The 55,180-nt window shown below is 64.0% G+C and carries 56 protein-coding genes (2 of these 56 only partly in view); 23 read left to right on the forward strand and 33 right to left on the reverse strand.

Features of this window, described 5'->3' with window-relative positions; all coding sequences use genetic code 11:
• From ASD07_RS03095 to ASD07_RS03125, 7 genes are all read right to left on the reverse strand, one after another.
• On the reverse strand, window positions 1-247 hold the start of the coding sequence (locus ASD07_RS03095; RefSeq protein WP_200953746.1) for a penicillin acylase family protein. 2,141 nt of this gene lie to the left of the window's left edge; 247 of the gene's 2,388 nt are visible here — the first part of the coding sequence; it begins with the start codon at window positions 245-247; its stop codon lies beyond the left edge, outside the window.
• Window positions 248-427: 180 nt separating this feature from the next.
• Window positions 428-3,541: an EAL domain-containing protein gene (locus tag ASD07_RS03100; protein ID WP_229207035.1), complete on the reverse strand. Its 3,114-nt coding sequence runs from the start codon at window positions 3,539-3,541 to the stop codon at window positions 428-430.
• Between the two features lie 157 nt (window positions 3,542-3,698).
• A complete protein-coding gene (locus ASD07_RS03105) occupies window positions 3,699-4,577 on the reverse strand; it encodes a pyridoxamine 5'-phosphate oxidase family protein (RefSeq protein WP_055924966.1) in 879 nt (292 codons plus the stop codon).
• Window positions 4,574-5,185: a glutathione S-transferase family protein gene (locus ASD07_RS03110; protein WP_055924969.1), complete on the reverse strand. Its 612-nt coding sequence runs from the start codon at window positions 5,183-5,185 to the stop codon at window positions 4,574-4,576. The genes ASD07_RS03105 and ASD07_RS03110 overlap by 4 nt, the downstream gene beginning before the upstream one ends.
• Before the next feature lie 99 nt (window positions 5,186-5,284).
• Complete coding sequence (locus ASD07_RS03115) at window positions 5,285-6,424, reverse strand: esterase-like activity of phytase family protein (protein ID WP_055924972.1); 1,140 nt, start codon at window positions 6,422-6,424, stop codon at window positions 5,285-5,287.
• Window positions 6,421-7,722: a DUF3422 family protein gene (locus ASD07_RS03120; RefSeq protein ID WP_055924975.1), complete on the reverse strand. Its 1,302-nt coding sequence runs from the start codon at window positions 7,720-7,722 to the stop codon at window positions 6,421-6,423. The genes ASD07_RS03115 and ASD07_RS03120 overlap by 4 nt, the downstream gene beginning before the upstream one ends.
• 45 nt (window positions 7,723-7,767) lie before the next feature.
• Window positions 7,768-8,550: a hypothetical protein gene (locus tag ASD07_RS03125; RefSeq protein WP_082507076.1), complete on the reverse strand. Its 783-nt coding sequence runs from the start codon at window positions 8,548-8,550 to the stop codon at window positions 7,768-7,770.
• A gap of 70 nt (window positions 8,551-8,620) precedes the next feature.
• Here ASD07_RS03125 and ASD07_RS03130 point away from each other — a divergent pair, with 70 nt between their 5' ends.
• The 3 genes from ASD07_RS03130 to ASD07_RS03140 are packed head-to-tail and all read left to right on the forward strand — an operon-like array spanning window position 8,621 to window position 11,564.
• Entirely contained in the window at window positions 8,621-9,781 is a 1,161-nt protein-coding gene (locus ASD07_RS03130; RefSeq protein WP_055924982.1) for a tetratricopeptide repeat protein, read from the forward strand.
• Window positions 9,782-9,786: 5 nt separating this feature from the next.
• Window positions 9,787-11,007: a murein L,D-transpeptidase family protein gene (locus ASD07_RS03135; protein ID WP_055925335.1), complete on the forward strand. Its 1,221-nt coding sequence runs from the start codon at window positions 9,787-9,789 to the stop codon at window positions 11,005-11,007.
• Window positions 10,977-11,564 carry a CPBP family intramembrane glutamic endopeptidase gene (locus tag ASD07_RS03140; RefSeq protein WP_055924985.1) on the forward strand — a complete coding sequence of 196 codons (588 nt, stop codon included), beginning with the start codon at window positions 10,977-10,979 and terminating at the stop codon, window positions 11,562-11,564. Before ASD07_RS03135 ends, ASD07_RS03140 begins: the two co-directional genes overlap by 31 nt.
• 79 nt (window positions 11,565-11,643) lie before the next feature.
• On the opposite strand, the gene ASD07_RS03145 is transcribed toward ASD07_RS03140, so the two are convergent.
• Window positions 11,644-13,134 (reverse strand): AMP nucleosidase, encoded by a 1,491-nt coding sequence (locus ASD07_RS03145; RefSeq protein WP_055924988.1) that lies wholly within the window; start codon window positions 13,132-13,134, stop codon window positions 11,644-11,646.
• Window positions 13,135-13,178: 44 nt separating this feature from the next.
• Between ASD07_RS03145 and ASD07_RS03150 the strand changes: the two genes are divergently transcribed.
• Window positions 13,179-13,922, forward strand: a complete 744-nt coding sequence (locus tag ASD07_RS03150; RefSeq protein WP_055924991.1) for an ABC transporter substrate-binding protein — start codon at window positions 13,179-13,181, stop codon at window positions 13,920-13,922.
• Between the two features lie 2 nt (window positions 13,923-13,924).
• Here the strand turns inward: ASD07_RS03150 and ASD07_RS03155 are convergent, their stop codons facing one another.
• From ASD07_RS03155 to ASD07_RS03180, 6 genes are all read right to left on the reverse strand, one after another.
• Complete coding sequence (locus ASD07_RS03155) at window positions 13,925-14,509, reverse strand: NAD(P)H-dependent oxidoreductase (RefSeq protein ID WP_055924992.1); 585 nt, start codon at window positions 14,507-14,509, stop codon at window positions 13,925-13,927.
• Window positions 14,506-16,005, reverse strand: coding sequence for a thymidine phosphorylase family protein (locus tag ASD07_RS03160; RefSeq protein WP_055924995.1), 1,500 nt, complete (start codon window positions 16,003-16,005; stop codon window positions 14,506-14,508). The genes ASD07_RS03155 and ASD07_RS03160 overlap by 4 nt, the downstream gene beginning before the upstream one ends.
• A gap of 62 nt (window positions 16,006-16,067) precedes the next feature.
• Entirely contained in the window at window positions 16,068-16,793 is a 726-nt protein-coding gene (locus tag ASD07_RS03165; protein WP_162246528.1) for a TorF family putative porin, read from the reverse strand.
• Complete coding sequence (locus tag ASD07_RS03170) at window positions 16,751-18,031, reverse strand: S8 family serine peptidase (RefSeq protein ID WP_229207036.1); 1,281 nt, start codon at window positions 18,029-18,031, stop codon at window positions 16,751-16,753. The genes ASD07_RS03165 and ASD07_RS03170 overlap by 43 nt, the downstream gene beginning before the upstream one ends.
• Complete coding sequence (locus ASD07_RS03175; protein WP_055925003.1) at window positions 18,028-18,675, reverse strand: zf-HC2 domain-containing protein; 648 nt, start codon at window positions 18,673-18,675, stop codon at window positions 18,028-18,030. The genes ASD07_RS03170 and ASD07_RS03175 overlap by 4 nt, the downstream gene beginning before the upstream one ends.
• Window positions 18,672-19,247 (reverse strand): RNA polymerase sigma factor, encoded by a 576-nt coding sequence (locus ASD07_RS03180; RefSeq protein WP_055925007.1) that lies wholly within the window; start codon window positions 19,245-19,247, stop codon window positions 18,672-18,674. Before ASD07_RS03180 ends, ASD07_RS03175 begins: the two co-directional genes overlap by 4 nt.
• A 147-nt stretch (window positions 19,248-19,394) precedes the next feature.
• Between ASD07_RS03180 and mrtJ the strand changes: the two genes are divergently transcribed.
• The 7 genes from mrtJ to ASD07_RS03220 are packed head-to-tail and all read left to right on the forward strand — an operon-like array spanning window position 19,395 to window position 27,198.
• Entirely contained in the window at window positions 19,395-19,730 is a 336-nt protein-coding gene (gene mrtJ, locus ASD07_RS03185) for a JDVT-CTERM system glutamic-type intramembrane protease (RefSeq protein ID WP_229207037.1), read from the forward strand.
• Between the two features lie 26 nt (window positions 19,731-19,756).
• Window positions 19,757-22,342 (forward strand): choice-of-anchor D domain-containing protein, encoded by a 2,586-nt coding sequence (locus tag ASD07_RS03190; RefSeq protein WP_082507077.1) that lies wholly within the window; start codon window positions 19,757-19,759, stop codon window positions 22,340-22,342.
• Complete coding sequence (locus ASD07_RS03200; protein WP_055925014.1) at window positions 22,339-22,557, forward strand: DUF4266 domain-containing protein; 219 nt, start codon at window positions 22,339-22,341, stop codon at window positions 22,555-22,557. Before ASD07_RS03190 ends, ASD07_RS03200 begins: the two co-directional genes overlap by 4 nt.
• A gap of 11 nt (window positions 22,558-22,568) precedes the next feature.
• On the forward strand, window positions 22,569-23,714 hold the full coding sequence (locus tag ASD07_RS03205) for a DUF3570 domain-containing protein (RefSeq protein WP_055925016.1): 1,146 nt from the start codon (window positions 22,569-22,571) through the stop codon (window positions 23,712-23,714).
• Window positions 23,708-24,598 carry an FAD:protein FMN transferase gene (locus ASD07_RS03210; RefSeq protein ID WP_229207038.1) on the forward strand — a complete coding sequence of 297 codons (891 nt, stop codon included), beginning with the start codon at window positions 23,708-23,710 and terminating at the stop codon, window positions 24,596-24,598. The genes ASD07_RS03205 and ASD07_RS03210 overlap by 7 nt, the downstream gene beginning before the upstream one ends.
• A 3-nt stretch (window positions 24,599-24,601) precedes the next feature.
• On the forward strand, window positions 24,602-26,455 hold the full coding sequence (gene dsbD, locus ASD07_RS03215; RefSeq protein WP_055925018.1) for a protein-disulfide reductase DsbD: 1,854 nt from the start codon (window positions 24,602-24,604) through the stop codon (window positions 26,453-26,455).
• Window positions 26,452-27,198, forward strand: a complete 747-nt coding sequence (locus ASD07_RS03220) for a carbonic anhydrase (protein WP_229207039.1) — start codon at window positions 26,452-26,454, stop codon at window positions 27,196-27,198. Before dsbD ends, ASD07_RS03220 begins: the two co-directional genes overlap by 4 nt.
• 3 nt (window positions 27,199-27,201) lie before the next feature.
• Here the strand turns inward: ASD07_RS03220 and ASD07_RS03225 are convergent, their stop codons facing one another.
• Both ASD07_RS03225 and ASD07_RS03230 read right to left on the reverse strand, forming a co-directional pair.
• On the reverse strand, window positions 27,202-28,224 hold the full coding sequence (locus tag ASD07_RS03225; RefSeq protein ID WP_055925021.1) for a sensor domain-containing diguanylate cyclase: 1,023 nt from the start codon (window positions 28,222-28,224) through the stop codon (window positions 27,202-27,204).
• Window positions 28,225-28,232: 8 nt separating this feature from the next.
• Window positions 28,233-29,597 (reverse strand): MBL fold metallo-hydrolase RNA specificity domain-containing protein, encoded by a 1,365-nt coding sequence (locus ASD07_RS03230; RefSeq protein ID WP_055925346.1) that lies wholly within the window; start codon window positions 29,595-29,597, stop codon window positions 28,233-28,235.
• Between the two features lie 148 nt (window positions 29,598-29,745).
• Between ASD07_RS03230 and ASD07_RS03235 the strand changes: the two genes are divergently transcribed.
• Together ASD07_RS03235 and ASD07_RS03240 are read left to right on the forward strand one after the other, a co-directional pair.
• A complete protein-coding gene (locus ASD07_RS03235; RefSeq protein ID WP_055925024.1) occupies window positions 29,746-31,092 on the forward strand; it encodes an amino acid permease in 1,347 nt (448 codons plus the stop codon).
• Window positions 31,092-31,928, forward strand: a complete 837-nt coding sequence (locus tag ASD07_RS03240) for a hypothetical protein (RefSeq protein ID WP_055925027.1) — start codon at window positions 31,092-31,094, stop codon at window positions 31,926-31,928. The genes ASD07_RS03235 and ASD07_RS03240 overlap by 1 nt, the downstream gene beginning before the upstream one ends.
• Window positions 31,929-32,016: 88 nt before the next feature.
• On the opposite strand, the gene ASD07_RS03245 is transcribed toward ASD07_RS03240, so the two are convergent.
• The 4 genes from ASD07_RS03245 to ASD07_RS03260 all read right to left on the reverse strand — a co-directional run bounded on the left by ASD07_RS03245 (window position 32,017) and on the right by ASD07_RS03260 (window position 36,752).
• Window positions 32,017-32,580, reverse strand: coding sequence for a hypothetical protein (locus ASD07_RS03245; RefSeq protein ID WP_055925030.1), 564 nt, complete (start codon window positions 32,578-32,580; stop codon window positions 32,017-32,019).
• Window positions 32,577-33,956 (reverse strand): peptidylprolyl isomerase, encoded by a 1,380-nt coding sequence (locus ASD07_RS03250; protein ID WP_055925033.1) that lies wholly within the window; start codon window positions 33,954-33,956, stop codon window positions 32,577-32,579. The genes ASD07_RS03245 and ASD07_RS03250 overlap by 4 nt, the downstream gene beginning before the upstream one ends.
• Window positions 33,956-34,981 (reverse strand): hypothetical protein, encoded by a 1,026-nt coding sequence (locus ASD07_RS03255; protein WP_055925036.1) that lies wholly within the window; start codon window positions 34,979-34,981, stop codon window positions 33,956-33,958. The genes ASD07_RS03250 and ASD07_RS03255 overlap by 1 nt, the downstream gene beginning before the upstream one ends.
• A gap of 88 nt (window positions 34,982-35,069) precedes the next feature.
• Window positions 35,070-36,752 (reverse strand): methyl-accepting chemotaxis protein, encoded by a 1,683-nt coding sequence (locus tag ASD07_RS03260; RefSeq protein ID WP_055925039.1) that lies wholly within the window; start codon window positions 36,750-36,752, stop codon window positions 35,070-35,072.
• Between the two features lie 127 nt (window positions 36,753-36,879).
• Between ASD07_RS03260 and ASD07_RS03265 the strand changes: the two genes are divergently transcribed.
• On the forward strand, window positions 36,880-37,362 hold the full coding sequence (locus ASD07_RS03265) for a hypothetical protein (RefSeq protein WP_055925349.1): 483 nt from the start codon (window positions 36,880-36,882) through the stop codon (window positions 37,360-37,362).
• Here ASD07_RS03265 and ASD07_RS03270 read toward each other — a convergent pair.
• The 4 genes from ASD07_RS03270 to ASD07_RS03285 all read right to left on the reverse strand — a co-directional run bounded on the left by ASD07_RS03270 (window position 37,342) and on the right by ASD07_RS03285 (window position 39,791).
• Window positions 37,342-38,253: a hypothetical protein gene (locus ASD07_RS03270; protein WP_055925041.1), complete on the reverse strand. Its 912-nt coding sequence runs from the start codon at window positions 38,251-38,253 to the stop codon at window positions 37,342-37,344. The two genes, ASD07_RS03265 and ASD07_RS03270, sit on opposite strands and share 21 nt — an antisense overlap.
• 84 nt (window positions 38,254-38,337) lie before the next feature.
• Window positions 38,338-38,970: a dienelactone hydrolase family protein gene (locus ASD07_RS03275; protein ID WP_055925044.1), complete on the reverse strand. Its 633-nt coding sequence runs from the start codon at window positions 38,968-38,970 to the stop codon at window positions 38,338-38,340.
• 42 nt (window positions 38,971-39,012) lie between these two features.
• Window positions 39,013-39,375, reverse strand: a complete 363-nt coding sequence (locus ASD07_RS03280) for a DUF5329 domain-containing protein (protein WP_055925047.1) — start codon at window positions 39,373-39,375, stop codon at window positions 39,013-39,015.
• On the reverse strand, window positions 39,372-39,791 hold the full coding sequence (locus tag ASD07_RS03285; protein WP_055925049.1) for a hypothetical protein: 420 nt from the start codon (window positions 39,789-39,791) through the stop codon (window positions 39,372-39,374). The genes ASD07_RS03280 and ASD07_RS03285 overlap by 4 nt, the downstream gene beginning before the upstream one ends.
• A 144-nt stretch (window positions 39,792-39,935) precedes the next feature.
• On the opposite strand from ASD07_RS03285, the gene ASD07_RS03290 reads away from it, so the two are divergent.
• From ASD07_RS03290 to ASD07_RS03310, 5 genes are all read left to right on the forward strand, one after another.
• Complete coding sequence (locus ASD07_RS03290; RefSeq protein ID WP_055925052.1) at window positions 39,936-41,333, forward strand: amino acid permease; 1,398 nt, start codon at window positions 39,936-39,938, stop codon at window positions 41,331-41,333.
• Between the two features lie 145 nt (window positions 41,334-41,478).
• Complete coding sequence (locus ASD07_RS03295; RefSeq protein WP_055925055.1) at window positions 41,479-42,678, forward strand: porin; 1,200 nt, start codon at window positions 41,479-41,481, stop codon at window positions 42,676-42,678.
• A 10-nt stretch (window positions 42,679-42,688) separates the two neighbouring features.
• Complete coding sequence (locus tag ASD07_RS03300; protein WP_055925060.1) at window positions 42,689-43,096, forward strand: hypothetical protein; 408 nt, start codon at window positions 42,689-42,691, stop codon at window positions 43,094-43,096.
• Window positions 43,097-43,176: 80 nt separating this feature from the next.
• Window positions 43,177-44,055, forward strand: coding sequence for a DMT family transporter (locus tag ASD07_RS03305; protein ID WP_156397827.1), 879 nt, complete (start codon window positions 43,177-43,179; stop codon window positions 44,053-44,055).
• Between the two features lie 90 nt (window positions 44,056-44,145).
• Window positions 44,146-44,823: a PEP-CTERM sorting domain-containing protein gene (locus ASD07_RS03310; RefSeq protein WP_055925066.1), complete on the forward strand. Its 678-nt coding sequence runs from the start codon at window positions 44,146-44,148 to the stop codon at window positions 44,821-44,823.
• An 18-nt stretch (window positions 44,824-44,841) separates the two neighbouring features.
• Here ASD07_RS03310 and ASD07_RS03315 read toward each other — a convergent pair whose 3' ends face one another.
• Complete coding sequence (locus ASD07_RS03315) at window positions 44,842-45,555, reverse strand: 2OG-Fe(II) oxygenase (protein ID WP_229207040.1); 714 nt, start codon at window positions 45,553-45,555, stop codon at window positions 44,842-44,844.
• A 241-nt stretch (window positions 45,556-45,796) separates the two neighbouring features.
• Between ASD07_RS03315 and ASD07_RS03320 the strand changes: the two genes are divergently transcribed.
• The gene (locus ASD07_RS03320; protein ID WP_055925069.1) at window positions 45,797-47,365 is read left to right on the forward strand and encodes a S8 family serine peptidase; all 1,569 of its coding nucleotides are present in this window, start codon (window positions 45,797-45,799) and stop codon (window positions 47,363-47,365) included.
• 199 nt (window positions 47,366-47,564) lie between these two features.
• On the opposite strand, the gene ASD07_RS03325 is transcribed toward ASD07_RS03320, so the two are convergent.
• From ASD07_RS03325 to ASD07_RS03350, 6 genes are all read right to left on the reverse strand, one after another.
• Window positions 47,565-47,981, reverse strand: coding sequence for a biopolymer transporter ExbD (locus ASD07_RS03325; protein WP_055925072.1), 417 nt, complete (start codon window positions 47,979-47,981; stop codon window positions 47,565-47,567).
• A gap of 85 nt (window positions 47,982-48,066) precedes the next feature.
• Window positions 48,067-48,846, reverse strand: coding sequence for an exodeoxyribonuclease III (gene xth, locus ASD07_RS03330; protein ID WP_055925355.1), 780 nt, complete (start codon window positions 48,844-48,846; stop codon window positions 48,067-48,069).
• 24 nt (window positions 48,847-48,870) lie between these two features.
• Complete coding sequence (locus ASD07_RS03335) at window positions 48,871-49,401, reverse strand: GNAT family N-acetyltransferase (protein WP_055925075.1); 531 nt, start codon at window positions 49,399-49,401, stop codon at window positions 48,871-48,873.
• Window positions 49,401-49,757 carry a hypothetical protein gene (locus ASD07_RS03340; protein WP_156397828.1) on the reverse strand — a complete coding sequence of 119 codons (357 nt, stop codon included), beginning with the start codon at window positions 49,755-49,757 and terminating at the stop codon, window positions 49,401-49,403. The genes ASD07_RS03335 and ASD07_RS03340 overlap by 1 nt, the downstream gene beginning before the upstream one ends.
• Window positions 49,758-49,838: 81 nt before the next feature.
• Window positions 49,839-50,867 (reverse strand): NADP-dependent oxidoreductase, encoded by a 1,029-nt coding sequence (locus ASD07_RS03345; RefSeq protein ID WP_055925082.1) that lies wholly within the window; start codon window positions 50,865-50,867, stop codon window positions 49,839-49,841.
• 82 nt (window positions 50,868-50,949) lie between these two features.
• Window positions 50,950-51,543 carry a TetR/AcrR family transcriptional regulator gene (locus tag ASD07_RS03350; protein ID WP_055925085.1) on the reverse strand — a complete coding sequence of 198 codons (594 nt, stop codon included), beginning with the start codon at window positions 51,541-51,543 and terminating at the stop codon, window positions 50,950-50,952.
• A 94-nt stretch (window positions 51,544-51,637) separates the two neighbouring features.
• Here ASD07_RS03350 and ASD07_RS03355 point away from each other — a divergent pair, with 94 nt between their 5' ends.
• Window positions 51,638-52,072 carry a DUF411 domain-containing protein gene (locus tag ASD07_RS03355; protein WP_055925088.1) on the forward strand — a complete coding sequence of 145 codons (435 nt, stop codon included), beginning with the start codon at window positions 51,638-51,640 and terminating at the stop codon, window positions 52,070-52,072.
• Here ASD07_RS03355 and ASD07_RS03360 read toward each other — a convergent pair.
• Window positions 52,069-52,425, reverse strand: coding sequence for a hypothetical protein (locus tag ASD07_RS03360; RefSeq protein WP_055925091.1), 357 nt, complete (start codon window positions 52,423-52,425; stop codon window positions 52,069-52,071). The genes ASD07_RS03355 and ASD07_RS03360 overlap by 4 nt on opposite strands.
• A gap of 45 nt (window positions 52,426-52,470) precedes the next feature.
• The gene (locus tag ASD07_RS03365) at window positions 52,471-53,109 is read right to left on the reverse strand and encodes a DsbA family protein (protein ID WP_055925094.1); all 639 of its coding nucleotides are present in this window, start codon (window positions 53,107-53,109) and stop codon (window positions 52,471-52,473) included.
• A 100-nt stretch (window positions 53,110-53,209) separates the two neighbouring features.
• Here ASD07_RS03365 and ASD07_RS03370 point away from each other — a divergent pair, with 100 nt between their 5' ends.
• Together ASD07_RS03370 and ASD07_RS03375 are read left to right on the forward strand one after the other, a co-directional pair.
• Window positions 53,210-54,013, forward strand: coding sequence for a ferritin-like domain-containing protein (locus ASD07_RS03370; protein WP_055925096.1), 804 nt, complete (start codon window positions 53,210-53,212; stop codon window positions 54,011-54,013).
• A 66-nt stretch (window positions 54,014-54,079) separates the two neighbouring features.
• Window positions 54,080-55,180 carry the 5' portion of a DUF4832 domain-containing protein gene (locus ASD07_RS03375; protein WP_055925099.1) on the forward strand. It continues 354 nt past the right edge of the window, so only the first 1,101 of its 1,455 coding nucleotides appear in the window; its start codon is at window positions 54,080-54,082; its stop codon lies beyond the right edge, outside the window.

A 55,180-nucleotide genomic window follows, 5' to 3' on the forward strand; every position in this document is an offset into this window, starting at 1 on the left:
GGAAGAAGCGGTCCTGGGCATGCACGAAGCCGGTTGCATACGCCACGTCGTTACGGTCGCCGCCGGAGATGGAAGGAACGCCCTTGGCGTCGCGGCTCACCGTCACGCTGCCGGCAAGGCCGGCCGCAGTGCGCCGGCCATCGAGCTGGGCCAGGCTGCCGCGCAGGAAGAACCAGAGTCCCAGCGCCAGTACCAGCAGCAGCGCAAAAAATGCGAGGACAAGACGTTTCAGCCATAACTTCGCCATCGGCACCCCCATTCTTATACTGTTGCGTCAAATCTTGCCAGAAATCCAAAAGGAACGGCAGGGAAATTGTTTAACCGTGCTAAAGCGGCCCGCATGATTCCCCCGCCACGCCATCACGCGCGCCGGAATCATGGTGGTGGCCGACGCCCTGCTGGACGCTTTCGCTGCGCTGTCCGGCACCTAGGTACCGGTCGGCGCATGGCCATCGCCGCCATGCATCAGTGCGTGATACCGGAAGGCTTCGCGGATATTGTCGCGCAGCGCCTGGTCATCCCAGGGCTTGGTATAAAAGCGGTAGATTTCGCCGCGGTTGATGGCGCCCAGCACCGACTCCAGTTCGGCATAGCCGGACAGGATGATGCGCACCGTGCCCGGGTAGAGCTTGCGCACCCGGCTCAGGAATTCGGTGCCGTTCATATCCGGCATACGCTGGTCGCTGACCACGACCTGCACCTCGTGGGTGGCCAGCATGGAAAATGCTTCCTGCGCATTGTGCGCGGCCAGGATCTGGTAGCCGTCGCGGCGCAAGAGCCGCATCAGGGACGACAGCACGTTCGGTTCATCGTCGAGCAGCAGCAAGGTGCCCCTGCGCTCGTCCGCCGGGCGCCGTGCCGGCTGGCGCGACTGTTCCTGTTGCAGCAGCGTGGCGAAAACGTCCGGCATGATCGGATGGCTCAGGTGGTAGCCCTGCGCTTCGTCGCAGTTATAACGCTGCAGGTAGGCCAGTTGCCCTTCGGATTCCACACCTTCGGCGATGATGCGGAAGTCCAGGCTGTGTCCCAGCGAAATCACCGAGCGCACAATGGCTGCCACCGTCGGGTCGCCCAGCATATCGCGCACGAAGGACTGGTCGATCTTCAGGTAATCGATGGGGAACAGCTTGAGGTAGGCCAGGCTGGAATAGCCGGTGCCGAAATCATCGATCGAAATCCCCACCCCGACTTTCTTCAGGCGCTGCACCGTGACCACCGCCTCGTCAGCATTCTGCATCATCATGCTCTCTGTCAGCTCGAGTTCAAGGTACTGTGCCTGCAGGCCGGTACTGCGCAATGCTTCCACTACTTCGTCGGCCAGGTTCTTGTCGCGGAACTGGCGCGCCGAAACGTTGACGGCCACCCTCAGCGGCCGCAGGCCAGCATCCTGCCAGGCCTTGTTCTGGGCGCAGGCAGTGTGGATCACCCAGCGCCCCAGCGCCACGATCAGGCCCGTCTCTTCCGCCACGCCGATGAAGCGGCCGGGCGGGATCAGGCCCATGGTCGGATGGCGCCAGCGCAGCAGCGCCTCGACACCGGAGATCTCGCCGGAGGCCACGTTCATCTTCGGCTGGTAGACCAGGAACATTTCGCCGCGCGCCAAAGCGCCGCGCAGCTCGTTCTCGATGGCGGCGCGCTCCACGATGCGGGCGTGCATCGCCGGCTCGTAGAACTGCACCTGGTTGCGCCCGCTTTCCTTGGCGCGGTACATGGCGATGTCGGCATAGCGCATCAGCAGCTGCGGCTCGCTGCTGTCGGCCGGATACAGGGAGACCCCCATGCTGCAGGTGAGCGTATGCTCCTGCCCTGCCAACTGCATCGGCGCCGACACGCTGTCGATGATCTTGCGCAGCATGGCTTGCGACGGCGTGCTTTCGTGCCCATCCAGCAGCACCAGCACAAATTCGTCGCCGCCCATGCGCGCCACGGTATCGGTGTCGCGCATGCAGCTGCGCAGGCGGGCCGCCACGGTGCGCAGCAGTTCATCGCCGGCTTCGTGGCCCAGGTTGTCGTTCACCAGCTTGAAGTTGTCGAGGTCAAGGAAAGCCACCCATACCGTGTGGCCGTAGCGCTGCGCATAGCTGATCGCTTGCGCCAGGCGGTCGCCGCACAGGTTACGGTTGGGCAGGCCGGTCAACGCGTCATGGTTGGCCTGGTGTTCGAGCTGGGCCTGGTAGTCCATGGTCGCCGTCATATCGGTCAGTACGCAGACCCGGTGCGTGTGCTGGCCTTCGCTGCCGCCGACCGGCGCCACATGGAGCTGCGCCCACCAGCTGCGGCCATCGCGGTGGCGGCCGCGCAGCATCAGCTGCACGTCGCTTTGGCCATGCACCGCTTCATGCAGGGCGGTCTGGGCTGCCGCATCTTCCGGGTCGGCCAGCAGCTGTTCCAGGCTGCGGCCGGCCAGCTCGCCGGCGGCATGGCCGGTCAGCACCGCCAGCGCCGGGTTGGCGTAATCGATGGTATCGCTGCCTGCATGGATGGCGGTGATGGCAATGGCATTGACGCTCGACTCCAGCGCCCGGTTATGCAGCTGCAGCATCAGCTCCACCTGCTTGCGCTCGGAAACATCCTCGATGGTGCCCAGCAGGCCGATGGTCTTGCCGGCCTGGTCGTGCAGCGGCAGCTTGTTGATCAGGAACCAGTGCACGCTGCCATCGGCAAACAGCAAATGGTCTTCGCGGTTCAGGTGCGGCACGCCGCTGTTGATGATCTTCGCATCGTCGGCGCGGATGCGCTCCGCATTGTGCGACCAGGGGAAATCGAAATCGCTCTTGCCCACCACTTCTTCCTGCGACGACAGCCCGGCCGCGCGCAGGAATATGTCGTTGCAGCCGCGGTACAGCAAATCCATGTCCTTCCAGAAGATCTGGTGCGGGATGTGGTCGACCACCAGCTGCGTCATCTCCTGCGATTCATGCAGGGCTTTCTCGACGCGCAGGCGCCGCGTCACGTCATGGGCGAACACGAAGCGCGCCTTGTGCCCCGCCATCAGCAAGGGGTGCGAGGAAATCTCCACCTGGATCAGGCGGCCGTCCTTGCAGCGATGGGTCCATGCGCCCGATTGCTGCGCCGCCGATTGCGGCGAAGTCTCCAGGTCGGCATGCAGCCGCTCCAGTTCATTATCGGGGCGGATATCCTCGATCGTCATGTCGAGGAATTCTTCTTCGCTGTAGCCGTAGATCGCCACCGCCGCCCGGTTGACCACCAGGAAGCGCAGCGTCGCGACGTCGTACACCCACATTGCATGCGGGTGCTGGTCGAACAGACGCTTGAAGCGCAGCCGCGAGCCATAGGAATCGGCTTCCGGCAGCGGCGTGACAAGACAGCGGAAGCATTCGGGCTGGGCGCCATGGCCGGCGTAGTATTCCAGCGCCAGCGAAACCGGTGCGCCATCGCCGCCTTTCTCGCACAGCGCCAGCTCGCCGCGCCAGACGCCGCGCAGCTTGGCCTCGGGCATGGCGTCGTCGCGCAGTTCGGCGGCGGCCCAGCTGCGGAACAGGCCGAACGCCGTCGCCCCGGAGCCGAGCTCATCTGCCAACCGACGCGCATGGGCGTTCGCGGCAAGCAAATTGCCATCGGCATCCATCATAAAAGCCAAGTTGGGGCTGTTTTCATACACCGCGGTGAATGCGTCCAGCCTGGTCCGTCCCGGCGAAGCGAGAGAAGCCCTATCCATGCAACCGATGGTAGCAGAACTATTTTGCTAGCAGCGCCCATCTGAGCGGCAACGCATCTTCCCGCCACACAAGCTGCTGCGGCTGGAATTCCCAGTGCCGTTCCGTTCCGTCCAAGACAACGCGCGCCGTTCCGCTCATCTGCAACAAACCGCCGCTCTCAAAGTCGGGGAACACCAGGCCAGCCCTGCCATTCAGCAGTATGTTACCGAGAGTCGAAAAAAAGCGGTTGCCCTCATAGTCCGGCACCAGCAAGCTTCCAGTGCTGCCGACCTGGACAAAACCCGCCTGGCCGCCGCGGTGCGACACATCCATCCGCATTCCGGCGCCGTCACCGGAATACGTCGCCACAAAAAAAGTCCCGGAACGGCCGATCAGGTCGCGCGCCAGCGCATCGAGCTGCGGCAACTGGCGCGGCGGCAAGCCCGACGGCTCGCCCGGGGTGCGCTCGAAACGATAGTCGCGTTCATGGATGTATTTCGGGCAGTTGCCGAACGATTCCGCGACGGCGATCTCATACTGCTCGCCGCCGAGGGCGCGCAGCCTGCCATTCAAGCGGTTGCGCCGGCGCGTGTGCAGTTCGATGCCGAGCATGCCTACTGCGGCGCCATCGTGCAGGCCGGCTTGCGCCGGATCGTCGTGCTGCGCCGGCAACGTAAGCTGCAGGCGCTGCGGGTCTGGCGAATGCATGAAACCTTCTTCCCCGGCACGCAGCGTGGCCCATGGCCGGCCTTCGGCATCGACGCTGCCGAACACGGCGAACGGCAATTGGGCGAAGAAGTCGCGGTGCTGGTCCGGCATGTAGTTGCGGATCACCTTGCGGCCGATTTCGTCCATCCGTTCCACCGCGCCCAGCGTAGCCTGGATCGCGATTTCGCCGGCGTGCCAGGGCGCGTTCATGCAGCCAGCCCGACCGCTGACTTGATGAAGGGCTGGAAGCGCGGCAGACCTTCCACGCGGGCCAGCCAGGACTTCACGTTGGCGTAGTCCGACAGGTCGACATTGCCTTCCGGTGCGCGCGCAATATAGCTGTACAAGGCGATATCGGCGATGGTCGGCTGTCCGGCAGCGATCCACTCCCTGCCGTCCAGGCTTGCCTCAACCAGGCCGAGGATGCGGTGGGCACGCGCGATGGCGTCGGCCGGATCGACCGGTTTCTTGAACAGGTTGATGATGCGGGCGGTGGCCGGACCGCTGGCGATTTCGCCGGCGGCAACCGACAGCCAGCGCTGCACGGCGGCGGCGCCGACCGGGTCTTGCGGCAGCCAGCCGGTATCGCCATAGCGCGTGGCCAGGTAGACCAGGATGGCGTTGGAGTCGGCGATGACCACGCCGTCGTCCTCCAGCACAGGCACCTGGCCGAACGGGTTCAGCTTGAGGAATGCTTCCGTTTTCTGTTCGGCCTTCATCAGGTCGACTTCGACCAGCTCGAAGTCAAGGCCCAGCAGGGACAGGAACAGGTGGGCGCGGTGGGCGTGGCCGGAAATGGGATGGTAGTACAGCTTCATTGGCTCTCCTTTCAAGTAATGATGAAAGTGTGATCCATGTTGTCGATGATGGGAATCACCGCCGACAGCAATTCACCATTCCACCCAGCGAAATAATGATCAGGGCAGCACCTCGAACAGCAGGAACTGGGTGACCTGGCCCTTGCCGAAATTGTCGTCGCTGGCGAACACCATGGTGGTGTGGCCGTTGGGCAGGCGCGGCCCGAAAGACATTGCTTCCAGGTTGTAGGCGCGTGGCATGGGCTGCTTGCTGAAGTCCAGCACCAGGCGTTTGCGGGCCGGCGTGTACCGCTTGCCTTCAAGGCCAGGCAGCGCTTTCACATCGCTGGCGCCGCGCGCATCGGTGGCATACAGGCGGACGTAATTGGTGTACACGCCGGCGGCATCCTGCACCGTGGCGCGTTCCAGCACCAGCAGTTCGCCATCGGGCAGCGCGAGGATTTCGGAGACGCCGTTTTCCGCTTCCCTGCCCGGCCCCGGTTCGGCGGGGATGGCATCCAGCGGATAGGCGAACTGGCGCAGCACCTGGCCATCGCGCTGGAACTGCGTCATGCGCACCACGGCGCCATGCTGCGGCGTCGGGATCGGGCCGTCTTCATAGAGCGGCCATTCGATGGAAGCCCACAGGCTGCGTCCGTCCGGCGCGAAAGCCAGGCCTTCGAAGGTGGCGTTATAGCGCGAACCGCGCAGTTCATCCTTGTGTACCTTGAAGTTCTCCGGCAAGGGCAGCTCGGCCAGCAGCGCGCCGTCGCGCGTGGCATGGCGGATGAATGGCTCGAGGCCATCGCGGCGATCGCCTTCGCTGGCGTACCACATGCTGCCGTCCAGCGGATCGATACGGATAGATTCCACGTCGGCGCGCGAGCAACCGGCGGCGGCGGCGGCAAAATCCTGGCCGTCGGCATTCAGGAAGTAGTGCAGGCCGGTGAAGCGCAGCGAGCGGAATGCGGTGGCGTCGAAATCCAGTTCGGCGTCGTAATAGCGTGCCGGGCTGCGGGTGCAGCGGTCATCGCTTTCGATCAGCCAGCGGCCGCTCGCCGGGTCGTAATCAAGCCCGGAGAAACCACCCAGCATGGTGTCGCCGAACATGGCGTGGTGCGCAACGCGCAGTTCGCCGATAAAGCGCAGCGCACTGACCGAAGAAACCGTGGAACCTGGCGCACGCTGTCCGGTCGGCGCGCAGGCAGCCAACGCCGCTCCCGCCGCCAGCGCGGCCAGGTAAGGAATCAAGCGCATCATGCGTGGTGCAGGCGCTTGTGCATGCAGCGCAAGCCGAACCACATGCCGAGCGCCACCACCGGCACCATGACGCCCATCAGCAGTTCAGGATTGACGCCCACGCCCAGCACCTTCGCGCCTTTGGCGGAATAGCCGATCAGGCCCACGACGTAGTAGGAGATTGCCGCCACCGACAGCCCTTCCACCGCCTGCTGCAAACGCAGCTGCTGCGCGGCGCGCGCATTCATCGACTGCAGTATCTTGCGGTTCTGCGCTTCCTGCACGATGCCGACCCGGGTACGCAGCAGGTCGTTGCTATTGGCGATGCGGCCGGCCAGGGCCTGCTGGCGCGCAGCCACGGCCTCGCACGTCTTCATGGCGGGCGCCAGGCGGCGCTCCATGAATTCCTCCACCGTAGGCGTGCCTTCAATGCGCAGCTCGCGCAGCTCGTCGATGCGGGCGTTGACCAGGCCGAAATAGGCCTTGGATGCGGCAAAGCGGTAGCTGGTGTCGGCCGAGACCTTCTCGATGCGCGCTGCCAGGTGGGTAATGCGGTCGAGCAGGTCCTGCTCGGTGGAGCCGTCATCAACCTTGCCGTCCGCTTCGACCAGGGCGCCGGCCAGGGTCGCCAGTTCGCCCTCCACCTCATTCAGTTCCGGCGTCGCGTCCTGTGCAACCGGCAGGCCAAGCAGGGCCATCATGCGATAGGTTTCGATCTCCAGCACGCGCTGCACCAGGCGGCCCGACTGCTGTTCGTGCATGCCCGCATCGCAGATCACGAAGCGGCTGAAGCCATCGGCGTGGATGGCGAAGTCGGTCCACATTTCGCCGCCGTTCATCACCTGGCTGCCCGCCAGCGGCGCCCCCTGGAACAGGCGCTGCAGGCTTTCGGCGAACGCATGCTGCATGCCGCCCGGGCGCCCCAGCAGGACGTGCGCCGCCACCAGCACCCTGCCCTGAAGTTTCAGCAGCCATTGTTCCGGCAGGTGGCGCGAAGGCATATTGCTGAAGGCCTCCTCCGGCAGCGGCATGCTGGCCACGGTTTCGGCAAAGGTGAAGGTGGCGAATTCGGTGTGCAGCTCCCATTTCAGGCGGAAGCGGCCGAAATCATGGGTAAAGTATTTCCCGCCTGCCGCCGGTGCCGCCACGCCGAAATGGCCACACAGTTCCGCCAGCAACTCCTGCTGTTCCTGTTCGCCCATGATGGCGAAATGGGTCAGCAGGGTTGGCGCATCCAGTTTCAGGAAGGGGCGCGAGTGGATTTCGGCAGCGAGGGGCACGCGCTGCACGTGGTTCAGGCTGGAAAACACGATACTCATTGGGCTGGACTCGATTTTGAGGGAGTCCAGATATTAACATTGTATTTACGGTAAGCCCGGCGGCAGGCCCTGGGCCTGGGCGCTGAAGCGCAGCACGATTTTGCCGCCGGCTGCCGCCATGACCGGCTCCAGCCACAGGTATGGCGCCGGCTCGCCAGTTCCCAGGCGCAGGCTATCGGCATCGGTAGCCACCTCCAGCAAACGCCCACTGGCCGTATCGAACAAGCGCAGCGCAACTTCCCCGTTGATGCGTTTGCCAAGCAGGTAGCGCGCTTGCCCCGGCAATTCGGCCAGCGGGCGCGCCAGGCGGAAATCCCAGCGGGTGCCGGCGCAGTCCTGTTCGTGCCTGCCGGCGGGAGCGACGCGCTCCGCGCTGACTGTCAGCAACTGGCGCAGCCCCTCGCCCTCGCCGGCCATATTGAACGCCGTGTGCAGGCATATCGAGGCCGGTGCCGCGGCAGGCGCCTGGCAATGCAGCGAAAGACCATTCGCTTCGTCCAGGACATAGGTCGCAAGCACCGCATGCGGCCCGGGACTGACCAGGCGCAGGCCGACGCTGGCGTCTTCCACCAGCGCTACTGCGTGCCAGGGCAGCCGGTGCAGGGCATGCCCGGGCGCTGGCAGCAAATGGATGCCATTTTCCGGCGCCCTGCCATGCACGACGTTGGCCAGGCGGCCATTCCGGTCAGGTGCATTGATCTTTACAATCGCACCGCCCAAGGTACTGATCTGGACTTCCATGCCATGGCGATTACACAGCGCAAAAATGAACACCGGCAACCCCTCTGCCGTATGCCCCGCGTCCTGCTGCGTAATACTTAGTTCCATCTTCTAAGTATATTCAGCCGGCTGGGATTTGATAAAATGAGTGTTTATTTCCCGTCGGCAAAATAAATAAATGCAGGCATCGCAAATTTCCTCTCGTACAGCCCTTGCGCTAGGGGCCGCGCTATTAATTGCGTGCTTTTCAGCGCAGGCCGATGAGGTCGCAGAAATCAATAAAATGATGCGCAGCGGGCAGTTGCCAGCCGCTTTAAGCAAGGTTGATGTTGCGTTATCGCAACGGCCCAAAGATGCACAATTGCGATTCATTAAAGGAATGATTTTGTCCGAGCAGGGCAAAACAGCCGATGCAATTAATGTTTTCCAAAAGCTGACGGAAGATTATCCGGAATTACCTGAGCCTTATAACAACCTGGCCGTGCTGCATGCGGCGGCCGGCAATTACGATAAGGCCCGCGTTGCACTGGAGCGCGCGATCCGCACCAACCCCGCTTACGCCACCGCCCACGAAAACCTGGGCGGCGTATATGCCAAGCTGGCCAGCCAGTCTTACGACAAGGCGATGCAATTGGCGGATCCGACCCAGCAGCCGCCGCAGAAAGCCAAACTGGCGATGCTGCGCACCTTGACGCCTAAAGGCGGCGAGGCTGCTTCACCGCTGGCCGCGCTCGCTGCGGCTTCGGTTCCAGCTGCGGCCCCGGCCGCGGCGCCTGCCCCAGTGATCGCGCAGGCGGCGCCGGCTCCTGCTCCAGTCCCGGCCAGGCTGCCTGCGCCGCCGGTGAAGGCGGCACCGGTGCCGCCACCTGCGCCGGCTCCTGTCATTGCCCAGGCCAAGCCGATTCCGACTGCCCCGCCGGCAGCGGCACCGGCCCCGGCGCCGGCGGTACAATTGGCAAAGGCCGCACCGAAAGCTGAGCAAGTCCAGAAAGAAGACGCCGATGGCGCCGATGTCATCAAGGCTGTCGAGAACTGGGCCAAGGCCTGGAGCGCGCAGGACATGAAGGGCTACCTGAATGCCTACGGTGGCAATTTCCAGACGCCGAAGGGCCAGAACCGCAAGGCCTGGGAAGCTGACCGCACCGCCCGCATCGAGGGCAAAGGCCATATCAAGGTGTCCATCGAGGCGCCGCAAGTGACGGTCAAGGGCAATACCGCGACCGTGAAATTCCGCCAGAAGTACGTGTCGGACCGCCTCAGCACCGCCGGACGCAAGACCCTGGTGCTGGAGAAGCAAGGCAGGAACTGGTTAATCAAGCAAGAGCAGTCGGGGAGCTGATGGAGATGTCGAAGCGAGCAAGTGCCGGTGCGGCTGCCGCGCTGCTGGCAGCATGCGCCCTGCTGACGCCAGCCGGTATCGGCATGGCCAAGTCCATCCATCCGGCCGAATCCCCGCGCGCCCGGCAGGATGCCGAGATCATGCTGCTGGAGATCTACAAGAACCTGCGCGCCAGCCAGCTGCAGGAGGCGATGGCCAAGGCCGACGCCCTGGTGCTGGCTTACCCCAATTTCCGCGTTGGGCACCTGATCCGCGGCGACCTGCTGCTGATGCACACCAAGCCGGTGGGCCAGCTCGGCGCCGGCGCCAGCGGTCCGGCAGACAAGCTGAACGATTTGCGCGACGAAGCGCGCGTGCGCCTGCAAACCCTGGTGGCGCGTCCCGGCCCGGGACTGGCGCCGCGTTCCGTGCTGCAGCTGCGTGCCGACATGCGCCATGTGCTGGTGGTCGACGCCACGCAGTCGCGCCTGTATGTCTACCAGAACAATAGCGGCGAACTGAAACTGGTGACCGACTATTACATCAGCCAGGGCAAGCTGGGCGTCGACAAGTTCCGCGAAGGCGACCAGAAGACCCCGCTCGGGGTGTACTACATCACCGGCCGCGTATCCGGCCCCAAGCTGCCCGACTTCTACGGCGCCAGCGCCCTGCGCATCAACTACCCGAATGAGTGGGACCGCCTGAACGGCCGCAGCGGCGGCGGCATCTTCCTGCATGGTACGCCGGCCGACAACTACAGCCGCCCGCCCCTGGCTTCCGATGGCTGCGTGGTGTTGACCAATGACGATTTGCGTAAGCTGGAAGGCACGGTCGATATCGGCAAGACCCCGGTGGTGATCGCCGGCCACCAGGAATTCATCAGCAAGGCCAAGTGGGACAACGAACGTTTCACCGCCAACCGCCTGGTTGAATCCTGGCGCGCGGACCTGGTAAGCGCCGACAGCAAGCGGCTGCTGAAAAATTATTCGGTCAAGTTCAAGTCGGCCAATGGCGAAGACTTGAAGACCTGGTACGAGAAGGACATGCGGCCGCTGGCCAGCGTCAATGGACTCAGCGTATCGCTCAGTGAAGTGACCATCTTCCGCTACCCAAGCCGCGACGACATGCTGGTCAGCACCTTCACCCTCGAATCGAAGATCGGCAAGAGCCGCTCCACCCAGCGCAAGCGCCAGTACTGGGCGCGTGAAGGCAGCGAGTGGAAGATCATCTTCGAAAGCATGATCTGAAAATTCCCCTGCGCACGCAGCTGCTCAGCTGCGCCGCGCTGGCGGCTATTGCCGTTGCGATCCTGCTGCTGCGGCGGCTGCCGCTTACGGGACTGCTGCAGGCCGGCTTGCCGTGGTGGCAGCAGAGCCTGGCGGGCATCGCAATCGGGTTTGCCGTGGGCGGCATATCCGCCCTGACCACCTTGCGCAAGCCCCATTCCGAAGCGGTGCGGCGCACGGTTGCCAGCTATGCGCGGCTTGACCTCGATGGCTTGAACCCGTTGTGGATTTCGCTCGCCGCCGGCGTTTCGGAAGAACTCCTGTTCCGCGCAGCGCTGCAGCCGCTGGCCGGAATCTGGGGCGCCAGCGTGCTGTTCCTGCTGGTCCATAGCGGCGCCTACGACTTCCGCCGCCTTGACCGCGCAGCGCTGTGGCAAGCCGGCGGCGTGTTCGGCATGAGCGTCCTGCTAGGCCTCGCCTTCGAATACGCTGGCTTGCTGTGCGTGATGATTGCCCACGCCATCGTCGACATCATCGGCCTTTACCTGGTGCGCCACCTGGCCACGCGCAAAGACTGAATGTCCACTTCGGGGTCAGGAACGAATGTGGACACTTGCTGTGAAATGTCCACTGTTGTTCCTGACCCCAAGGTGGACATCACTGGAAGGCGACCTCGGCGAAGCTGCGCAGTTTGCGGCTGTGCAACTTGTCGGAACCGAGGCCGCGCAGCAGTTCCAGCGCGCGGATGCCGATGCGCAGGTGCTGGTCGACGCGGTCGCGGTAGAACTGGTTGGCCATGCCGGGCAGCTTGATTTCGCCGTGCAGCGGCTTGTCGCTGACGCATAGCAGGGTGCCGTAAGGGACGCGGAAGCGGAAGCCGTTGGCGGCAATGGTGGCGCTTTCCATGTCCAGCGCTACCGCCCTGCTTTGGCTGAAACGGCGCTCCGGCGTGCGCTGCGGCAGCAGTTCCCAGTTGCGGTTGTCGGTACTGGCGACGGTGCCGGTGCGCAGTACGCGCTTCAGGTCATGGCCGCCCAGCTGCGTGACTTCCGCCACGGCCGACTCGATCGCCACCTGCACTTCGGCCAGGGCCGGGATCGGCACCCACAGCGGCAAATCCTCGTCCAGCACATGGTCTTCGCGCACGTAGCCGTGGGCCAGCACGTAGTCGCCCAGCTGCTGGGTGTTGCGCAGGCCGGCGCAGTGGCCCAGCATCAGCCAGGCGTGCGGGCGCAGTACCGCGATATGGTCGGTGGCTGTCTTGGCGTTGGCCGGGCCGACGCCGATATTCACCATGCTGATGCCGCTGCCGTCGGCGCGCACCAGGTGGTAGCCCGGCATCTGCGGCAGGCGCGGCGGCGCGGCGCCCAGGTCGTCGCCCGGCTGCATGGCGTGGCCGACACGGCGCGTGACGATATTGCCCGGTTCGACGAACGCTATATAGCCGTCGCTGTCCGGGCTGGCCATCAGTTCATGGCCCAGGCGCACGAATTCGTCGATGTAGAACTGGTAATTCGTGAACATCACGAAGTTCTGGAAGTGCTCGGGCGAGGTGCCGGTGTAATGGCGCAGGCGCTGCAGCGAATAGTCGACGCGCGGCGCGGTGAACAGCGACAGCGGCTGCGCTTCGCCCGGCGCTGCTTCAAACGTGCCATTGGCAATGCCGTCGTCCATCGCCGCCAGGTTGGGCAGGTCGAATACGTCGCGCATCAGCAGGCGGCGTTCGGCGCTCAGGCTGCCCTCGATATGGTCATGCTCGGCGAAGGAAAAGTGGATCGGGATCGGCTGGGAACTGAGCCCCACCTCGAGCTGCGTCTGCTGCTGGCCGTGGTTTTTCAGCAGCAGGCGGAATTGTTCGGTGTAATAGCCTTCGAACAGGTCGGGGCGCGTCAGCGTGGTCTCAAAAGCGCCAGGGCCGGCGACAAAGCCGTAAGACAGGCGCGAGTCGGCGCGCGCCACGGTCTCGGTCTGCACCCGTACGTACGGGTAGCAGGCGCGCACGCGCTCGGTCGGCGTTTCGCCTTCGACAAAGCGCTGCAGCGATTCGCGCAGGAAGCGGATACTATCGTCGTAAATTGCCCGGACCTGGGCCAGTGCTGCGGAAGGATCGTCAAACATGCGGGGTGCTACGTGGGGACGGCTGAACATCGTGCTACTCCTTTCTGCGGGCTTCGTCCTATTATAATGGCTGCATGTGGCAGAAATATTTAATCGGGCTGGTTGCGGCGGGAAGCACGGCGGGCGCGCTGGCGCAAGCGCCGTTAACCGTGGCCTGGCGCGAGAAACCGCCCTACTATTACTTTGACGAGAACAAGGTCGCGAAAGGCTTCATGCTGGAACGCGCCAAACAGGTCTTCGCTGCTGCCGGCGTGCCTGCGGTATTCGTCAACGAGCCGCAAAAGCGCATCTGGGCCCAGTTCAGCCACGGCACGCCGAATTACTGCTCCATCAGCTGGTACCGGCTGCCTGAGCGCGAGGCAGTGGCGCAGTACTCGGTGCCGGTCCATGCCGACCTGCCGCATGCCGTGCTGGCCGTGCCGGCGGTGGCGGCCCGTATCAGGGCCCACCAGAACCTGCAGGCCCTGCTTTCCGACAAATCGCTGACGCTGGCGGTGATCGATGGCGCTTCCTACGGCCCGGAACTCGATGCCCTGATCGGCACCAGCAAAAACCGGATCATGCGCAGGACGGTGGAAACCTCGGCCATGTTCCGCATGGTGGCCTTCGGCCGCGCCGACTACCTGTTCGTCGACCGCGAAGACTGGAACTATCTGCGGCTCAAATTCCCTGAGCTCCAGTCACTGGTATTGATCGATTTCGCCGACATGCCGCCCGGCCTGAAACGCTACGTCGTCTGCAGCCGCGACGTGCCGGCGGAAACGATGGAGCGCCTGAACCGCGCCATCCTGGCGCGCAGCGACACGCCGCGCCGCTAGCCTCAGATGCCCTTGGCGCCCAGCACTTGCATGCGCTGGCGCCACGCCGCCACCGCCGTGGCATCCATCTTGCCCGCGCCGCCGACCAGCGTCTTGCGCACCGGCGCAATGCCCACGAAGTTCAGGATATTGCGCTCCAGCGACTTCAGGCTGTGGGCGCAGAAGTACCAGCGATAGAACAGCGCCGGCATCCCCATCGTCACCACCACGCGTGCGCTGCGGCCAGCGAGCAGGCCGGCATGCAGCGGGTTCCTCGCCTGTCGGTCCAGGGCGAAACCTGGCCGCGCCACCTGCTCCAGGAAGGCTTTCAGGCTGGCCGGCATGTCGCCCAGCCAGAGCGGATAGAAAATCACGATATGCCGTGCTTCCGCGATGCTGCGCTTTACCGGCGCCAGGGCGGGCGGCAATTCGCCCTCTTCCCACTCGTGCGCATTGGCCAGCATCGGGAAATCCAGTTTGACCGGCGTGACGATCTCGGCCTGGTGCCCTGCCGCGCGCGCGGCGTCGACGTAGGCTTCCGCCAGCGCATGGCACAAATGCCCGCCGGCCGGATCAGGATGGCCCTGGATGACAAGGATCCTGCTCATGCGTCTTCCACCGTAACCAGGTTGCTCTGGGCCTCGGCGTATTCCAGCGCGTAAGCCAGTTCGCCCGGTGTATCGGCATGGATCGACAGGACAGGCTGCCCCACTTCCAGCCTGCTCCCAAGCGGCGCGAAGAAACGCACGCCTGCGGCTGCGGCGCGCGGTGCACCGGCCAGCTTGGCGAGGGTGGCCAGCTTGCGGTTGTCGATGGCGATCACACGGCCGGCATGGCGTGCTTCCAGCGCATGGGTGCAGGCAGCAACCGGTGGCTGGCGCATACCGCCTTGCGCTGCGCAGATGGCCTGGAACCTGGCCCAGGCGGCACCGGAATCCAGGGTCTGCGCGGCCAGTAGCATGCCTTGCCCGGGAGCAGCGCGGCCGCCCAGTTCCAGCACCCCTGCAGCCAAGGCCAGTGCGCGCTGGCGCAAATCCTGCGGCGCAGTGGGCGCACCTTGCAATACCGCCAGCACGTCCATCGCCTCCAGTGCCGGGCCGATGCCGACGCCAACCGGCTGGCTGCCGTCGCTGAGCACGCATTGCACCGCCAGGCCCAAGGCTTGGCCGGCCCCTTCCAGGCGCGCCGCCAGCTGCTGCGCGGCCTGTTCGGAGCGCACCTTGGCGGTGCGGCCGACCGGTATGTCGATCAGCACGTGGCTGGCGCCGGCCGCCAGCTTCTTCGACAACACCGAAGCGACCAGCAAGCCATCGCTATCGAGTTCCAGCGGGCGTTCGACGCGAATCAGCACGTCGTCGGCCGGGCTCAGGGTGACACTGCCGCCCCACACGATGCAGCCGCCTTCCTGCTGCACCACGCGGCGCATGGCGTCGATGCCGATCGCGACCGGTGCCAGGGTTTCCATGGTGTCGGCCGTGCCTGCCGGCGAGGTAATGGCGCGCGAGGACGTCTTCGGCATGGTCATGCCGCAGGCCGCAACGATCGGCACCACCAGCAGCGTGGTGCGGTTGCCCGGCAGGCCACCGACGCAGTGCTTGTCCACCACCACCTGCGATGGCCAGTGCATGCGCTGGCCCGCCGCCGCCATGGCGCGCGTCAAGGCGATGGTTTCCGCCAGGTCGAGGCGGTTGCCGGAGCAGGCCGTGATAAAGCTGGCGAGGTGGATGTCCGGATAGCGGCCGGCGGCGATATCGGCAATGATGGCTTGCGCCGCCGTATCGTCCAGCGGACGGCCGTGGATCTTGCCGCGCACCGCCGCGAAAGAAGCCAGCGGCGCCGGGTGGCTTACGCTGACCGGTGCGCCCGGCGCCGCGCCCAGCGCTTCCCAGGCTGCCTCGGACAAGCCGATATCCTGCTCATCCAGCAGGCCGCCATCAACCACGTTCAGCGTGGCGGCGACGGTCCGCCCGCCGCATTGCAATTCAATACGCGATTGCGCTTCAAAGCCCTCGGCCAGGCATACCTTGCAGTCGCGCCGCATATAGGCCACCGGCTGCTGGTAGGTGTCGATGCCAAGCCGCCTGGCACGTAGTGCGTATCCCATGGTTCACTCCTTTCGCCCAGCCTAAGCGATAGCCGCGGCGCCCGGAATGACCTGGATCAATTTCAGAAGCTGCGTGCCAGACCCAGGACCACTTTGCTGTGCACCTTGCTGGAAGGTGCAACGGTGTAGCCGCCGTAGCCGCCACCGGAACTTGCGCCCTGGCGGCGCAGGCGCGCGGTATCGAGCGAGACCTGCATTTGCCAGCCTTCGAGGGCCGTCCCGACGCCGATGCGTCCTTCGGCGCGGTTGGTGGCCGCATTGCCGGGCGCGGCCAGGTAGCCGCCGCGCCAGAAGTAGCGCCAGCCGGCAGCGAGCGGTGCGCCGCCATTGAGTTCAGCATACACCGTGCGTTCGCGGAAGCCGAGATAGTCGGGTGAATAATGCAGGCGTGCCGAGTAGTTTTCAAAGGACATGCCGACAAACAGCTCGCGAAAATTCCAATCCGGGGCGCCGTGGAAGGCGTAAGCGGAAAGGCCGGCCTCCCACGACAGGCCGGATTGCAGGCGCTCGGCATAACCGGCATACCCCAGCCACTGTGCGTTGCGGTGCGATTGCGGCGCCAGCTGGCCGCTGACCACCTGGCCGCCGGCAAACCAGTCGTTGGCGCCATCGACGTCAAGCGAGAGCCGCGCTGCCGGCTTGCCGGAACTGAGGGAGATGCCGCGATACATATAGTCCGACACAATGCCGGCGCTGCCGCTTACCTGTGCCTGTGCGCTCGCTGCGAAGATGCAGGCCAGCCCGGTCAGGGCGATCGTGCCAGGTTGTCGGAGGAAGGGTTGGGGCATGCGCAGGGACATTTACCGGTAATGCGCATGATGGTGGCGCAAAGATCTATCCCCGTCAACGGTGCGGGGCCATTGCTGCGAACGATGCCCTCATGCAGGCGCTCGCTGCTTAGCTGCGGCTTGAGTTCGCCGATCAGGGCCAGCATGCCGCTGACATGTGCGGCGGCGTAGGAGGATCCCGAAACCATGCCCCAGCGCGCGCCAGGCATGGTGGTCGGCACGTCGCGCCCAGGTGCGAGCAGGCATTGGGCGCCGTGGTGCGGTGCATCGTCGGCGGCGACGGCGAACACGCCGGGACTGTTGGCCGGAAAGCCGCCATCGCTGCGCGCCGGATCGATCGCGCCCACCACGCGGATGCCGCGCACCTGCGCCACGCCGACCAGCTGCTGCAGCAGGCGGTCCGGCGGGCCGGACAGGCTCAGGTTGATGACTTGCGCGTTGTGCAGCAAGGCGTAGTTGAGGGCCTTGGCCAGCGTGAAGCTGTTGCAGCGCGTGCCGCTGTCCGCCTGCCAGCAGGCGCGCAGGGCCATCAGGCGCGCCTCCGGCGCGATGCCGGCGATGCCGATGCCGTTGTCGGCGCGCGCAGCGATGACGCCTGCTACCGCCGTGCCATGTTCTTCGGCTATGTAAGACTGGCCGTCAACGAAGTTTTCCTGCACTGTGACCTGCCCCGCCAGGTCGGGATGGCTGGTTTCGATACCGCTGTCGATCACCGCCACCAGCACCTTGCGGCCGGTGGCCGATTTGCGCACCTGTTCCAGCTGCCAGGGCGCGGCGGCGGGCTGCACGCGGTACAGCGGGTCGCCCGACACGCCCGCTGCACCGGCACCGCCTTGCGCGCTGAAGTCCTGGATCGATTGCGCCCACGCCACGCGGCTGTCGCGCGACAGCGCAGCCAGCACCGCGGCCGGATCCTGGCCTGCTGCCAGGCGCATGCGGAAGCAGTCCACGTTCAGCGCCGGCATCGGCCAGTCTTCCATCATTTGCAAGCCATGCTCGCGCGCCAGTGCGGCAGCGATGCGCTGGCGCGCCTGGCGCCCGGAGTCATCGCGGTAGCTGGCGCCGCTGTAGCCGTCGGCCCGGAAGTGCGGCGCCGGCAGGTGCAGCATGACGAGGATTTCTGCTGCGGCCGCGGCGGCCGCAGCGGCAACCGCGGGCTGGGCCTGGGCCGCTTGCGCGCCCGGTATCCAGGCCAAAGCACACAGCGTGCAAACGATCGATGCAGCCCAACGCCTCACTGCTTGCCCTCCGCTGCCAGCGCTTCGGCCAATTCAACTGCGGGATCGGCGCGCAGGGCCGCCAGCACGGCGGCGCGGCGCGCCGGTTCGACATCCAGCAGCCAGGCTCCGGTGGCAGTCGGGCCGCCAAGCAGGTGCGCGCCAGGTGTTTTCAGCAACCGCTGCACGTCCTGCACGCTGGCATCGGCCTTGAACACCAGCAGCACGTCCGGCGTGGCCGCGGGCGCGCTGCCGAGCGCCTTGTACTCGGGCGGTGAGCCGGACGGCAGCATATTCGCCGCCAGCACCACGATCACCAGGGCCTGCGCCGCGATGGCCCAGCCCTTCCAGTCGCCGGGTCCGCGCAGCCAGTCCAGCAAAGCACCGGCGAAGCGGGCCGGCTGGAGCGAAGGTGCCGGCGCCTGCTCCAGCCGCGGCATCAGGCGCGCCAGGGCGCGCTCCGGATCCAGGCCGGCCGGCAACGGGGCTGCCGTTTCGATCAGGCGCCGCTGCCAGGCCAGTTCGGCGCGGCATGCAGGGCAATCGCGCAAATGCCGCTGCACGCGTCCTGCCTCGCCGTCGGCCAGCGAGCCGGCGGCATACCAGGGCAGCAGTGCCTGCATGTCCTGGTGCTCCGCAACGTTCGATGGGTCTTGCATGTTCATCTTGATTCTTCCATATGGTCGGACAACATGTCCTTTAAGCGCAGGCGTGCATGGAACATGCGCGTCTTGACGGTATTTACCGGGCAGCCTATGGTTTCAGCAATCTCCTGGTAGGCCATGCCGTGATAGTAGGTCAGGGCGACTACGGCGCGCTGCTCCAGCGGCAAGGCGTCCAGGGCCCGGCCGACTCCCCGCTGCAGCTGGAGCGCAGCCAGCGCGTGCTCGGGTTCGTGCCACTCTTCACCGGCGACGTCCGGCGCCTCCTCCAGAGGCTCGTCCAGCCCGCGCAGGGCTTTCAGGGCCTGGCGGTAGGCAATGCCGAAGATCCAGGTCGAAACCTTGCTGCTGCCGTCGTAAGTCGACGCTTTCTGCCATACCACCAGCATGGTGTCGTTGACGATTTCTTCCAGCAGCGGCACGTTGCGCGTCATGCGGTCGAGGAAACGGGCCAGGCGCGGGAAGTAGGCGCGGTACAGGGCCTGGAAGGCCAGGCGATCGCCGCCCCCTACCAGCCGTATCAGCGCACCGTCGTCCACGTCGCCTGTCACTCCCGCCCTCCTGCCAAATCGCATGCACTTTTCTCCTTTTTACGCCCGTGAATACACGGCGGGAGCAAAAAGGTTCAAAGAATCTTCAAAAATATTTCCCCACCTGATTTTGAACCATTTTCGCGTGCGCCGGTATTGACCGTAACAACATTGACAGAATGTTCAGCACCTGTGTTCGCTCAAACTGCCGTCTGCGGCCCCGCCCTGCTTTCGCCCGACCTGGCCGCCATGCTGCGCTTGCTGGTGCTGGCGCCGCTGCTGGAGGAATGGGTGGTGCGCGCCGGGCTGCATGCATGGCTGGCGCCGCGCTATGGCGCCACGCTGGCCGTGCTGGCCAGCGCAGCGGCATTCAGCGCCCTGCACCTGGGCTCCGGGACGCTGGCGGCGGCGCTGGTATTCGGGCCGGGCCTGGCGTTCGGGCTGGCATACCAGCGCTGGCGCGACTGGCGGCTGTGCGCCCTGCTGCACAGTGCATGCAATGCCTGGGCCCTGTCGATGTGTGCTTGAACAACTCACCAACCACGGGAGCAGCAATGAAACATCACCGACTTTGGGCTTCGCTGGCATTAGGCCTGGTGCAGGCGGCGCATTTCGCGCAGGCTGCCGATGCCCTGAACGGCAAGAACCTTTACCTGAACGGTCCAACCTCCGGCGGCACCAGCTGCGCCGCCTGCCACAGCGCGTCACCGGCCAATAACGTCAGCAACATACAGGCAGCAGCGAATAATCCGTCAGTGATCAGCTCCGCTTTCGCCGCCAATAAAGGCGGCATGGGCACACTCTACAACGGGAAATTCAGTGCCGCCGAAATCGCTGACCTGGCGGCCTTCATCGGCAACCCGAACGTGAGCGCGGCGCCGGCGGCATCCGTGACCCCGGCCACGCTTTCGTTCGGCGGCGCGACCGTGGGGCAGGACAGCGCTGCACTGGCCACGACGCTATCCAACACCGGCACGGCAACGCTGAACATCGGCAGCATTGCAGTTGGCGGCAGCAACGGCGGCGACTTCCGTGTCACGGGAGGCAGCTGCGCATCCAATTCAGCCCTGTCGCCAGGCGCCAACTGCACCGTGCAGCTGGTGTTCCGCCCGAGCGCCAGCGGCGCCCGCAGCGGCGCGCTGACCGTGGGCCACAATGCCACCGGCGGCTCCAGCAGCGTCGCGCTTTCCGGCACCGGCAACGCGGTGGCCCAGGCCACGCTGTCGCTATCGGCCACGGCGCTTGACTATGGCGCGCTGCTGGTCAACGCCCCCTCCCAGCGCACGCTTACACTGAGCAATAGCGGCCAGGCTGCCCTGAACTTTTCCTCCATCGGCGTCAGCGGCGCCCAGGCCGGCTACTTCACGCTGGGCGGTACTTGCGCGGCCGGCACGCCACTGGCAACCGGCGCCAATTGCACCGTCGTGCTGCAAGCCCTGCCAACCGCGGCGGGTGCCTTTGCAGCCAGCTTGAACCTGGCATCGAACGCGAGTAACGCAAACGTGACGCTCACTCTGTCCGGCAACGCGGCCGCCCCTTCACCTGCCATCGGTGCCAACCCGGGCGCGGTCGCCTTCGGCCTGTGGACCATTGGCGCCACGCCGCTGGCGCAGCAAGTTACCCTGGACAATCGAGGCAATGTGGCGCTGGCCATCAGCAGCATCGCCGTCAACGGCGCGCCGGGCATCACGATCGCCAGCGGCAGCGATTGCGGCAGCAGCCTGGCGGTTGGTGCAAGCTGCACGGTGCCACTGGCGTTTGCTCCGGCGGCGACGGGCGATGTGGCAGGCACTTTGCTGGTACGCTCCAACGCCGCCGACCTGTCGCTGGCAGTGACCGGCTCCGGCACCACTTTGCCAGTGGCGCGTCCGGCTTTGAGCAACCGCGGCCCGGTGGCCTTCGCCGATACCCAGGTGGGGCAACAATCGGCCGTACAACGTAATACGCTGACAAATAGCGGCACCGGTGCTTTGAAAATAGCGTCGCTGGTTCTCGGCGGCAGCAATCCTGGCGACTTCGCACTGGCCGGCAGTTGCGCCGCCGACGCCACGCTGAGCCCAGGCGCAAGCTGCACGATTGACGCCACCTTCAAGCCGGCTGCAGCCGGCGTACGTAACGCCGACATGCTGCTGGTGACCGACGGCGGCGCCCAACTCACCGTGCGCCTGAACGGCAATGCCAGCGCAGTCCCCGCGCCATCGCCTACGCTCGGCGTGGCGCCGCAAGCCTTCGACTTTGGCAGCACTGCCGCCGGCGGCGCCGGCCTGGTCAAGCGCTTCACCCTGTCCAACACCGGATCCGCTGCGCTGGTACTGAACGGGCTGGCTTTCAGCGGCCCATTTGCGCTTGCGACTGGTGAAGTTAACGCCTGCGGCGCCTTCCCGCTGACATTGCAAGCCGGCGCTTCCTGCGAACTGCCAGTGCGCTTTACCCCGACTGCGGCAGGCGGCGCAACCGGCAGCGCGACCCTGCAGGCCGGCGGCGCAAGCTGGCAGGTCGCCCTCAGCGGCCAGGGTTCGAACGGCGCAGCGCCTGCCGGCGCGACGCAGAACAGCGGCGGCGGCGGATGCTCGTCGATCAGCGGCGGCAATGACCCGATGCTGGCCATCCTGGTGGTACTGGCTGCCGGCGTGCTGCTGTGGCGCCGCCGCCAGGCGCACTTGCTGGCGGCGGCAGCCGCGCTGGCAGTCGCCGGCCAGGCCATGGCGCTGGAGCCGGGCCAGGCTGCTCCCGCGTTCTCGCTGAGCGGACCGGCCGGCACCGTCAAGCTGGAGCACTACCAGGGCAAGCTGGTGTACATCGACTTCTGGGCCTCGTGGTGCGGTCCCTGCCGCCAGTCCTTCCCATGGATGAACGAGATGCAGGCCCGCTACGGTGGCCAGGGCCTGCAGGTGGTCGGTATCAATGTCGATGCCAAGACCGATGACGCGCGCAGCTTCCTGAACGCCACCCCTGCCAGCTTCGTGATCGCCTTCGACCCGAACGGCACGGCGCCGCGCACCTATGGCGTGAAAGGCATGCCCAGCAGCGTGCTGATCGGGCCCGACGGGAAAGTGCTGTATGAGCACAGCGGCTTCCGTCCTGCCGATCGCACCGTGCTGGAAGCGCGCATCAAGACTGCGCTGGGAGCGCGGCAATGAGCGCGCGCCTGCTGCTAATCAGCGCCGTGCTGGCCGCTCTCTCCGGCTGTGCCCTGAAACCCGTGCAGCCCTGGGAGAAAGGCGAGCTGTCGCGCACCGACATGCTGATCCAGGGCGACGGCCTGGAGACGCGCTTCAATGAACACATTTACACCAGCAAGGAAGCTGCTTCCGGCGGCAGTGCCGTGGGCGGCGGCGGCTGCGGCTGCAACTGACAAGGATCGACATGGATAACAAACCACACAACGGCGTGCCGGTCGGCCAGGCCCTGTTGGCTGCAGCCCTGCTGCTGCCGGGGATTGGCGCCGTGCATGCAGAGACGCCGCCGGAACGGGGCAGCATCGGCGTGAAATACCTGTACTACAAGGAAGACCAGCCGGGCCTCGACCGTGTACGCGTACATGCACCGGCGGTGTCGGTGCTGGCGCCCATCGCCGGTGAATGGTCGGTGGCTGCCAGCGCCACCGTGGACGACGTTTCCGGCGCCTCGCCGCGCTATCACACGGCCGTCTCCGGGGCTTCGCGCATGGACGACTTGCGCAAAGCGGGCGATGTGACCGCCACGCGATACCTGCCGCGCGGCACGGTCAGCGTTTCGGCGGCGTATTCGACTGAGCATGATTACGTGTCGCGCGCACTGTCGCTGCAGGCATCCCTTTCCAGCGAGGACAAGAACACCACCTGGAACTTTGGCCTGGGCGGTTCGGATGACAGCATCGATCCTGTCAACCATATCGTGCAGGATGCGGGGCGCCAGACCGTGAGCGTGCTGGCCGGCGTGACGCGGGTGCTGACGCCGGTTGACGTCGGCCAGTTCACGCTGACCCACACGCAGGGGCATGGCTATTACTCCGATCCGTACAAGCTGGCCGACAAGCGGCCCGATTCGCGGCGACAGGATACGGCCCTGCTGCAGTGGAACCACCGATTCGTCGCACTCGGCGCGAGCAGCAGGCTCAGTTACCGCTATTACCGCGACAGCTACGGCATCAGCGCACATACCCTCGGTGCCGAATGGGTTCAGGGTTTGGGCGATGGCTGGACTGTCACGCCTGCCGTGCGGCTGTACACGCAGCGTGCGGCCGACTTCTATTTCGATCCGGTGTACGACAGCCAGCTTGGCGCACCCTTCCCGCCTGGCTATGTATTCGGCAGCCCGCAAGCCAGTTCGGCCGACCAGCGCCTGTCCGGCTTCGGCGCGGCCACGCTGGGCGTGAAGCTGGCCAAGCAGCTCAATCGCGACTGGGCGGTCGACTTCAAAGTGGAGCGCTACGAGCAGCGCGCGGTGTGGCGCCTGTTTGGCAGCGGCAGCCCGGGGCTGGCGCCAATGCGGGCAGTCAGCCTGCAAATTGGAGTGACACGGCAGTGGTAAGCCCGATATTCACGATCGACTTCCAGGCGATGGCCAGCCGCTGCGAGATCCGGCTGGCCGCAGCCACCTGCACCGAAGCGCGGGCACTGGCAGAACCGGCGCTCGACGAAGTACGCCGGATCGAAGCCAAATACTCGCGCTATCGCGCCGACAGTATCGTGAGCCGTATCAATGCGGCGGCCGGCGTATCCGAGGTTGCCTGTGATGACGAGACCCTGGCGCTGCTGGAGTATGCCGATGCAGTGTATCGCAGCAGCGGCGGGCGTTTCGACATCACTTCCGGCGTACTGCGCAAGGTGTGGGACTTCCGTATGGGGACCGTGCCGTCGCCGCGCTCGCTGGAGCAGCTGTTGCCGCTGGTTGGCTGGCAGCAGGTGCGGCGGGAAGGCGGCAGCGTGATGCTGTCCCGGGCCGGCATGGAGCTCGATTTCGGCGGGTTCGGCAAAGAGTACGCCGTTGACCGTGCGGCGGAGATCCTCAGCGCGCAGGGTGTGCAGCATGGCTATGTGAACCTGGGCGGCGACATGCGTTTCCTGGGCCCTCGGCCGGATGGCGAAGAGTGGAGCATCGGGATCCAGCATCCGCGCGATACGCGCTCCACCGTTGCCAGCGTCCCCTTCACCCGGGGTGCGCTGGCGACGAGCGGCGATTATGAGCGCTATTTCGAGGCGGATGGACGGCGCTATTGCCACATCCTCGATCCCCGCAACGGCATGCCGGTGTCGTATTGGCGCTCGGTGAGCGTGGTGTCGCCGATGGCCATTTCCGCCGGCAGCTGCAGTACCACCGCCATGCTGCTGCAGCGGGATGGATTGGAATTCCTGGAGCAATCTGGCTTGTCTTTCCTGGCGATTGACCAGGAAGGGCGAATTTTTCGGAGGTGAATAATGAAGTTCCTGATTCAATGGCTGGCGGCGCTGCTGCTGGCTTCCGTGGTGGGCGGGCCTGCCCTGGCGGACGATTTCCTGGCGCCGGAGCGCGCGTTTGACTTGCGGGCGGAACTGAAGGCAGATGGACAGCTTGCCCTGCACTGGGCTATCGCACCGGAATACCACCTTTATCGTGACCGCATTTCCTTGCGCAGCGATGGGGCGGCAGTACCGGTGCTTCTGCCGAGCGGGAAACGCAAGTATGACGAGAATTTTGGCAAGGAGATGGAGACGTATGCGGGGTCGTTGGCTTTGCAACTTCCCTGGCAGGGGCGTACTGCCGGCACCTTGCTGGTCGGGTACCAGGGCTGTGCCGATGCCGGGCTGTGCTATCCGCCGGTGGAACGCCGCTACCGCATCGATCCGGCGCAGCCGGGCGTGCTGAAGGCGCTGCCCGAGGATCCACCGGGCCAGCTCGCCAACACGGCTACTGAAGGCGCAACCCCGGCTGCGCAGGCACCGGCGCTGGAGGACGACACTTCACTGGCGCAGCGCACGCTGCAAAGCGGCAGCGCATGGCGCATCGGGGCGGCGTTCCTGGTATTCGGGCTGCTGCTGTCGTTCACGCCTTGCGTGCTGCCCATGGTGCCGATCCTGTCCTCCATTATCGTCGGCGAGGCGCAGGTGACGCGCAAGCGCGGATTGCTGCTGGCGGTGGCGTACAGCCTGGGCATGGCCCTGGTCTACACCTCGCTGGGCGTGGCGGCGGGACTGGCGGGCGAGGGCCTGGCGGGGGCGCTGCAGAAGCCCTGGGTCTTGATGACCTTCGGCGCGCTGCTGGTCGCGCTGGCACTGTCGATGTTCGACGTCTACCAGCTCCAGTTGCCCAGCGCGCTGCAGACTCGCCTGAGCAACGCCAGCGGCAATTTGTCCGGCGGCCGCCTGGCCGCAGTGTTCGTGATGGGCGCCGTATCGGCACTGATCGTCGGCCCTTGCGTGGCTGGCCCGCTGGCCGGCGCGCTGCTCTACATCAGCCAGACCGGCAACGCCCTGGTCGGCGCCGGCGCCCTGTTCGCGATGGCCTGCGGCATGAGCGTTCCGCTGCTGTTGACCGGATTGTCGGCCGGCAGCCTGCTGCCGCGCGCCGGCGCCTGGATGAACCATGTGAAAAAGGTCTTCGGCCTGCTGCTCATCGCAGTCGCAATCTGGATGGTCAACCCGGTGCTGCCGGTAACCGCCAGCATGGCGCTTTGGGGTGCTTTCGCCATCCTGTGCGCCGCCTTCCTGCGCGTCGGTGAAGCTGTCGCGCAGGGCGCCGGCGCCGGCGCCTACGCAACCAAGGCGCTCGGCGTGCTGATGCTGCTTGGCGGCCTGTTCGAACTGGTCGGCGCGGCAAGTTCCGGACGCGACGTGCTGCAGCCGCTGGCACACCTGCGCAGCGCCGGAAACGGTGCTACTATTGCCGCCGTGGGTGCAGGCCAGGCACATAATACCGAACCCCGTTTCACCCGCGTTCGCACCATGGCCGATCTTGACCAGGCATTGGCCGCTGCGAAGAAACCCGTCATGCTCGACTTCTACGCCGATTGGTGCGTCTCATGCAAGGAGATGGAACGCCTCACCTTCACCGACACGCGCGTGCAAGCCGCGATGCAGGACATGCACCTGCTGCAAGCCGATGTCACGGCCAACAGCGAAGAAGACCGCGCCCTGATGAAGCGCTTCAGCCTTTTCGGCCCGCCCGGCATCGTCATGTTCGACGCCGGCGGCAACGAAGTCACCCAGGCGCGCATCATCGGCTACCAGCCACCCGAAAAATTCCTGCGCCGCCTGGAACTGGCGGCTAACAGCCCTGAAAGGACCACTCAGTGAAACGCACCCTCTCCTTCCTATTCTGCGCCGCGCTGCTGCCTGCGGCAGCCTACGCCGAGAACACGCCGGCGCACTGGAGCTATGAAGGCGCCACCGGCCCGCAGAACTGGGCCGCGCTGGAACAGGACTTCAGCACCTGCAAGCTGGGACACAACCAGTCGCCGATCGACATCCGCAAGACCAGCAAAGCCAAGCTGCCGGCGCTGGAATTCGCCTACAGCCCGTCGCCGCTGAAGATCCTCGACAACGGCCACACCATTCAGGTGAACTACGCCGCGGGCAGCAGCGTCACCATTGACGGCAAGCGCTACGACCTGCTGCAGTTCCACTTCCATAAGCCAAGCGAAGAGAAGATCAATGGCCGCAGCTACCCGATGGTGGCGCACCTGGTGCACAAGAACGCGGAAGGCAAGCTGGCCGTGGTAGCCGTGCTGTTCCAAAAGGGCCACGAGAACCCGCTGGTGCAGACCCTGTGGGATGCCTTGCCGAAGGAAAAAGGCGAAGCGCAGGAAGTCTCCGGCGTGAGCATCGATATCGGCAAGCTGCTGCCAGCGACCCAGGGTTATTACAACTTCGCCGGCTCGCTGACCACCCCGCCCTGCAGCGAAGAAGTCAACTGGTTCGTGCTGAAAACGCCGGTTGAAATGTCGGCCGCCCAGTTGAAGCGATTCGCCCACGTCTACAAGCACAACGCCCGCCCGATCCAGCCGTTGAACGGACGCACGGTGCAGGAAAGCCTGTAAGGCTCAGCAGCGGGCTTGCGCCCGCTTGCAGCGATCGCGTCCCTGCCGCTTGGCGGCATACATGGCCGCATCGCTGCGCCGCAGCAGGTCTTCCGCCAGTTGCGCATCATAGGGAAACACGGCCAGCCCGATGCTGGCCGATACCAGCGCCGGTTGTTCATGCGCCAGCCGCACCGGGGCACGTACTGCCGCCAGCGCCCGTTCCAGGATCTCCTCGGCTTCGGCGACATCGTTCAGGCCCGCCAGCAGCAGCACGAACTCATCGCCGCCCAGCCGCGCCACAGTATCATTGGCCCGCACCACTTGCTGCTGGCGTCCCGCCACTTCCACCAACACCGCGTCGCCCGCCTCGTGGCCGAAGGTATCGTTGACGTTCTTGAAGCCATCCAGGTCCATGACGCATACCGCCACCAGCTTTTCCGCGCGCGCGGCAAAGGACAGCGCCTGCTGCAGGCGGTCCTCCATCAGGCGCCGGTTCGGCAGGCGCGTAAGCGGATCCATGAAGGCCATCTTTTCGATCTCCTCCTGGCGCGCGCATTCGTCCGTGATATCGGTGAACAGGCCGAAGTAGTGCTGCACCTTGTCGCGCTCATCGCGCACCGCGCTCAGGGTCAGGTGCGCCGCAAACAAGGAGCCGTCGGAGCGCCTGTCCCACACCTTGCCCTGCCATTGGCCGGTTCCCAGCAAGCCTTGCCACATGGCCTTGTAGAATTCCGGGTCCTGCCTGCCCGACTGCATGATGCGCGGATGCTGTCCAAGCAGCTTATGGCGTGCATAGCCGCTCATGGCGGCAAAAGCGCGGTTGGCTTCGACGATACGCATGTCGCGGTTGACCACCAGGATGCCTTCCGACGTCGCATCGAATACCTTGGCCACCAGGTGCTCGCGCGCTGCGGCGCTGCGCATGCGCTGGCGCAGCAGGCGTGAAATGCTCGCAACATGGCGAAACATGAGCCATGCAGTGAGCGCCGCAGCCAGCAGAGCGCCGCACAGTGCGGCCAGCGAGATTTCCAGCTGCGCCGCCATGGCATCCCCTATTCCAGCACCACCTGTTCCAGATAGTCAGGCACGCGGCACGGCCATTGCAGCTGCTCCGCAATGCGCAGGCGCAGCGCATCGGCTGCCGCCGGCTCGCCATGCGTGACGAACACCTGGCGCGGGGTGGCCGATGAATGCGACAGCCAGCCCAGGATTTCATCGGCGTCGGCGTGGGCCGACAGGTTGCCGATCAGTTCAACGCGCGCCCGCACCGGATAATACTCGCCGTGGATCTTGACCGAGGTTTCGCCGGCCAGCATGCGGGCCCCGCGCGTGCCTGCCGCCTGGAAGCCGGCAAACAGGATGGTATTGCGCGAATCGCCGGCAAAGGATTTCAGGTGGTGCAGCACGCGGCCCCCGGTGGCCATGCCGCTGGCGGCAATGATGACCATCGGCACCTGGCGCCGGTTCAGCGCCATCGATTCTTCCACGCTGTTGACGATGTGCGCCACATGGCCCAGGGCGTGGCAACTGCGTTCATCGAGCCGGTGCTGTCCCTGGTGCTTGATGTAGAGCCGCGTCGCATCCACCGCCATCGGGCTGTTCAGGTATATCGGCAAGGCCGCCGGGATCGCGCCAGACTCTTTGAGTTTCCAGATTTCATACAACAGTTCCTGTGCCCGCCCCACTGCAAAAGACGGAATCACGGTCACGCCGCCGCGCGCTGCCGTCTTGCTGATGATGTCGGCCAGCTTGCCGCTCGGGTCCGACGCGTCGTGGCGGCGATCGCCGTAAGTCGATTCCACCACCAGGTAATCGCATTTCCCGAGCACGGTGGGCGGGCGCATGATCGGGTCGTTCGGGCGCCCGACGTCGCCGGAAAACATCACGGTGCGGCCAGCGCAGCGCACCGAGACCGAAGCGGCGCCCAGGATATGGCCGGCCAACTGGAGGCGCGCCACCATGCCCGGAGCGGGCGAGAACTCGTGGCCGACCGGGACAACTTGCAGGTGCTCCAGCGCGCGCAGCGCATCGGCTTCCGAATACAGGGGCAGGGCCGGCTTGTGTTTGGAGAAGTTGTGGCGATTTGCATACAAGGCCTCTTCCTCCAGCAGGCGGCCGCTGTCGGGCAGCAGGATCCGGCACAGGTCGCGCGTCGCCTCCGTGCAGTACACCTTGCCGCGGAAGCCGGCGCTGACCAGCACCGGCAGGAAGCCGCTGTGATCGAGATGGGCATGGGTCAGCACCACGCCGCTGATCGAGTCCGGCGGCACAGGAAAAGCCTCCCAGTTACGCAGGCGAAGCTGCTTATAGCCCTGGAACAGGCCGCAATCCACCAATACCTGTTCGACGCCACTGCGCAACAGGTATTTGGAGCCGGTGACGGTACCGGTGGCACCAAGGAATTTAATTGTGAGCATGTTTGCAGCATATCCAAGGCGGCGCACAAAATATTTGATCCAGGTCAAAGAGAAGTATCGCAAAATGCGGCAGTGCGAAAAAGACATTGTTGCCTTGCGAAGATGTAGAATCAGGGCCTTTGACCATTTCCACACCAGGACGCCATACATGACAGAACTGAAACGGGGCCTGAAGAGCCGCCACATCCAGCTGATCGCACTGGGCGGCGCCATCGGCACGGGCCTTTTCATGGGCATTGCGGACACCATCACGCTGGCCGGGCCTTCCGTGCTGCTTGGTTACGCAGTGGCCGGCTTCATCGCCTTCTTTATCATGCGCCAGTTGGGCGAGATGGTGGTCGACGAGCCGGTCGCCGGCTCCTTCAGCTACTTCGCCGACAAATACTGCGGGCATATGGCGGGCTTCATGTCGGGCTGGAATTACTGGGTGCTGTATGTGCTGGTCAGCATGGCCGAATTGACGGCGGTGGGCATCTATATGAAGTTCTGGTTCCCCGACCTCGCCCCATGGATCAGCACCCTGGCCTTCTTCCTGGTCATCAATGCAATCAGCCTGTCCAATGTGCGCGCCTTTGGCGAGATGGAATTCTGGTTCGCCATTATCAAAGTGGTCGCCGTGGTTGGCATGATCGTCTACGGCGCCTACCTGCTGGCCTCCGGCAACGCAGGTCCGGAAGCCACCGTTGCAAACCTGTGGCAACAGGGCGGATTCTTCCCGAACGGCGTCTCGGGCCTGGTCATGGCGATGGCCGTCATCATGTTTTCCTACGGCGGCCTGGAACTGGTGGGCATTACCGCAGCGGAGGCCAGCAACCCTGCCGAGACCATCCCGAAAGCGACCAACCAGGCCATTTACCGCATCCTGATCTTCTACATCGGCGCACTGGGCGTGCTGCTGTCGCTGTACCCGTGGCAGAAAGTGGTCACCGGTGGCAGCCCGTTCGTCATGATCTTCCACGCCCTGAACGCCAATTGGGTCGCGAATATCCTGAATGTCGTGGTGCTGACCGCGGCGTTGTCCGTATATAACAGCGGCGTCTACTCCAACAGCCGCATGCTGTACGGCCTGGCCAAACAAGGCAATGCGCCGAAGGCCCTGCTGGGCGTAAACAAGCGTGGCGTGCCGCTGGCGGCGCTGGGCGTATCGGCCCTTGCCACCGGCATTTGCGTGCTGCTGAATTACTTCATGCCGGGCAAAGTATTTGGCTTCCTGATGGGGCTCGTGGTCTCTTCGCTGGTGATCAACTGGGGCATGATCAGCTGGATCCACCTGCGCTTCCGCGCCCAGAAACAAGCGGAAGGCCTTGAGACAGGCTTCAAGAGCTGGGGCTACCCGCTCACCAACTACCTGTGCCTGGCCTTCCTGGCGGGCATCCTGGTGATCATGTACATGACCGAAGGACTGCGCATCTCGGTGTACCTGATCCCCGTATGGCTGCTGGCACTGTTCATCGGCTACCGCTTCCGCGGCGTTCCCGAGAAGGCGGCCGCGTAATGTCCAAGGTTGCACTCCTGACCATCCACGGCATGGGCGAGCAGCCGCTCGACTATGCCGACGACATGCGGCGCGCGCTGTCGCACCGCATGGGGGCAGCCTTTGCCAACGTCGACGTGCACGGCGTGTACTACCAGCACCTGCTCAAGCCAAATGAGCTGGACGTATGGAACCGCACGCGCGAGCGCGCCACGGTGCGCTACGAGCAGCTGCGCAAATTCATCCTGTTCGGCTTTGCCGACGCAGCTGGGCTGGAAAACCGCAAGGAATACGACAACTCCGTCTACGAGCAGGCGCAGGTGGAGATCGCGCGCGCCCTGCTGGCGATTCTTGCCACCAGTGGGCCGGACACGCCGATCGTGCTGCTGGCGCATTCGCTGGGCTGCCAGGTGATGTCCAGCTTTATCTACGACGCGCAGAAACGCGCCGGCGGTGGCCTGGTCGCAGCCGGGATCTGGAAAGCGGGCCGCATGGCCGACAGCCTGAGCGCGGAACAGCGCAAGTTCCTGCAATGCGGCACGGTGCGCACCTTCGTCACGACCGGTTGCAACATCCCGGTATTCGTCTCGGCCCACCAGCGCATGGACGTCAAGCCTATCAACAAGCCCAATCCCGGCTTCACCTGGCTCAACCTGTACGACCCGGACGACGCCCTGGGCTGGCCGCTGCAGCCGCTGGAAGGCGGCTACGAAACGCTGGTCGAAGACCGCGTAGTCAACGCCGGCCAAGGCATCCTGGACTTCATGACCAAAAGCTGGAATCCCCTGTCCCACACCGCCTACTGGACGGACGACGAAGTCATCAAGCCGCTGGCGAGAGCACTAGCTTCAACTTAAAAAGTCGGGGTCAGCTCCGGCAATCAGACACGGCCTCAGCCGCTGCGCGGCTGAGGCCGTGTCTGATTGCCGGAGCTGACCCCGACTTTCATTTTGCTGCTTCGGCGGCCTGGCGCTGCTGTTCGATGCGGCGGATTTTCTCGGCGACCTTGGCTAGTTCTTCGGGCGGTACGCCGGCTTCACGGCCTTGCTCGAGGTCGGACTGCAGGCGGGCCAGTTCGGGAACTGCTGCTTGCGCGTAGGCGGCAGCCAGACGCTGCTTTTGCGCCAGCTGGTGGGCGGCGTAGGCTTGCGGGTCGGCCAGGACGCTGGCGTCAGGGTGTTCGGTCGGGGCGTCGTGCTGGATTGGCGGTGTGCGGGGGTCGCCGGATTCGCGGGCTTGCGCCAGCGGCAGCCAGGCGGGTGTGCTGGTGTCGACCGGCGCGATGGGGACTCGGCGCAGGCCGTCGCCGTCGCTGTTTTCCGCCTCGGCCGTAGCCGGTTCGCCGGCCACCGGCGGGCGCGGCGCGGGGGGCGGCGCGTCAGGTACGGGCGGCGCGGCGGCACTGGCATCGCCGACGGGCGCCGTTTCGCGAGCGCTGGCGGCGTACCATTGACCTACGACTGCGGCGGCAATCGCGCCGATCACTGCGGCACCTTGCCAGCGTTTCATATGGCCTCCGTGATTTCAATGCGCGCTTTGCCGCGCACCTGTTCGATCATCTCGCCCAGCTGCCGCGCGGCTTTCTTCAAAGCGATCATGCGGCTGGCCTGGTAGCGCACCGTTTCCGATTGCAGCGGGTGGGAGCCTTGCACCTGTTCTTCTACCAGCACGATTTCCCAGTAGGCGGGTTCGTTCGGACCGACCGGGGCGCGGACCGGGGCCGAAGGTTGGCCGGGCGGCTGGCTGAAGGCCAGGCTGGCAAGCCAGTCCTTGCTGCCTTCGGCGCTGATCCAGCCCAGGTCACCGCCCTTGGTTGCGTCGGCCGCACGCGACATCTTGCGGGCGGTGGCGGCAAAGTCGGCGCCTCCCTGCAGGGCTTTCTGCACGCGCTGCGCCTGCGCTTCGTCAGCCACGCGGATGTGGCGGGCGCGGACTTTGTCGATGCGGGCAAACTGGTCCTTGTGCTGGGTGTAGAAGGCTTCGATTTCTTGCGGGCTTGCTTCGCTGGACAGGCGATTCAGCAGCACACTGCCGGAGTCGGTGTCGAGGCCGACGCCGTACAGGTGCTGCAGCGTCACCACGGCCTCGCCGTCGGCAATCGCCCGGCGCAGGTCGGCCACTGCTTCGGCGCCGAAACGCTGCCTGGCCCAGTGCAGGACAAAAGCATTGGCAACAATACGGCGGGCTTGCGCGGCTGCGACGCTGGCGGGCTGCTGCGACAGCGCCAGGCGCCCCTGGACGTTCTGGCGGTAATACACGTCGTACAAAGTGACATGCGCGGGTTCGCCAGCTGGAAGCTGGTAGCGCAGGACGTCGATTGCACCGGCCTGGGTTTGCTGCTCCGGGGTCAACGCGATTTCAAGCCTCAGCGGGCCGGGACGACCGAAGATGGCTTCCAGAGCCGGCTGCGGCATGGGCGGCTGCGCGGTAACCAGGCTTTCCAGCGTGGCGCCAGGCAGCGCCTTGACTGCGGCATCGACCTCTTTTCCATACACTTCGCGCAGCGTTGCGACAAGGCGCTCTTCCAGCGTGACGTCCGGGGCGAAGGCTACCGGAAGGCTGGCTTCCGATTTCGGCGCCGGGGCGTTTGCATACGCTGCCAGCAGGCGGACCTGGATAAGGTCGTCCAGCGCGGCGCGCCGCTCAAGCGACGGTTTGCCGGCGCGCAGCTGCTGCCATAACGTGTCCAGGGTGAAGCTGTATATCGGCTCGCCGTCAATGCGGGCGGCGACCGCAGCGCCATGGACCGCTTCAGCGGCGGTGCGCGGTGCATCTGTCGCGGCGGTGCCCGCCACCGCGTGGGCGCCGGCCAGCGCGGCGGCTACGGCAACCGCGGCGGAGACGGCGGCCCGCACGGCCAAGGCAGCGCGGTGGCGGGCGGCCATCAGTTGGCCAGGCGCTCGGCGGCGCGGTTCAGTACGTGGACCACCATGGCAATCGAGTGCGGAATCATCTTCTTGCCGACCACGACACGGTCGCCGTGCGCATTCGAGGACAGCACAATGCCGCCGTTGGCATACGAGTAGGTGCCGCCTTGCGTCAGCAATGGACGGATATCGTTGCCGCTGGTCGACACCGGTGTGAAATCCGCCATGGCGGCCGCCACCAGCGCGGAGTCGTTCAGGCGTTCGCTGTCGTAGTAGTCGTATACCCACTGCTCCCAGCCCGAGTGGTCGTGCGCGGACGTGGTCCAGGTGTGGTGCGGCTGCAGCAGGTCTGTGGTGTGCAGCACGAAGCCCAGCGACTGCGCGGTCGGCTGCGCCAGGAATTGCGAGAACCAGTACTGGCCCAGGTTGTCGATCGGCTGGAACGGCGCGGCTTCGAAGTCGGCATACATCGAGGGCGTGGAATAGCCGCCCAGGCGGTAGTGCGCCTCGGTGATGCCGTAGGCGTTGTATTTGCTGCCGTCGCCGAACCAGCCTTTCAGGCCGCCGGAGCCGTCGTCCAGGTAATCGCCATACAGCCAGCTCGCAGCCAGGTTGTCGATGTCGCCGGCCACGGTCATCTTGGCGTAGTTATAGCCGCCGAAGGGATTGCCGTGCACGTCGCGCCCGCCAGTGTGGTTCTGGAAATGCCAGAAGGTGGTGTACTTGACGATGCTGGCGCCCGCGCCCCACACCGGCGCCATCTGGCAGTTGCCGGTGGTGGCGCCGCAGATATAGGTGTCGGCGAAGTCGTCGACGTCGTACGCGCCCTGCCCCAGCGCCGCCGCGAACTGCTCCATCGTGTAGCCGGCGCGCGTCACGCCGGCCAGCAGCTTGTTGTAGTTGGTGCTACCAGGATTGGCCTTCATGTAATTGACTGCGTCCAGCACGATACGACGGTGCGTCTCCTGCTGCCATGCGTGGGCCGGAAGGCTTACTGCGGATGCTGCCAGCGCGAGGCTGGCAGCGATGGTGCTCAGTTTCATCTGGTGTCTCCTGGTTGAAAAGAGTCCAGACGATAGCGTCAAATTATGACGGACAGATGAAAAAGTATTCTAAAAATATTAACAAAACTCAGAACTGCTCCCACTCGTCGCCTGCGGTGGCACTGGCGACTTTGCGCTGCCGTGGCGGGCGCACCGCAACGGCCGTGGAAGCGGCGCGGCTGCCGGCACTGCTGGCATTGCGCAACACTGGCGCCGCTTTCAGGTGGGCGGCGCCGATGCGGAATGCGCTCACCGCACGGGCCAGCACTTCGGCCTGGTCCTGCAAGGCCTGCGACGCCGCAGCCGTTTCTTCCACCAGCGCGGCATTTTGCTGCGTGACCTGGTCCATCGAAGTGATCGACTGGTGCACCTGGGCGATGCCGGCATTCTGCTCGGCGGTGGCGGCGCTGATTTCCGCCACGATGTCCGATACCTGCTTCACGCTGGCCACCACATCGCTCATGGTGTCGCCCGCGCGTACCACCAGCTGGGTGCCGGAATCGACCTTCTCCACGCTGTCGTCGATCAGCGTCTTGATTTCCTTGGCCGCTGCGGAGGAGCGTTGCGCCAGGTTGCGCACCTCGGTCGCCACCACCGCGAAGCCGCGCCCCTGTTCGCCGGCGCGTGCCGCTTCCACGGCGGCGTTCAGCGCCAGGATATTGGTCTGGAACGCGATACCGTCGATGACGCTGATGATGTCCACGATCTTGTGCGAAGAAGCGTTGATCGAGGCCATGGTGTCGATCACCTCCTTCACCACCTCGCCGCCCTGCACCGCGATCTGCGAGGCATTCCGCGCCAGCTGGTTGGCCTGGCGCGCATTGTCCGAGTTCTGGCTCACGGTGGAAGTCAGCTGCTCCATGCTGGAGGCGGTTTCCTCCAACGCCGCCGCCTGCGCCGAAGTGCGGTTATTCAGGTCGCCGGTGCCGGCCGCGATCTGGCGCGACGCCGTGCTGACCGCATCCGCCGCCGAACGGGCCGTGCCAACCACGCCGCCGATCTCACCCAGCAGCTTGTTGAAAGCCGCGCCGGCATGGCCGATTTCGTCCATCCGTTCCACCTCGACCTGGTGCGTCAGGTCCAGCGAAGAGCTGACGTCTTCCATCGTGCCCTGCATCCGGTCCAGCCCGCCGGTGATCACCAGGTACATCTTGTAGCCCATGAACGCCACGATCAGCAGCACCGCCACGGTGACCGCAACCAGGATGGTCAGCGCCTTCGAGTAATCGGCATCGCTGTCGGCCTTGACCTTTTCGATCAGCTTCTGGTTGTAGGCAACGTGGTCGTCCAGGCTTTTCTTGACGCCGGCCGCGCCCAGCGCCAGCGGCGATCCCGCCACCAGCGTGGCCCGCACGCCGTCCATATCGCCCGCGTGCGCAGCGGCGATAAAGGGCACCAGCGCCAGGCGGTAGGTTTCCATGACCGCCTTGTCCTGCTCCAGCATCTTGCGGTCGGTCTCATCGAACACATTGTTCCTGGCGTAGTCGGCCAGCACCTTGTCGAAGTTGGCGTGGGCGTCGTTGTACGCCTTGTCCAGCGCAGTCTTGTCCGGCAGGTTGGAAAACACCGACAGGCGGTAACCGGCCAGGCGGCTGTCGCTGACCGCCGCCTTGGCGGCATTGATGGCTGAGACGCTCGGGATCAGGCGAGTCTGTACCAGCTCCATGCGCTGCTGCGCGTCGCGCAGTTGCCAAAAGCCTTCGGCACCGACAAACAGCAGGCCGATCAGCGCAATTGCCAGGGTAATGACCAGTCGATTGCTGATTTTCATGATGGGATTTCATCCTATGCAAATGAATCACTATCGCAGCCTCAGGAACATGCAATTGGCCACCTGTATTGATGACGACTATCATCAATACATCATTGCAGTCCAACCTTATATCCAGGAGCTAAACATGTCACTACTCGGCAGCTTCCACACCGCGCTCGGTTTGCTGGCCCTCGCTTCCGGCATCGCCGCCTACGCCCTGCACCGCGGCATCCGCCCGCGCCGCAAGACCGGCTTGCTATACCTGGCCAGCACCCTGCTGGTCAGCCTGACCGGCTTCGGCCTGTTCGCCCACGGCGGATTCGGCAAACCGCATGCCCTTGCCGTGCTCACCCTGCTGACGCTGGCATTCGCCTACGCTGCCGGTTCGCTCGGCTGGTTCGGCGCCGCCGGCCGCAAGATCGAGACCGTCGGCTATTCGTTTACCTTCTTCCTGCACTTCATACCCGGCATTACCGAAACCTTTACCCGGCTCCCTGCAGGCAATCCGGCATTCGACAGTCCAGAGGCCCCGGCCCTGAAAGCGATTGCCGGATTATTGTTCCTGCTTTTCCTGGCCGGCGCACGCTACCAGCTCAAGGCAATGCCATCAGAACTGCGTGGCCAGTGATTCGTGGAAGATCGGCGGCTGGATGTCCGAACCGAAGCCGTTGTCCAGCTCTTCCAGGCGGCGCTGCGGCACGTCCTTGAGGTCCGCAATCTGCGGCGTCCAGCGCAGCAGACGCTCTGCGTCGAAACGATCGACCGCGCAGGCGATCGCATAGCCGCTCATGGCGCTGAGGCGGCTGCGCGCCTGGGCCTGGGCCTCGCGGATCGCCAGCAAATAACGCTCCACCGTCAGGCCGGTCGAGGGCGCCTTGCCAACCTTTTCGCGCAGGCGCATCAGCAAATCGGTGTGCGTCGCCAGCAATTCCATCAAGCCGGAGCCCGGACGCGCAGTCGCCACATCGTGTTCGCCGCGCATCATGTACGTGACTGCCATCGGTTTATGGTTGCTGGTCACCACGCGGATACTGCCGCCCACCATCGACATGATGCTGAAATAGATCCCGTCTGTCTTGCCGGCCTCCGGCATCAGCTTCAATTGCTGGATTTCGATGATCATGCTGCCTTCGGCATCGGTAAACATGGCCGCAACACCGGCCAGTGTCGGTGCACTCGGATAGGTGGTGTAGTCGCCGAGCGGGCGAAACCCGCGGGTAGCAAGCTGGGTCGCATAATCGTCGATCAGGCTCCAGTCGACCTGCTTGCGGGCCTGGGCGCTGGCGCGGTCGATGTGGACGTAAGAGGCAAGCTCCTGCACGCGCGAAAGCAGGCCCTGCCGAATCCTCGATGCCGTCCGCAGGAAAGTCGCCAGTCCGACGCCAACAACCAGTATCGCCGGCCACAGCATGCCGCCGGGCGCGCCAAGCAATGGAATGAGGATGGCAGCCAGCGCAGCACACACGATGCTGTTGAATACACAATTCCTGAACAATGCCTTCTTCAAATGCAGCGTCATACACTCTCCCAATCAGATGGGGAAAATTATAGCGATGCAGATGGGGTTGAAAATGCGCGCATTCTCACCATTCATCACCAATCATCATGAAAGGTGCTGGCTGAACCAATCACGTGCAAGACGTGCAACTTCTTCCAGCGCGCCCGCTTCCTCAAACAGATGAGTCGCTCCGGGCACGATGTCGATGCGTTTTTTGCAATGGAGATTATGGAAAGCAGATTCGTTAAGCTCGATGACACCTTCGTCGCGGCCGCCGACAATGAACAGGGTTGGCGCAGCCACCCGGGCCAGCGCCACCTGCCCGGTCAAATCGGGCCGGCCGCCGCGCGACACCACGGCTGCCACGTCCTTGCGTTCCGCGGCAAACTGCAAGGCGGCAGCGGCGCCGGTGCTGGCGCCGAACAGGCCGAGCGGCAGGCCGCGCGCCGCGACGCAGGCCGCCAGCCAATCGGCGGCCAAGCCAAGGCGTTCAGCCAACAGGCTGATATTGAAACGCGTGCGGTAGACCTGGTCTTCGGCCGGCGTGAGCAAGTCCACCAGCAAGGTGCCGATGCCGGCCGCGCGCAAGACGCCAGCCACGAAATTATTGCGCGGACTGAAGCGGCTGCTGCCGCTGCCGTGCGCGAACAGGACCACGCCCTTCGCCCCGGTGGGCAGATCAAGCGTGCCTTCGAGCTCTCCGGCAGGGGTGGCAATACTGGCTGTTTCGTGAAGCATGGCGGGCGTACCTCCTGGCCCACTATACCTCCGGCGGCAAACTCAATGCGCGCGGATCGCTTTCAATTCGGCACTTAGCCAGGCCTTGCTTTCCACCGGCGCGGCCGCGCCGCATCGGACCAGATACGGCTTGCCGCTCGAGCTGCTGGAGCTGGCGCCGAGGTCGATGAACTGGTCGGCGCTCTTGACCAGGTCCTTCTTCTCCAGGTATTCCAGCTTGCGCAGCAGGTGGCTCCTGGCGTCGGCGCCGCTGTACCAGCTGCCGTTGCGGTTGAACTGGCATCCGGACGACTGCAGGCGCGTCAGCAGCGCCTCGACTTCGGCACGGGCCGGGGGCGGCAGCGGTGCGGCCTGGACTCCGGCACAAGCCAGGGCGAACACCAGGGCGAGGATCTTGCGCATCATTTCTCCTTCCTGCGAACGTTGTAGGGCGCGAGGATGTTCCCGCAGCGGATATTGCCGGCAGCGACACGCGCATTAAATGCATGCAGCTCTTTTTCAAGGCTGGTGCCCTCCGCGTTCAGACTGGCGGCGCGCGCGTTCAGTTCATCCTGGCGTGCATTGTAGGCGGCGACGGCTGCGCTGTCGGTACGATTGACCTGGGGCGAGGCAGCTTCATGCGCCGATAAATCGGCGGAGGTGCGCTCCAGTGCCGTTTCGTGTTCGCGGAAGCGGCGTGTCAGCGCCTGGCGCTGCGGGCGCAGTTCGCCCTCTTCCGCCATGCAGGCTTTGTAGGCCGGGGTATTGGGCTGCGGCGGCATCGGCTGCGCGAACGCGCCGCAGGCGAAAGTGGTCGCGGCAGTGGCCGCGGCGAGTATCATATATTTCATCTGTGGGGCAAGGACTTTTAAGGCAACAAACAATTCAGATTTACAATCCTACAACATCTGGCCGCAAACCCGTGTGCTAATATGCGGCAGCCTTTTTTTGGCGATCCCAAAAGAGAAGAGATACTGGAGAGACAAGTGAGCATTTTTAGGACTAAGAACCTGGACGACATGCTGGCAACCGCCCGTACCCCTGGCGGTCTGCAGAAAGTGCTGGGTCCGATGGACCTGGTGCTGATGGGCATTGGCGCCATCGTGGGTACCGGCATCTTCGTCTTGACCGGCACCGGCGCACTGACCGCCGGCCCGGCCCTGACGATTTCCTTCGTGGTCGCAGCACTGGCCTGCGGTTTCGCCGCCCTGTGCTACGCCGAATTCGCCTCGACCGTTCCGGTTGCCGGCTCCATCTACACTTATAGCTACGCCACCCTGGGCGAACTGGTGGCATGGATGATCGGCTGGGACCTGATGCTCGAATACGGCCTTGCCACATCCGCCGTCTCGGTAGCCTGGTCCGGCTACTTCCAATCGCTGATCTCCGGCATCGGCATCCACATGCCGGCCGCGCTGAGCGCCGCACCGGGCGCCGTTCCAGGTGTCACCACGTTCTTCAACCTGCCGGCCTTCGTCATCATGATCGTGCTGACCGCCATGCTGGGCTGGGGCGTGCGTGAATCGGCCCGCGTCAACAACATCATGGTAGTCATCAAGATCGGCGTGGTGTTGCTGTTCATCGCCGTTGGCGCCGGCCATGTGAAGCCAGCCAACTGGCAGCCATTCATGCCATTCGGCCCATCCGGCGTGATGAGCGCCGCCGCGCTGGTGTTCTTTGCCTTCATCGGTTTCGACGCCGTGACTTCCGCAGCGGAAGAAGTGAAGCGCCCTGAGCGCGACCTGCCGATCGGCATCATCGGCTCGCTGGCGGTCTGCACCATCCTGTACGTGATCGTGGCCGGCATCATGACCGGCATCGTCCCTTACCAGCAATTCCTGGGCGTTGACCACCCGGTCTCGCTGGCACTGCAATACGCCGGTGAAAACTGGTTCGCCGGCTGGGTATCGCTGGGCGCGATCCTGGGCATGACCACCGTGATCCTGGTGATGGCCTACGGCCAGACCCGCATCATCTTCGCCATGTCGCGCGACGGCCTGCTGCCCAAGAAGCTGTCGCAGGTACACCCGAAATACCACACCCCGTTCTTCGCCACCTGGATGGTCGGCCTGATCTTCGGCTTCATCGCCGCCCTGGTACCGCTGAACGTGCTGGCCGAACTGGTCAACATGGGCACCCTGGCCGCCTTCTGCCTGGTGTCGATCGCCGTGATCATCATGCGCAAGAAGCGCCCGGACCTGCACCGCGCCTTCCGCTGCCCTGGCGTGCCGGTGATTCCCGGCCTGGCGGTTATCTTCTGCCTGTCGCTGATGGCCTTCCTGTCGGCCATTACCTGGCTGGCTTTCGGCATCTGGCTGGCCATCGGCCTGGTGGTGTATTTCGGCTACTCGCGCCACAACTCCGAGCTGGGTAAAGCGAAGTAAGCAGCACACTCCCCCATGAAAGCCCGCAGCTGCGGGCTTTTTTCATTGTTGCGCGCCTACCACGAAAAATGGCGCAGCCGCCCGCAATCTGTAACACTGGGGCCCGTAGTCAGCTTGTTCGCCACCAATAACGACGGGAGAAAGCATGACGATGAAAAGAATGTGCAGCGCGCTTGCCGCGCTTTCAGCAGCCAGTTTCACCATCGTGGCAAGCGCCCAGGAAGGCGGGCCTACCGTCACCATCAGCGGCTTCGGCACCGCCGCCCTCACCTCCACCGACACCGACGACGCTGAATTCATCCGCCCCAACCAGGCATCGGGCGTGAGGAAGGATTGGCGCACCGGCGTCGATTCGAACTTCGGCATCCAGGCCACGGTCAAAGTCAACGACATGATCTCGTTCACCGGCCAGGGCCTGGTGCGCAAGGATGCCATTGACCATTACCGCGCGCAGGCAGCGTGGGCCTTTGCCAAGTTCAAGGTCAACGATGAATTCAGCGTGCGCGTCGGCCGCATGGGCGCGCCGATCTATATGATTTCCGACTTCCGCAACGTGGGCTACGCCAACACCATGCTGCGCCCGCCGGCTGAAGTCTATCGCCAGGTCACGCTGGACTCCTTCGACGGCGTCGACCTGCTCTACCAGCACAGCTTCGGCGACACCTCGCTCAGCGTGCAGGTGGGCACCGGCCGCGCCGACGTTGACCAGCCGGCGCAGGACGTCGAGTTCCGCAAGATGCTGCTGCTGCACGTGGTCGCCGAAAACGGCCCGTTCACACTGCGCTTCGGCCGCGCGCAGGCCGACTTCAGCGTGGTCGACAATCCCACCCTGGCCGGGCTGGTGACCACGCTTCGTACCTTCGGATTTGGCTCGGTGGCGAACATGATCCCGCTCAACGACGTCAAGGGCACCTTCACCTCCGTCGGCGGCACCATGGACTGGAAGAACGTGGTGCTGCAGGCCGAATACGCCATGCGCCGCACCGATACGCTGATCGTGCACGACACCAACTCGTGGTACGCGATGGCGGGCTACCGCTTCGGCAAATTCCTGCCCTACTACTACCACGGCAGCATCAAGCAGAAGTCGGACCGCAGCGTGGCAGGCTTGCCGACCACCGGCCCGCTGGCGCCGCTGGGCCTGGGCGTCAACGGCCTGGCCAAGGCGGCGCTGCAAAGCTCGGACGCGATCGGCGTGCGCTGGGACTTCTACAAATCGCTGGCATTGAAAGTCCAGGTCGACCACATCAAGCCGAAAGACGGGCCCGGAGCGTTCATCAATTACAAGCCTGGCTTCAATGAGTCAGTGAACGTGTACGCGGTAGCACTCGACTTCGTGTTCTGAGGAGGCAGCCATGGACAAGCGAATCAAGCCGCTGCTGGCCGCAGCGATGATGTGTGCCGCCCTGCCCGTGCTGGCAGCCGAGATCGTGGTAGTGGTCAATCCGAAGAACCCGGCCTCGCGCATGTTCAGCGAACAGGCAGCCCAGTTCTTCCTCGGTAAATCGACCCTGTTCACGCCGATCGAACATACCGAAGGCCCGCTGCGCAATGAGTTCAGCCAGAAGGTGCTGGGCAAGGACAGCGCCCAGGTCAAGGCGCAGTGGTCAAAGCTGGTGTTCACCGGCAAAGGCACGGCGCCCAAGGAGTACGGCTCCAGCGCCGAGGTGAAGAAAGCCGTTGCTGCCGACGTCCAGGCCATCGGCTATATCGAGAAGTCCGCCGTCGACGACAGCGTCAAAGTCATCCTCACTGTGCAGTAAATTCAGGGTCAGGTCCGGCAATCGGACAAATTTGTCCGATTGCCGGACCTGACCCCGACTTTCATGCGATGATCGACGGAATGCGCCAACCCGTCCTCGCCTACATCGTCGCCATGCTCATGCTGAGCACCCTGGGCGTGTACGTCCAGGAGGCGGGCCTCGATCCAGTGACCACCGTGTTCTTCCGCTGCGCCATCGGCGCCGCAGCCCTCGCGCTCTACTGCGGCTGGAAAGGCAGGTTCAAGCGCGAGCACATGCCGCCGCGCGCCTTCAAGCTGGCAGCCTTCAGCGGGGTACTGATGGTGGTCAACTGGGTCACTTTCTTCGAAGCGATCCGCCGCATCGGCATCGCCGTCGCCACCATCGTGTTCCATGTGCAGCCCTTCATGGTGCTGCTGCTTGGCGCGCTAGTGTTGCGCGAACGCCTGGCCGCCAACAAGCTGGCCTGGGTCGCGCTGGGCTTCGGCGGCCTGGCACTGGCTTGCGGCGTGCGTTTCGACGAGCCGATGGATGCCAACTACCTGCTCGGCATCGCCAGCACGCTGACCGGCGCCCTGGCCTACGCCGGCGTGACCCTGACCACCAAATCGATGCGCGGCACGCCGCCGCACCTGACCGCGCTAGTGCACTGCATGACCGGCGCACTGTTGCTGGGCGCATTCAGCGCGATCCCTGCCGGCGGCCTGAGCGCCGCGCAGTGGGGATGGCTCGGCACCCTCGGACTGGTGCCGACAGCAATGGCCTATGTGATGATTTACGGCGCGACGCCGCGCATGGAAACCGCGGCAATCGCGGTGCTGACCTTCATCTACCCCGCAGCAGCGGTGTGCTGGGACTACCTGGTCTACGGCCACCTGATCAGCGCCTGGCAGATCGCAGGCTTCGCCCTGATCGTGTTGGCCAGCCTCGGAGTCAACCTGAATTGGCGAATTACTGTCGGAAAACTTTACAGTCGGTAAATGTTTCTTTCGTAAGTGCTTGATTTTCCTATATGGCATAAATTTTGCTTAAATGCATTTCTGTTTGATTAATAACAAAATGGACCCTGAATGAACTTCAAAGCAATTTTCGCAGCACTGGCAGTAGCCGCCTCGATCCCAGCATCTGCAGACGTTATTTACACGAACAACTTCGAATCCAACGCCAACGGCTTCAGCGGCGCCGGCGCCCTGACCGCCACCCAAGGTTACAGCCAGCTCGGCTTCGGCCAGCAAATGCTGCGCAATGGCGCCACTGGCAATCCAGCGGCCGCGTCGGTATTGAGCCTGAACTTTGCCAGCGCAATCAACGCCCCGACCCTGAAGCTGTCCTTTGGCGCCATCGACTCGTGGGATGCCAACAACGGCTACGGCCCGGATTACTTCAATATCCGTGTCGATGGCAAAGAGCTGTACAAGCAAAACTTTGACACGTTCGGCAATTCCGCGTCTGACGCGCACCTGACCTTCCTCAACCACTCCCACCTGGGCTTCTATGGCTGGGAAGACCAGGCCTATGAAATGAGCTTCACCCTGGACAACCTGGCCGCTGGCACGCACAGCATCGAGTTCTTCGCTTCCGGCGCTGTCTGGCAAGGCGACACGGACGAAAGCTGGGCGATCGACAATATCAGCCTGACCGGCGAACGTGCGGCCCCTCCAGCCGACATACCTGAACCAGTCAGCGGCGCCCTGCTGCTGGGCGGCCTGGGCGCAATGGCCCTGGCACGCCGCCGCCGCCGCGCTTGATCGCTTTAAACGCGCGCCTCAACCCGGCGCGCCGAACATCGCTTCGGCGCGCTGGAACAGGATCCACGAAGTAGCCACATATTTATCGCCGCTGCGCGATACATTTCCCTTGTGCGTATGGGTGAAGCCGGCCGGCGCAATAATCAGCCGGCCCTGGCGCGCCTCCACCTTGCGCTGCTGGTAGTAGAACTCCGTCTCCCCGCCCTCCGCCACATCGTTCAGGTAAAACTGGAACAGCAATGCGCGGTGCAGCGTTTCGCAGCTCGCATTCTGCGGATAAATCTCGGAATGCCAATGGTGGTAGCCGCCGCTGGCCCGCAAATATTTCTGCACATTGATCGGACCGGCACGGTACATGGACTGGATCAGCTGCGCCAGGTAAGGCCGGCCGCAGCGCTCGAAATTGTCGATATCGAGCGTGACCGGCTGCCCGCTTTCCGGATCGGCCACGCGCGGCGATAGCGCGCCCGCGAGCAGCATGCGGTATTTGTCCATGTAGCGCGACAGGTGGGCCAGCACGCTGGCCATCATCAGGTTGGATACATCGTTCCATTCCGCGTGCTGGCTGATGGTCAGGTCATAGCTGTCCTTCTTCGCCACATCGACGCCCTGCCCCGTCTTGCCGCGCACGGCTTTGCCGCTGGCCTCGAAACGCGCCAGGATCTGCTGGCATTGCTCGGCCGTCAAGGCGCCGTCATAGATTTCGATAAAGTCGTCCATGCCGGGCAGCATACGGCAAATCCAACTTTCATTTGTTAAGTTTGAGACAGCGACTTGCAAAATGTCTCATTCTTAACAAAAGTGTATGCTAAATTCAACAGCCCGCTACAACTGGAGACATTTTGATAGATTTCCCGGATTTTTCTCCCTACACTCAGTCCCAGTCGAGTGAAAAATCTTTTCACTACGGCAAAAATAATTCATGCCGAACAACGGCTCAAGGATATACACCTTACACAGAGTGGAGATTTTCATGGTTCAGAAGCAATTCCAGGTTTCCAAAATCGCATTCGGCGCCAAGCTGCTGGCTGGCGTCATCGCTTTCGGCGCAATGGGCAACGCCTTCGCAGCAGACGATAGCGCACGCTACATTGTCACCTTCCATGCTGGCAAATCCGGCAACATCAAACAGCACGTCGCCAAACTGAAAGGCAAGCTGAAGCACGAAGTGTTCGGCGCCGATGCGATGGCTGTTGAACTGTCGAAAGCCGAGCTGGCAAACTTGAAAAAGCACGCTGACGTGATCGACGTCGAAGAAGACGTGAAACGCTATCCATTCGCCACCACCTCGCCATCGACCGGCACGCCATACCAGCTGGGCCAGCTGGTACCGTGGGGCATCAAGGCAACCCAGGCTGACCAGCTGTCCGACGCCAACACCGCCAACCGCAAAGTCTGCATCATCGACTCCGGCTACGACCGCGCGCACGAAGACCTGAACGGCAACAACGTGACCGGCGAGTACGACTCCGGCACCGGCTGGTGGTACACCGACGAAAACCACCACGGCTCGCACGTGGCAGGCACCATCGCCGCCATCAACAACAGCGGCACCGGCGTGGTCGGCGTGAACCCGAACAAGAACCTGAAACTGCATATCGTCAAAGTATTCGGCGCAGACGGCTGGGCCTACTCTTCGACCCTGGCTAGCGCGGTCAACAAATGCGTGACCGCTGGCGCCAACGTGATTTCGATGTCCCTGGGCGGCGGCGGTTCGAGCAAGACCGAACAGCGCGCCTTCGATTCCGCTCAGTCCAAAGGCATCCTGTCGATCGCCGCTGCAGGCAACGACGGCAACACCGTTGTCTCCTACCCAGCAGGCTACTCCAGCGTGATGATGGTCGCCGCCGTCGACGAATTCAAGAAATGGGCCACCTTCTCGCAGTACAACAGCAAGGTTGAAATCTCCGGCCCAGGCGTGGCAGTGCTGTCGACCGTACCGATGGGCGCCGGTTCCGAATCCCACCTGAGCGTAGGCGCCAGCACCTACGCTCCAGGCGACATGGACGGCTCGCCTAAGCTGACCCGCACCGCTCCGCTGGCCGACTTCGGCCTGGGCGATGCGGTCAACAGCTCAGTGTCCGGCAAGGTCTGCCTGATCCAGCGCGGCACCGTGGACTTCGCCACCAAAGTGTCGAACTGCCAGGCATCCGGCGGCGTCGGCGCGATCGTGTACAACAACGCAGCTGGCACCTTCGGCGGCACCCTGGGCACCACCGTGACCAGCATTCCTTCGGTGACCGCGACCGATGTCGACGGCGCAGCGATGAAAGGCCAGCTGGGCCAGTCTGCGACCGTCGAAGTGAAGGCCACCAACTACTCCTTCTACGACGGCACCTCGATGGCAACCCCGCACGTGTCGGCTGTCGCGGCACTGGTGTGGTCCTACTTCCCAACCTGCACCGGCTCGCAGATCCGCTCCTCGCTGACCAAGTCCGCGCTGGACCTGGAAACCGCTGGCAAGGACAACAAGACCGGTTACGGCATGGTGCAAGCCAAGGCAGCCTACGACCGCATCAAGTCCCTGGGCTGCGGCAACTAAGTTACTGCTTTCTCCAAGCACGAAGGGCGCCTCGCGGCGCCCTTTTTTTATTCGGTGCCAGGTCTGTCATTTGGACAGGTAGCGTGATCATTTGATCTGGCTCAATACGTAAAATAACGGGAATTTGCGTATTGAGATTTATCAAAGAACTGGGTCGTCTGTCCAAATGTCAGACCTGGCACCGGATTTCAGTAAGAAGTTATTGGAAGCGTTCATTCCCGACGATGGCGATATTGCGTACCCCGAGCTTCTGCGCCGTGGCCAGCACGCCTGCCACCACCTTGTACGGCGCGAGGCCGTTGGAGCGCAGCTGGATGCTGTCGTCGCCTTTCAGCGCCCCCAGCTTTTCTTCCAGCGCCGCGCGGCTTGCGAGCTGGGCGCCGTTCCACCACAGCGTGCCGTCGAAGTCGACTTCCAGCGTCTGGGCTAGCTTCTCGATGGCGCCGCCCGACCTTGGCATGTCCATGCCGATGGAGTGGTTGGCTTTGGGGATGGTGACGATCAGCATGATGATCAGGACCAGCATGACGTCAATCAGCGGCGTCATATTCAACTGGTTCAGCGGCTCAGCTTCGGCGGACGGTGTGGTCAGTGCTGCATTGCGTGCGTAACGCATGGTGCCTCCTCAGGTTAGTGTTATCAAAACGAACAACTCCGGAGTGAGGCCAATATACCGCGTGGAAACAACAGTTGCGAAAAGATTAGAAGTGCCCCTCTAACTCAACCCAGGTCGGCGCATGGTCGCTGGGCTTCTCGCGGCCGCGAACGACACGGTCGACATCGGCGCCGCGCAGCCGCGGTGCAAGCACCGGATTCAGCAGCAGGTGGTCGATGCGCAGGCCGGCATCGCGGCCGAAGGCGTTGCGGAAGTAATCCCAGAAGGTGTAGATCTTCTCGTCGGGGTGCATGGTGCGCAGGGCGTCGGTCCAGCCTTGCCCGACCAGCTTCGCGAACGCCGCCCGGGTTTCGGGGCGGAACAGCGCATCATCCACCCAGCGCTCCGGCTTGTAGACATCAAGCTCGGTCGGCATGACGTTGTAATCGCCAGCCATGATGACCGGCTTCTTCGAGGCCACCAGTTCTTCGCCGCGCGCAATCAGGCGGTCGAACCATTTGAGTTTGTAGTCGAATTTGGGGCCGGGCGCCGGATTGCCGTTCGGCAGGTAAAGGCAGGCGACCATCAGCTTGCCGACCATTGCTTCGATGTAGCGGCTCTGCACATCTTCCGGATCGCCCGGCAAGGCACGGCCAAGCTCCACCGGTGTGCTGCCGCGCGCCAGGATGGCGACGCCGTTCCAGCTTTTCTGGCCATGCCAGATGGCGCCATAGCCGGCGTCGTTGATTGCCGCTTCGGGAAATTTTTCGTGCGGGGCTTTCAGCTCCTGCAGGCATACCACGTCCGGCTGGGTTTCATTCAGCCATTGCAGCAGCGCCGGCAGGCGGGCGCCAATTCCGTTGATGTTGAAGGTCGCAACTCGCATGGCGACCATTATGCACAAACCGGGTCAGTTGCGGCGCATGACGATGGCGGGCAGCCGCTCCTCGCCGGAAGCAAAGTAGCCTTCGATTTCGCCGATTTCCACAAACCCTTCGGCGCTGTAGATTTGGCGGGCCGCCAACCATTCGGGATTGACGATCAGGATCGTGCTGCGCAGGCGCGGATGCCGGGTGAACATTTCTGACAGGGCGTCGCGGAACAGCCGGCGCCCCCACCCTGTGCCGCGTGTGGCCGGATCAACCACCATCGAGGAGACGTACACCTCCTCCCCATCCAGCACATGGCTTTCGGCCGCCGCATGGTTGCGCGCAAAGCGGGAGGGATTGAAGCCTGGTTCCAGCGGCCAGAATTCGGCGCAAAGATAGCCGTACAAGCACCCTGTTTCGCCGGCCAGCACCCAGCATCCTTCGGGCGCGGCAGACAGGCGCTCGGCGAAAGCTTCCTCGGTTTCCTGGATCGCCTGCGCAAAGCCAGCGCGTTCCAGCCGCATGATTTCGGCCATGTCGGCCGCCACTGCGGGCCGCAGTGAGAACTTCATTACTGTGGCTTAGGGCAGCCTTGTGCCACGCTGCGCACCTTGAAGGCGGCGACGGTTTCGCCTTCGGTCACAACCTTCAGGCAGATGCCGTCATAGGAGACGAAAAAGTAGGTGCATTGGCCGCTGGCGGCTTCGCAGGAGCGCAGCTCAGGGAACTGGCCCTGGAGCTGGCGTTCCCATTCCGCGCCGGCATTGCGGTGGTCGGGGCGCCAGCCTGCATCGATGACTTCCTTGCGGGCTTTTGCGTACTTCATCCCTACAAGGTTGTCCCACGTGTTGGTTGGCTGGGGTGCGGCGGCTGCAGTACCGACGGCCAGGGCCATCGACAACGCCATAATCAATCTGGAGACATTCATGAATTGTTCAGGAATATTATTAAGAACTAAATCAATTATGCCACGCAGAAAGAGCCCCCGGCCAGAGATATATACAACATTTCAGGAATTTGCGACGCACACTACAACCTTACCGAAATTGCTGCCCTGCAACAAGCCAATTAAGCCTTTTGGTGAGCGTTCCAGACCGTCCAGCACATCTTCGAACAACTTGATCTTGCCATCCGCAACCCAAGCCGACATGTCGCGTGCGAAGTCTTCATAGCGCGATTCATAGTGGTCGAGGATGACCATGCCTTGCATCCGGATGCGCTTCTGCAGGATGGCCGACATGACTTTCGGTAGCCGGTCCTCACCTTGCACTGCACCATTCTGGTTATATTGGGCAATGACGCCGATCACCGGCACACGCGCACCAACGTTCAACAGGGGCAACACCGCGTCGAAAACCGCCCCGCCTACGTTTTCGAAATAGACATCAATGCCGCCCGGCGCAGCCTCGGCCAGCTTTTGCGCGAGTTGCGGGTCGTGGCGGTCCAGGGCAACGTCGAAGCCCAGTTCGTCGCGGGCGAAAGCCACCTTGTCGGCGCCGCCGGCAATGCCGATAACGCGCGCCCCCTTCAATTTGGCGAGCTGGCCGACGATGGAACCGACCGCCCCGGTCGCAGCCGCGACGACTACCGTATCGCCAGGCTTGGGCTGGCCGATGTCGAGCAGTCCGACGTAGGCGGTAAAGGCAGGCATGCCCAGCCCGCCCAGCGCCAGCGACGGCTGCTTCATGTCGCCCAGCGCGCGCAGGTCGCTGCCATCGGACAGCGCGTAATCCTGCCAGCCGGCGTTGCCCAGCACGATTTCACCAGGCTTGAAGCCAGGGTGGCGCGATGCCACCACGCGATTCACGGTGCCGCCCACCATGGTGGCGCCCAGCTCCACGCGCGGCGCATAAGCGGGCGGGACTTCATCCATCAGGTTGCGCATGTAAGGGTCGAGCGACAGGTAGAGGGTACGCAGCAATACCTGGCCTTCTCCTGGTTCCGGCACCGGCCCTTCTTCGAGCCGGAAGTTGTCGGGCGTAGGCGCGCCTTGCGGGCGGGAGGCGAGAACGATGCGGCGGTTGGTAGTAGCATTCATTTGAAGCTCCTTTCAATATTAGACCAGTCGTCTAGATTCAATCCACAAAAAAGCGGGTGGCCGGTCCGGCGCCCCGCTCGGTTCATGCTTGCTGCGTTAGATTCAGTACCTGCCGCGTTCCCGCCATTGCCGTATCCAGCGGCGCACGGTCATGGTTGATCTTGGCGAGCAGGCTTGCGCCTACCCAGCTCTGGTACAACGCGATGGCCAGCACCTTGGCATCCAGGCCTTGCTGCAGCGAGCCATCCGCCATGCCGCGTTCAATACTCTGCACCAGCCGCGAGGTAATGCCGCTGACACCGCGGTGCAGCGAGGCGCGCAAGGCTTCCGACAGGTCGCTCACCTCCGCGCCCAGCTTGACGGCCAGGCATTGGCCGGATTCGCCCAACTGGCATTCGCGCCAGTCTTCAAAATAATTCAGCAAACCTTCGCGCCCGGTGGCGCCCCGCGCCAGCAGATCGTCGATACGCGCCAGCGTGCGCTCGAAGTAGCTGTCAATGACGGCCGCGCCGAAGACTTCCTTGGAGCCGAAGTAATGGTAGAACGAACCTTTCGGCACCTTGGCGGCGCCCAGGAGTTCAGTCAGGCCGACGCCATTGAAGCCTTTGTGCATGAATAGCGGCATGGCCGCATCGATGATGCCCTGGCGAACGTCGGCGTAATTGGTAGCTGTCATGCGGCACAGGATAGACCTAATTAGACCAGTCGTCTAGGCATATTTTTGACCCAGGTCATTCCGCTGCCGCAAAGGACCGTGGCACCATGCTCCCATGAAGATCCGTAAAACACTCCTGGCCGCGGTGCTGGCCATGCCGGCGCTGGCGATGGCTGCCACGCCTGTCATCAACGTCTACAAGAGCGCGGCCTGCGGCTGCTGCGAGGCCTGGGTCAAGCATATGCGCGACAACGGCTTCAAGGTGGAGGCGCACAACGTCGCCAACCCTTCCGATATGCGCGAGAAGATGGGCATGCCGGACCGTTTCGGCTCTTGCCATACCGCGGTGGTGGACGGCTATGCGATTGAAGGCCATGTGCCGGCGGCGGAAGTCAAGCGCTTGCTGGCCTCCAAACCAAAGGCGAAGGGATTGGCCGCGCCGGGCATGCCGCTTGGCTCGCCGGGCATGGAAGGTCCGCGCAAGGACGCTTTCGATGTCCTGCTGGTGCTGCCTGACGGCTCGTCCAAGATCTACCAGCACTACAACTAGAGTGCGAGCAGCAGCAAGGCAACGCCGGCAACGGCCATCAGTGCGTGGCCGATCATGACCGCGTTGGGAATCAGCACACCCTGCTGGTGGCGGCCAAGGTTCATCCACACGCCGCCGATTGCCGCCAGCAACAGCGCCAGCAAACCGATATGGGCCAGGTCCGGCACGTGCGAGAAGATCGTCACGTAGGCCAGCAGGGTCATACCGGCTGCGGCGATGAAGCCATGCAGCATGGCGATCCAATGCGGTGGATTGGTCTTTTTCCCCAAGCGGATCAGCGCCATGACGATACCGCCGGCAGCGGCGACACCGAACAGCACACAGGCAATAAACAATATTGTTTGGGTATCCATGCAGGCATTCTGCGCCTGCAGCCTGCGCCCGTTCGGTGCGCTGTCTCACGCAGCAGCCAATGCCTCGCCCAGCAGCCGGTGTATCTGGGCAGCATGGGCATAGCCCGGGCTGACTTCGCGCACTCCGTTACCGGTGTCGAGCAGCAAGGCGGGGAAACTGCTGACGCCAAGCTTGCGGGTACGGGTAAAGTCGGCGTGCGTTTCAGCAATGGTGGCCGATTCGCGCCAAGTGTAGAGGAAGCCGGCGGCGCTGATGTCATGGCCTTGCCGCTGCAGCTCGGCCGCGCCGATGGCAGCCAGCTCATTGCCATCCGTGGTGTCGCGCCCCTCTGCGTAGAAGGCATGCTGGAAGGCGCGGAACACCGCCAGCAGGTCGGCTCGCGGCGCAAGGCGGCGTGCCGCCACCACGGCGCGGCACACAGGCTCCGTGTCATAGATAAAGCCCTGCCGCGCCAGGAGCGCTTCGCGGTTGAAGGGCAAGCCGCTCGCCGCTTCCACGCGCGCCCAGTGCTGCAGGCGGAATTGCTTGGCCGCGTCGTCGAGGATTTCGGTGCCGCCGGCGCGCAGGCCGCCCACCACGATTTCCAGTTTCAACTCAGGCTGCGCGGCGAGCAGCTGCGCCAGTTCCTTGCCGAAGCCATAGCACCAGGAGCACATCGGGTCGCCAACATATACGAGTTTCATTACGTTCTCCCAAAAAGTTATCGATGGAAGGCACTATACTGTCGGCCCCTGCGCAGAAAAATAGGGTGCGGGGCAAGACTATCTATACGTGGTGTAACAAATGGAAGCTAAGCCTGAACTCCGCAGCCTTGCGCTGCAATGCCTGGTCGAACCCGATCCCGCTGCCAAAGTGGCCGCTGTCGCCGCCATGGCCGACGCCTGGACTGGCGGTGCGCTGTTGCTGGACACCGCGTCCACACTGCCCGCGCAGGCGGCGCAAATACCCGGCCGCCCTGCCCGCCCCGAGCTTGTGGCTCCGCGCCTGGTCGGCCGCCGCTCGATGGCGACAGTGGAAGGCCGCGCCATGCTGGTGCACGCGCTGGCGCATATCGAGTTCAATGCCGTCAACCTGGCGTTGGATGCAATCTGGCGTTTCCCTGCCATGCCGGAACAGTTCTATACCGACTGGCTGCGCGTGGCGAAAGAGGAGGCTTATCACTTCTCACTGTTGTCAGCCCACCTCACTACGCTGGGCTACGTTTACGGCGACTACACCGCCCACGGCAGCCTGTGGGAGATGGTGGAGAAAACTACCGGCGACGTCATGGCGCGCATGGCCCTGGTGCCGCGCACCCTTGAAGCACGCGGCCTCGATGCGATTCCGCCGCTGCGCGCCAAGCTGGCACAGGCCGGCGACGAGGCGGCGGCGGCCATCCTCGACATCATCCTGCGCGACGAAATCGGCCATGTGGAAATCGGCAATCGCTGGTACTGGCACCTGTGCGGCCAGCGCGGGCTTGATCCGGTGGCGACTTACGGTGAACTGGTGGTGCAGTACAAGGCGTCGGTGCGGGGTCCTTTCAATATGGAGGCGCGCCGCAAGGCAGGCTTCAGCGAAGAAGAGCTGCGCGCTTTACTACATTAAGTAATTATTGCCGCCGAATGGCAGGCGCGCTAAATTTTCCCGACGTCAACATATTGGGAGAACCTTATGTCGCGCCTGAACTTCCTCATCGCAACTGTCATGCTGGCGGCCAGCGCCGCCCCAGCAATCGCCGGCCCCAAAGGCTGGACCGCCTTGAATGCCAGCCGCACGTACACGGCGATTCCCGTCGCCAGCGACGACACCATCAACCCCTTGCGCGGCTATTACCGCTGGCAGAACCAGGAACTGGTTCCGCAATCATCGCCGGCCAAGGACGCCTATCGCCGCTACTACTGGAAGGACCTGGAAGCAACCGAAGGCCAGTACAACTTCAGCGCCATCCTGAACGATCTTGCAGCGGCCAAAAGCCAGGGCCGCAAGTTCGCTTTCCGCGTGCGCATGATGGCGGGCTACGATGACAACGTGGTCTACGCCCCCGCCTATATCGTGGACAACGCCAATTGCCAGGCAGGCTGCGGATTTTGGGCCGACACCGATACCACTGTGCCCGGCCAGACTTTCATTCCGGACTGGAACGACCCGTGGCTGCAACAGCGCTCGCGTGCCCTGCTGTCGGCTTTGGCCGCCGCACTGGGAACGAGCAATGCGGACATCGCATGGATCGACGTCGGCATGTTCGGCCAGTACGGCGAATGGGCGGTTCGCTCCAGCGCGTATGCCAGCCCGCCTGCCGGCATCACTCCGGCGACCAATGCCAGCAAGCGCGAATTTGCAAAGATGCACTTCGACGCCTTCCCCAACCAGCAGCATGTGATGTTCATCCCCTATTCCAACAAGGATGCGTTGACCTACGGCCTGCTGGAGCAAACCATCACCAGCAGGCCGGTAGGCTTGCGTGCGGATTGCCTGAGCCGCTCTGGCTATTTCGACCAATGGTCCAACCGCCCTGCGGAATGGGCGGCCTTTGCAGGCCAGTGGCAGAAGGCGCCGTTCGTATCCGAGTTCTGTCCCTTCACCAGCGGCGACCCGCAGAACAACCCCGCCACCGCGCGCCAGCAGGCGGCTGCCTTCCATATCACGCTGTTCAGCAACGGGAACTTCGAGACCAGCCGCCCGGATTCGGAGCGCTGGGGCGCTCTCACTGCGTCCGAGCAGAACGACTTGTTGATGATGGCGCGCGAGTCAGGCTACCGTTATGTGGTTGCC

Source organism: Duganella sp. Root336D2 (assembly GCF_001425005.1).
Lineage (GTDB): Bacteria > Pseudomonadota > Gammaproteobacteria > Burkholderiales > Burkholderiaceae_D > Rugamonas.

Bases quoted from the DNA above. Each gene is read 5' to 3' on its own strand.
- ASD07_RS03270 (WP_055925041.1), bottom strand. From the start codon at position 38,253: ATGACGCTGCATTTGAAGAAGGCATTGTTCAGGAATTGTGTATTCAAC.
- ASD07_RS03340 (WP_156397828.1), bottom strand. From the start codon at position 49,757: ATGAATGTCTCCAGATTGATTATGGCGTTGTCGATGGCCCTGGCCGTC.
- ASD07_RS03275 (WP_055925044.1), bottom strand. From the start codon at position 38,970: ATGCTTCACGAAACAGCCAGTATTGCCACCCCTGCCGGAGAGCTCGAA.
- ASD07_RS03315 (WP_229207040.1), bottom strand. From the start codon at position 45,555: ATGCTGCCCGGCATGGACGACTTTATCGAAATCTATGACGGCGCCTTG.
- ASD07_RS03350 (WP_055925085.1), bottom strand. From the start codon at position 51,543: ATGACAGCTACCAATTACGCCGACGTTCGCCAGGGCATCATCGATGCG.
- ASD07_RS03335 (WP_055925075.1), bottom strand. From the start codon at position 49,401: ATGAAGTTCTCACTGCGGCCCGCAGTGGCGGCCGACATGGCCGAAATC.
- ASD07_RS03155 (WP_055924992.1), bottom strand. From the start codon at position 14,509: ATGAGCAGGATCCTTGTCATCCAGGGCCATCCTGATCCGGCCGGCGGG.
- ASD07_RS03180 (WP_055925007.1), bottom strand. From the start codon at position 19,247: ATGCGATTTGGCAGGAGGGCGGGAGTGACAGGCGACGTGGACGACGGT.
- ASD07_RS03240 (WP_055925027.1), top strand. From the start codon at position 31,092: ATGTCCAAGGTTGCACTCCTGACCATCCACGGCATGGGCGAGCAGCCG.
- ASD07_RS03225 (WP_055925021.1), bottom strand. From the start codon at position 28,224: ATGGCGGCGCAGCTGGAAATCTCGCTGGCCGCACTGTGCGGCGCTCTG.
- ASD07_RS03325 (WP_055925072.1), bottom strand. From the start codon at position 47,981: ATGCGTTACGCACGCAATGCAGCACTGACCACACCGTCCGCCGAAGCT.
- ASD07_RS03205 (WP_055925016.1), top strand. From the start codon at position 22,569: ATGGATAACAAACCACACAACGGCGTGCCGGTCGGCCAGGCCCTGTTG.
- ASD07_RS03300 (WP_055925060.1), top strand. From the start codon at position 42,689: ATGGACAAGCGAATCAAGCCGCTGCTGGCCGCAGCGATGATGTGTGCC.
- ASD07_RS03145 (WP_055924988.1), bottom strand. From the start codon at position 13,134: ATGTTCAGCCGTCCCCACGTAGCACCCCGCATGTTTGACGATCCTTCC.
- ASD07_RS03105 (WP_055924966.1), bottom strand. From the start codon at position 4,577: ATGAACGCGCCCTGGCACGCCGGCGAAATCGCGATCCAGGCTACGCTG.
- ASD07_RS03285 (WP_055925049.1), bottom strand. From the start codon at position 39,791: ATGATACTCGCCGCGGCCACTGCCGCGACCACTTTCGCCTGCGGCGCG.
- ASD07_RS03190 (WP_082507077.1), top strand. From the start codon at position 19,757: ATGAAACATCACCGACTTTGGGCTTCGCTGGCATTAGGCCTGGTGCAG.
- ASD07_RS03165 (WP_162246528.1), bottom strand. From the start codon at position 16,793: ATGCCCCAACCCTTCCTCCGACAACCTGGCACGATCGCCCTGACCGGG.
- ASD07_RS03255 (WP_055925036.1), bottom strand. From the start codon at position 34,981: ATGAAACTGAGCACCATCGCTGCCAGCCTCGCGCTGGCAGCATCCGCA.
- ASD07_RS03265 (WP_055925349.1), top strand. From the start codon at position 36,880: ATGTCACTACTCGGCAGCTTCCACACCGCGCTCGGTTTGCTGGCCCTC.
- ASD07_RS03135 (WP_055925335.1), top strand. From the start codon at position 9,787: ATGTCGAAGCGAGCAAGTGCCGGTGCGGCTGCCGCGCTGCTGGCAGCA.
- ASD07_RS03365 (WP_055925094.1), bottom strand. From the start codon at position 53,109: ATGAAACTCGTATATGTTGGCGACCCGATGTGCTCCTGGTGCTATGGC.
- ASD07_RS03235 (WP_055925024.1), top strand. From the start codon at position 29,746: ATGACAGAACTGAAACGGGGCCTGAAGAGCCGCCACATCCAGCTGATC.
- ASD07_RS03345 (WP_055925082.1), bottom strand. From the start codon at position 50,867: ATGAATGCTACTACCAACCGCCGCATCGTTCTCGCCTCCCGCCCGCAA.
- ASD07_RS03250 (WP_055925033.1), bottom strand. From the start codon at position 33,956: ATGGCCGCCCGCCACCGCGCTGCCTTGGCCGTGCGGGCCGCCGTCTCC.
- ASD07_RS03320 (WP_055925069.1), top strand. From the start codon at position 45,797: ATGGTTCAGAAGCAATTCCAGGTTTCCAAAATCGCATTCGGCGCCAAG.
- ASD07_RS03295 (WP_055925055.1), top strand. From the start codon at position 41,479: ATGACGATGAAAAGAATGTGCAGCGCGCTTGCCGCGCTTTCAGCAGCC.
- ASD07_RS03305 (WP_156397827.1), top strand. From the start codon at position 43,177: ATGCGCCAACCCGTCCTCGCCTACATCGTCGCCATGCTCATGCTGAGC.
- ASD07_RS03160 (WP_055924995.1), bottom strand. From the start codon at position 16,005: ATGGGATACGCACTACGTGCCAGGCGGCTTGGCATCGACACCTACCAG.
- ASD07_RS03130 (WP_055924982.1), top strand. From the start codon at position 8,621: ATGCAGGCATCGCAAATTTCCTCTCGTACAGCCCTTGCGCTAGGGGCC.
- xth (WP_055925355.1), bottom strand. From the start codon at position 48,846: ATGCGAGTTGCGACCTTCAACATCAACGGAATTGGCGCCCGCCTGCCG.
- ASD07_RS03310 (WP_055925066.1), top strand. From the start codon at position 44,146: ATGAACTTCAAAGCAATTTTCGCAGCACTGGCAGTAGCCGCCTCGATC.
- ASD07_RS03245 (WP_055925030.1), bottom strand. From the start codon at position 32,580: ATGAAACGCTGGCAAGGTGCCGCAGTGATCGGCGCGATTGCCGCCGCA.
- ASD07_RS03370 (WP_055925096.1), top strand. From the start codon at position 53,210: ATGGAAGCTAAGCCTGAACTCCGCAGCCTTGCGCTGCAATGCCTGGTC.
- ASD07_RS03230 (WP_055925346.1), bottom strand. From the start codon at position 29,597: ATGCTCACAATTAAATTCCTTGGTGCCACCGGTACCGTCACCGGCTCC.
- ASD07_RS03280 (WP_055925047.1), bottom strand. From the start codon at position 39,375: ATGATGCGCAAGATCCTCGCCCTGGTGTTCGCCCTGGCTTGTGCCGGA.
- ASD07_RS03175 (WP_055925003.1), bottom strand. From the start codon at position 18,675: ATGAACATGCAAGACCCATCGAACGTTGCGGAGCACCAGGACATGCAG.
- ASD07_RS03110 (WP_055924969.1), bottom strand. From the start codon at position 5,185: ATGAAGCTGTACTACCATCCCATTTCCGGCCACGCCCACCGCGCCCAC.
- ASD07_RS03200 (WP_055925014.1), top strand. From the start codon at position 22,339: ATGAGCGCGCGCCTGCTGCTAATCAGCGCCGTGCTGGCCGCTCTCTCC.
- ASD07_RS03150 (WP_055924991.1), top strand. From the start codon at position 13,179: ATGTGGCAGAAATATTTAATCGGGCTGGTTGCGGCGGGAAGCACGGCG.
- ASD07_RS03125 (WP_082507076.1), bottom strand. From the start codon at position 8,550: ATGGAACTAAGTATTACGCAGCAGGACGCGGGGCATACGGCAGAGGGG.
- ASD07_RS03115 (WP_055924972.1), bottom strand. From the start codon at position 6,424: ATGATGCGCTTGATTCCTTACCTGGCCGCGCTGGCGGCGGGAGCGGCG.
- dsbD (WP_055925018.1), top strand. From the start codon at position 24,602: ATGAAGTTCCTGATTCAATGGCTGGCGGCGCTGCTGCTGGCTTCCGTG.
- ASD07_RS03260 (WP_055925039.1), bottom strand. From the start codon at position 36,752: ATGAAAATCAGCAATCGACTGGTCATTACCCTGGCAATTGCGCTGATC.
- ASD07_RS03355 (WP_055925088.1), top strand. From the start codon at position 51,638: ATGAAGATCCGTAAAACACTCCTGGCCGCGGTGCTGGCCATGCCGGCG.
- ASD07_RS03360 (WP_055925091.1), bottom strand. From the start codon at position 52,425: ATGGATACCCAAACAATATTGTTTATTGCCTGTGTGCTGTTCGGTGTC.
- ASD07_RS03120 (WP_055924975.1), bottom strand. From the start codon at position 7,722: ATGAGTATCGTGTTTTCCAGCCTGAACCACGTGCAGCGCGTGCCCCTC.